The sequence below is a fragment of the Streptomyces sp. NPDC002867 genome, from assembly GCF_053591895.1.
Genome location: NZ_JBSFUR010000003.1, coordinates 1 through 55,466, shown reverse-complemented (window position 1 = coordinate 55,466; position 55,466 = coordinate 1). Strand labels below are relative to the sequence as shown.

Annotated in this window: 57 protein-coding genes, 2 pseudogenes and 1 riboswitch (1 of these 60 running past the window's edge); of the genes and pseudogenes, 31 read left to right on the top strand and 28 right to left on the bottom strand. The window is 72.4% G+C overall.

The genetic code is table 11. From position 1 onward, the window contains the following. From ACWD0A_RS03395 to ACWD0A_RS03375, 5 genes and pseudogenes are all read left to right on the top strand, one after another. Positions 1–317, top strand: the 3' portion of a protein-coding gene (locus tag ACWD0A_RS03395) for a potassium channel family protein (protein ID WP_451294166.1). Its footprint begins 259 nt before the window's first position; 317 of the gene's 576 nt are visible here — the last part of the coding sequence; the start codon falls outside the window, past its left edge; the stop codon is at positions 315–317. A 124-nt stretch (positions 318–441) separates the two neighbouring features. Then, positions 442–1,005, top strand: a complete 564-nt coding sequence (locus ACWD0A_RS03390) for a rhodanese-like domain-containing protein (RefSeq protein WP_451294164.1) — start codon at positions 442–444, stop codon at positions 1,003–1,005. A 145-nt stretch (positions 1,006–1,150) separates the two neighbouring features. Then, positions 1,151–1,869 (top strand): annotated as a pseudogene (locus tag ACWD0A_RS03385) (alpha-L-fucosidase); the annotation flags it as partial. Between the two features lie 384 nt (positions 1,870–2,253). Further along, on the top strand, positions 2,254–4,311 hold the full coding sequence (locus tag ACWD0A_RS03380) for a sensor histidine kinase (protein WP_451294162.1): 2,058 nt from the start codon (positions 2,254–2,256) through the stop codon (positions 4,309–4,311). Further along, positions 4,308–4,754 carry a roadblock/LC7 domain-containing protein gene (locus ACWD0A_RS03375; RefSeq protein ID WP_451294160.1) on the top strand — a complete coding sequence of 149 codons (447 nt, stop codon included), beginning with the start codon at positions 4,308–4,310 and terminating at the stop codon, positions 4,752–4,754. Before ACWD0A_RS03380 ends, ACWD0A_RS03375 begins: the two co-directional genes overlap by 4 nt. A 202-nt stretch (positions 4,755–4,956) precedes the next feature. On the opposite strand, the gene ACWD0A_RS03370 is transcribed toward ACWD0A_RS03375, so the two are convergent. From ACWD0A_RS03370 to ACWD0A_RS03320, 11 genes are all read right to left on the bottom strand, one after another. After that, entirely contained in the window at positions 4,957–5,331 is a 375-nt protein-coding gene (locus tag ACWD0A_RS03370; protein ID WP_451294158.1) for a VOC family protein, read from the bottom strand. 257 nt (positions 5,332–5,588) lie between these two features. After that, positions 5,589–6,137: a DUF2165 domain-containing protein gene (locus ACWD0A_RS03365; RefSeq protein ID WP_451294156.1), complete on the bottom strand. Its 549-nt coding sequence runs from the start codon at positions 6,135–6,137 to the stop codon at positions 5,589–5,591. A 111-nt stretch (positions 6,138–6,248) separates the two neighbouring features. Continuing rightward, positions 6,249–6,674 (bottom strand): gas vesicle protein K, encoded by a 426-nt coding sequence (locus ACWD0A_RS03360; RefSeq protein ID WP_451294575.1) that lies wholly within the window; start codon positions 6,672–6,674, stop codon positions 6,249–6,251. Then, positions 6,607–6,819 carry a gas vesicle protein gene (locus ACWD0A_RS03355; RefSeq protein ID WP_451294154.1) on the bottom strand — a complete coding sequence of 71 codons (213 nt, stop codon included), beginning with the start codon at positions 6,817–6,819 and terminating at the stop codon, positions 6,607–6,609. Before ACWD0A_RS03355 ends, ACWD0A_RS03360 begins: the two co-directional genes overlap by 68 nt. Then, the gene (locus ACWD0A_RS03350; RefSeq protein ID WP_451294152.1) at positions 6,816–7,646 is read right to left on the bottom strand and encodes a GvpL/GvpF family gas vesicle protein; all 831 of its coding nucleotides are present in this window, start codon (positions 7,644–7,646) and stop codon (positions 6,816–6,818) included. The genes ACWD0A_RS03355 and ACWD0A_RS03350 overlap by 4 nt, the downstream gene beginning before the upstream one ends. Continuing rightward, entirely contained in the window at positions 7,643–8,086 is a 444-nt protein-coding gene (locus ACWD0A_RS03345; protein ID WP_451294150.1) for a gas vesicle protein, read from the bottom strand. Before ACWD0A_RS03345 ends, ACWD0A_RS03350 begins: the two co-directional genes overlap by 4 nt. 156 nt (positions 8,087–8,242) lie before the next feature. Next, a complete protein-coding gene (locus ACWD0A_RS03340; protein WP_177147919.1) occupies positions 8,243–8,497 on the bottom strand; it encodes a gas vesicle protein GvpG in 255 nt (84 codons plus the stop codon). 24 nt (positions 8,498–8,521) lie between these two features. Beyond that, on the bottom strand, positions 8,522–9,235 hold the full coding sequence (locus ACWD0A_RS03335) for a GvpL/GvpF family gas vesicle protein (protein ID WP_451294148.1): 714 nt from the start codon (positions 9,233–9,235) through the stop codon (positions 8,522–8,524). A gap of 3 nt (positions 9,236–9,238) precedes the next feature. Next, positions 9,239–9,673 carry a gas vesicle structural protein GvpA gene (locus tag ACWD0A_RS03330; protein WP_451294146.1) on the bottom strand — a complete coding sequence of 145 codons (435 nt, stop codon included), beginning with the start codon at positions 9,671–9,673 and terminating at the stop codon, positions 9,239–9,241. Positions 9,674–9,738: 65 nt separating this feature from the next. Next, the gene (locus ACWD0A_RS03325) at positions 9,739–10,041 is read right to left on the bottom strand and encodes a gas vesicle protein GvpO (protein WP_307717031.1); all 303 of its coding nucleotides are present in this window, start codon (positions 10,039–10,041) and stop codon (positions 9,739–9,741) included. A gap of 392 nt (positions 10,042–10,433) precedes the next feature. Next, a complete protein-coding gene (locus ACWD0A_RS03320; protein WP_451294144.1) occupies positions 10,434–11,255 on the bottom strand; it encodes a hypothetical protein in 822 nt (273 codons plus the stop codon). A 221-nt stretch (positions 11,256–11,476) separates the two neighbouring features. On the opposite strand from ACWD0A_RS03320, the gene ACWD0A_RS03315 reads away from it, so the two are divergent. Further along, complete coding sequence (locus ACWD0A_RS03315; RefSeq protein ID WP_451294142.1) at positions 11,477–12,376, top strand: LysR family transcriptional regulator; 900 nt, start codon at positions 11,477–11,479, stop codon at positions 12,374–12,376. Positions 12,377–12,686: 310 nt separating this feature from the next. On the opposite strand, the gene ACWD0A_RS03310 is transcribed toward ACWD0A_RS03315, so the two are convergent. Then, on the bottom strand, positions 12,687–14,891 hold the full coding sequence (locus ACWD0A_RS03310) for a M9 family metallopeptidase (protein WP_451294140.1): 2,205 nt from the start codon (positions 14,889–14,891) through the stop codon (positions 12,687–12,689). A gap of 300 nt (positions 14,892–15,191) precedes the next feature. On the opposite strand from ACWD0A_RS03310, the gene ACWD0A_RS03305 reads away from it, so the two are divergent. Continuing rightward, positions 15,192–16,175 (top strand): LysR substrate-binding domain-containing protein, encoded by a 984-nt coding sequence (locus ACWD0A_RS03305; RefSeq protein WP_451294138.1) that lies wholly within the window; start codon positions 15,192–15,194, stop codon positions 16,173–16,175. Positions 16,176–16,271: 96 nt separating this feature from the next. Here the strand turns inward: ACWD0A_RS03305 and ACWD0A_RS03300 are convergent, their stop codons facing one another. From ACWD0A_RS03300 to ACWD0A_RS03290, 3 genes are all read right to left on the bottom strand, one after another. After that, entirely contained in the window at positions 16,272–16,580 is a 309-nt protein-coding gene (locus ACWD0A_RS03300; RefSeq protein WP_451294136.1) for a hypothetical protein, read from the bottom strand. A 287-nt stretch (positions 16,581–16,867) separates the two neighbouring features. Beyond that, on the bottom strand, positions 16,868–17,782 hold the full coding sequence (locus ACWD0A_RS03295) for an SDR family oxidoreductase (RefSeq protein WP_451294134.1): 915 nt from the start codon (positions 17,780–17,782) through the stop codon (positions 16,868–16,870). 117 nt (positions 17,783–17,899) lie between these two features. Further along, a complete protein-coding gene (locus ACWD0A_RS03290) occupies positions 17,900–18,676 on the bottom strand; it encodes an SDR family oxidoreductase (RefSeq protein WP_451294132.1) in 777 nt (258 codons plus the stop codon). Between the two features lie 77 nt (positions 18,677–18,753). On the opposite strand from ACWD0A_RS03290, the gene ACWD0A_RS03285 reads away from it, so the two are divergent. Genes ACWD0A_RS03285 through ACWD0A_RS03270 form a run of 4 tightly spaced genes read left to right on the top strand, consistent with a single transcriptional unit; the run spans position 18,754 to position 22,197 of the window. Beyond that, the gene (locus tag ACWD0A_RS03285; protein ID WP_451294130.1) at positions 18,754–19,509 is read left to right on the top strand and encodes an enoyl-CoA hydratase family protein; all 756 of its coding nucleotides are present in this window, start codon (positions 18,754–18,756) and stop codon (positions 19,507–19,509) included. Next, positions 19,506–20,369, top strand: coding sequence for a CoA transferase subunit A (locus ACWD0A_RS03280; RefSeq protein WP_451294128.1), 864 nt, complete (start codon positions 19,506–19,508; stop codon positions 20,367–20,369). Before ACWD0A_RS03285 ends, ACWD0A_RS03280 begins: the two co-directional genes overlap by 4 nt. Further along, a complete protein-coding gene (locus ACWD0A_RS03275) occupies positions 20,366–21,136 on the top strand; it encodes a CoA-transferase subunit beta (RefSeq protein ID WP_451294126.1) in 771 nt (256 codons plus the stop codon). Before ACWD0A_RS03280 ends, ACWD0A_RS03275 begins: the two co-directional genes overlap by 4 nt. After that, positions 21,133–22,197, top strand: coding sequence for an NAD(P)H-dependent flavin oxidoreductase (locus ACWD0A_RS03270; RefSeq protein ID WP_451294124.1), 1,065 nt, complete (start codon positions 21,133–21,135; stop codon positions 22,195–22,197). The genes ACWD0A_RS03275 and ACWD0A_RS03270 overlap by 4 nt, the downstream gene beginning before the upstream one ends. A gap of 205 nt (positions 22,198–22,402) precedes the next feature. Here ACWD0A_RS03270 and ACWD0A_RS03265 read toward each other — a convergent pair whose 3' ends face one another. The 4 genes from ACWD0A_RS03265 to ACWD0A_RS03250 are packed head-to-tail and all read right to left on the bottom strand — an operon-like array spanning position 22,403 to position 26,170. After that, positions 22,403–23,560 (bottom strand): acetyl-CoA C-acetyltransferase, encoded by a 1,158-nt coding sequence (locus ACWD0A_RS03265; RefSeq protein WP_451294122.1) that lies wholly within the window; start codon positions 23,558–23,560, stop codon positions 22,403–22,405. A gap of 22 nt (positions 23,561–23,582) precedes the next feature. Next, positions 23,583–24,176: a TetR/AcrR family transcriptional regulator gene (locus ACWD0A_RS03260; protein WP_451294120.1), complete on the bottom strand. Its 594-nt coding sequence runs from the start codon at positions 24,174–24,176 to the stop codon at positions 23,583–23,585. 42 nt (positions 24,177–24,218) lie between these two features. Further along, positions 24,219–25,007 (bottom strand): SDR family oxidoreductase, encoded by a 789-nt coding sequence (locus tag ACWD0A_RS03255; protein WP_451294118.1) that lies wholly within the window; start codon positions 25,005–25,007, stop codon positions 24,219–24,221. Then, complete coding sequence (locus tag ACWD0A_RS03250) at positions 25,004–26,170, bottom strand: acyl-CoA dehydrogenase family protein (protein WP_451294116.1); 1,167 nt, start codon at positions 26,168–26,170, stop codon at positions 25,004–25,006. The genes ACWD0A_RS03255 and ACWD0A_RS03250 overlap by 4 nt, the downstream gene beginning before the upstream one ends. Positions 26,171–26,272: 102 nt before the next feature. Between ACWD0A_RS03250 and ACWD0A_RS03245 the strand changes: the two genes are divergently transcribed. From ACWD0A_RS03245 to ACWD0A_RS03220, 6 genes are all read left to right on the top strand, one after another. Continuing rightward, on the top strand, positions 26,273–27,130 hold the full coding sequence (locus ACWD0A_RS03245) for an enoyl-CoA hydratase (protein ID WP_451294114.1): 858 nt from the start codon (positions 26,273–26,275) through the stop codon (positions 27,128–27,130). Then, complete coding sequence (locus tag ACWD0A_RS03240) at positions 27,130–28,308, top strand: acyl-CoA dehydrogenase family protein (protein WP_451294112.1); 1,179 nt, start codon at positions 27,130–27,132, stop codon at positions 28,306–28,308. Before ACWD0A_RS03245 ends, ACWD0A_RS03240 begins: the two co-directional genes overlap by 1 nt. After that, a complete protein-coding gene (locus ACWD0A_RS03235; RefSeq protein ID WP_451294110.1) occupies positions 28,308–29,297 on the top strand; it encodes an acyl-CoA dehydrogenase family protein in 990 nt (329 codons plus the stop codon). Before ACWD0A_RS03240 ends, ACWD0A_RS03235 begins: the two co-directional genes overlap by 1 nt. A 39-nt stretch (positions 29,298–29,336) precedes the next feature. Beyond that, complete coding sequence (locus ACWD0A_RS03230; RefSeq protein ID WP_451294108.1) at positions 29,337–30,410, top strand: acyl-CoA dehydrogenase family protein; 1,074 nt, start codon at positions 29,337–29,339, stop codon at positions 30,408–30,410. Between the two features lie 356 nt (positions 30,411–30,766). Then, positions 30,767–32,317 (top strand): alpha/beta fold hydrolase, encoded by a 1,551-nt coding sequence (locus ACWD0A_RS03225; protein WP_451294106.1) that lies wholly within the window; start codon positions 30,767–30,769, stop codon positions 32,315–32,317. Between the two features lie 78 nt (positions 32,318–32,395). Beyond that, entirely contained in the window at positions 32,396–33,940 is a 1,545-nt protein-coding gene (locus tag ACWD0A_RS03220) for an alpha/beta fold hydrolase (protein ID WP_451294104.1), read from the top strand. Between the two features lie 31 nt (positions 33,941–33,971). On the opposite strand, the gene ACWD0A_RS03215 is transcribed toward ACWD0A_RS03220, so the two are convergent. From ACWD0A_RS03215 to ACWD0A_RS03205, 3 genes are all read right to left on the bottom strand, one after another. Beyond that, positions 33,972–34,859 (bottom strand): GNAT family N-acetyltransferase, encoded by an 888-nt coding sequence (locus ACWD0A_RS03215; protein WP_451294102.1) that lies wholly within the window; start codon positions 34,857–34,859, stop codon positions 33,972–33,974. 244 nt (positions 34,860–35,103) lie between these two features. Further along, positions 35,104–36,405: an MDR family MFS transporter gene (locus ACWD0A_RS03210; RefSeq protein WP_451294100.1), complete on the bottom strand. Its 1,302-nt coding sequence runs from the start codon at positions 36,403–36,405 to the stop codon at positions 35,104–35,106. Then, entirely contained in the window at positions 36,402–37,535 is a 1,134-nt protein-coding gene (locus ACWD0A_RS03205; protein WP_451294098.1) for a PLP-dependent cysteine synthase family protein, read from the bottom strand. Before ACWD0A_RS03205 ends, ACWD0A_RS03210 begins: the two co-directional genes overlap by 4 nt. Positions 37,536–37,708: 173 nt before the next feature. Here ACWD0A_RS03205 and ACWD0A_RS03200 point away from each other — a divergent pair, with 173 nt between their 5' ends. Then, positions 37,709–37,945 (top strand): hypothetical protein, encoded by a 237-nt coding sequence (locus ACWD0A_RS03200; RefSeq protein ID WP_451294096.1) that lies wholly within the window; start codon positions 37,709–37,711, stop codon positions 37,943–37,945. A 630-nt stretch (positions 37,946–38,575) separates the two neighbouring features. After that, complete coding sequence (locus tag ACWD0A_RS03195; RefSeq protein WP_451294094.1) at positions 38,576–38,713, top strand: hypothetical protein; 138 nt, start codon at positions 38,576–38,578, stop codon at positions 38,711–38,713. Between the two features lie 107 nt (positions 38,714–38,820). On the opposite strand, the gene ACWD0A_RS03190 is transcribed toward ACWD0A_RS03195, so the two are convergent. Then, positions 38,821–39,435, bottom strand: a complete 615-nt coding sequence (locus tag ACWD0A_RS03190) for a methyltransferase family protein (protein ID WP_451294092.1) — start codon at positions 39,433–39,435, stop codon at positions 38,821–38,823. Positions 39,436–39,607: 172 nt separating this feature from the next. Continuing rightward, positions 39,608–39,943: an ArsR/SmtB family transcription factor gene (locus tag ACWD0A_RS03185; protein WP_451294090.1), complete on the bottom strand. Its 336-nt coding sequence runs from the start codon at positions 39,941–39,943 to the stop codon at positions 39,608–39,610. A gap of 378 nt (positions 39,944–40,321) precedes the next feature. On the opposite strand from ACWD0A_RS03185, the gene dhaK reads away from it, so the two are divergent. The 7 genes from dhaK (at position 40,322) to ACWD0A_RS03150 (ending at position 45,387) form a co-directional block, all read left to right on the top strand. After that, entirely contained in the window at positions 40,322–41,314 is a 993-nt protein-coding gene (gene dhaK / locus ACWD0A_RS03180) for a dihydroxyacetone kinase subunit DhaK (protein ID WP_451294088.1), read from the top strand. Positions 41,315–41,363: 49 nt separating this feature from the next. After that, on the top strand, positions 41,364–41,978 hold the full coding sequence (gene dhaL, locus ACWD0A_RS03175; RefSeq protein ID WP_451294086.1) for a dihydroxyacetone kinase subunit DhaL: 615 nt from the start codon (positions 41,364–41,366) through the stop codon (positions 41,976–41,978). After that, entirely contained in the window at positions 41,975–42,388 is a 414-nt protein-coding gene (locus tag ACWD0A_RS03170) for a PTS-dependent dihydroxyacetone kinase phosphotransferase subunit DhaM (RefSeq protein WP_451294084.1), read from the top strand. The genes dhaL and ACWD0A_RS03170 overlap by 4 nt, the downstream gene beginning before the upstream one ends. A 94-nt stretch (positions 42,389–42,482) precedes the next feature. Beyond that, a riboswitch (cobalamin riboswitch) is annotated at positions 42,483–42,678 on the top strand. Positions 42,679–42,707: 29 nt separating this feature from the next. Then, a complete protein-coding gene (locus ACWD0A_RS03165) occupies positions 42,708–43,397 on the top strand; it encodes an energy-coupling factor ABC transporter permease (RefSeq protein ID WP_451294082.1) in 690 nt (229 codons plus the stop codon). After that, positions 43,394–43,792 (top strand): energy-coupling factor ABC transporter substrate-binding protein, encoded by a 399-nt coding sequence (locus ACWD0A_RS03160; protein ID WP_451294080.1) that lies wholly within the window; start codon positions 43,394–43,396, stop codon positions 43,790–43,792. The genes ACWD0A_RS03165 and ACWD0A_RS03160 overlap by 4 nt, the downstream gene beginning before the upstream one ends. A 6-nt stretch (positions 43,793–43,798) precedes the next feature. Beyond that, positions 43,799–44,548: a cobalt ECF transporter T component CbiQ gene (cbiQ, locus tag ACWD0A_RS03155; RefSeq protein WP_451294078.1), complete on the top strand. Its 750-nt coding sequence runs from the start codon at positions 43,799–43,801 to the stop codon at positions 44,546–44,548. Continuing rightward, positions 44,545–45,387, top strand: a complete 843-nt coding sequence (locus ACWD0A_RS03150) for an energy-coupling factor ABC transporter ATP-binding protein (protein ID WP_451294076.1) — start codon at positions 44,545–44,547, stop codon at positions 45,385–45,387. The genes cbiQ and ACWD0A_RS03150 overlap by 4 nt, the downstream gene beginning before the upstream one ends. A gap of 357 nt (positions 45,388–45,744) precedes the next feature. Here ACWD0A_RS03150 and ACWD0A_RS03145 read toward each other — a convergent pair whose 3' ends face one another. Beyond that, positions 45,745–47,721: a heavy metal translocating P-type ATPase gene (locus ACWD0A_RS03145; RefSeq protein WP_451294074.1), complete on the bottom strand. Its 1,977-nt coding sequence runs from the start codon at positions 47,719–47,721 to the stop codon at positions 45,745–45,747. Positions 47,722–47,844: 123 nt separating this feature from the next. Between ACWD0A_RS03145 and ACWD0A_RS03140 the strand changes: the two genes are divergently transcribed. Continuing rightward, positions 47,845–48,231 carry an ArsR/SmtB family transcription factor gene (locus tag ACWD0A_RS03140; protein WP_451294072.1) on the top strand — a complete coding sequence of 129 codons (387 nt, stop codon included), beginning with the start codon at positions 47,845–47,847 and terminating at the stop codon, positions 48,229–48,231. A gap of 140 nt (positions 48,232–48,371) precedes the next feature. Here ACWD0A_RS03140 and ACWD0A_RS03135 read toward each other — a convergent pair whose 3' ends face one another. Further along, entirely contained in the window at positions 48,372–48,608 is a 237-nt protein-coding gene (locus ACWD0A_RS03135) for a hypothetical protein (protein WP_451294070.1), read from the bottom strand. A 187-nt stretch (positions 48,609–48,795) separates the two neighbouring features. On the opposite strand from ACWD0A_RS03135, the gene ACWD0A_RS03130 reads away from it, so the two are divergent. Further along, the gene (locus ACWD0A_RS03130; protein ID WP_451294068.1) at positions 48,796–49,704 is read left to right on the top strand and encodes a siderophore-interacting protein; all 909 of its coding nucleotides are present in this window, start codon (positions 48,796–48,798) and stop codon (positions 49,702–49,704) included. A 3-nt stretch (positions 49,705–49,707) separates the two neighbouring features. Here the strand turns inward: ACWD0A_RS03130 and ACWD0A_RS03125 are convergent, their stop codons facing one another. Next, on the bottom strand, positions 49,708–53,031 hold the full coding sequence (locus ACWD0A_RS03125; RefSeq protein ID WP_451294066.1) for an ATP-binding protein: 3,324 nt from the start codon (positions 53,029–53,031) through the stop codon (positions 49,708–49,710). 109 nt (positions 53,032–53,140) lie between these two features. Between ACWD0A_RS03125 and ACWD0A_RS03120 the strand changes: the two genes are divergently transcribed. Then, positions 53,141–53,356 (top strand): hypothetical protein, encoded by a 216-nt coding sequence (locus tag ACWD0A_RS03120; protein ID WP_451294064.1) that lies wholly within the window; start codon positions 53,141–53,143, stop codon positions 53,354–53,356. An 8-nt stretch (positions 53,357–53,364) separates the two neighbouring features. On the opposite strand, the gene ACWD0A_RS03115 is transcribed toward ACWD0A_RS03120, so the two are convergent. Further along, entirely contained in the window at positions 53,365–54,363 is a 999-nt protein-coding gene (locus ACWD0A_RS03115) for an alpha/beta fold hydrolase (protein ID WP_451294062.1), read from the bottom strand. Positions 54,364–54,563: 200 nt separating this feature from the next. On the opposite strand from ACWD0A_RS03115, the gene nagB reads away from it, so the two are divergent. Then, entirely contained in the window at positions 54,564–55,349 is a 786-nt protein-coding gene (gene nagB, locus ACWD0A_RS03110; protein WP_451294060.1) for a glucosamine-6-phosphate deaminase, read from the top strand. A gap of 16 nt (positions 55,350–55,365) precedes the next feature. After that, positions 55,366–55,466, top strand: a pseudogene (locus ACWD0A_RS03105) (ATP-binding cassette domain-containing protein); the annotation flags it as partial.

Sequence of the window (55,466 nt, the reverse complement as noted above, 5' to 3'; positions counted from 1 at the left end):
TGATCCCGCTGCTGATGTGCCTGTCGATCGTCATCTTCGCCGGCGCCTACTATGCGCTGGCGAAGCAGCCGGGCCAGTTCGACGGACTCACCACCCGGGTCGACGCCCTGTACTTCACGGTCACCACCCTGGCGACGGTCGGCTACGGGGACATCACGCCCTCCGGGCAGACGTCGCGCGTGGTGACCATGGTGCAAATCCTCTACACCTTCGTCTTCCTGACCGCGGCCACGGGCGCACTCACCCGCACGCTGCGCGGGCGACTCGGCGAACGGCTGAGGCAGAGCCGGGACTTACCGTCGGACGGACCTTCCTAGTCCGGAGGATCTCCGGCCGGTCGCGGCGGGGCCACGACGCCTGGCGCCGGACATCCCCTGGAAACCTGGTTGAGTGGGGTACGTCCCACCAGGAACACAGGAAGACGAGGAAAAGGAAGCGACCATGCCGAGTTTCTCCCTGACCGCCTCCGAGGCCCGCCCCCGGCTGCACGAGCTGACCGTCATCGACGTGCGCACACCGGGCGAGTACGCCTCCGGCCACCTGCCCGGCGCCCACAACATTCCGCTCGACCGCCTGGACCGGGCGCTGCCCGCGCTGAGAACCGCGGCCGAGCGCGGCGATCTGCTGGTCGTCTGCGCCTCGGGCACCCGCTCCGCCCGGGCGTGCGACATCCTCGCCGGGCACGGCATCACCGCGGCGACCCTGACCGGGGGCACCGACAGCTGGGCCGAGCTCGGTCACGACCTGCACCGGCCGGCCGGGGCACGGACGGCGTGGGCCATGGAGCGGCAGGTCCGGCTGGCGGCCGGCTCGCTGGTCCTGGCGGGTCTCGCCCTCGGCCGGGTGCGGCCCGCGGCCCGGCTGCTGTCCGCGGGCATCGCGGGCGGGCTGGTCTTCTCGGCCCTCACCGACACCTGCGGCATGGCCCACGTCCTGGCCAAGCTGCCCCACAACCGTCCGAAGGACGCGGACCTCGACGCCACGATCGCCTCGCTGACGGCGTGAGGGGCCGCATGCCGTCACCCGGGGCCGCCCGGTGTGACGGCACCGGAGGCGCGACTCCCTTCTGAGATCCCGCGTCCGGCATAGCGTCGGCGCGGCGCGGCGCACGGCCGCCCCTTCCGTCACCGCGACCGAGGTGTTGCCCTCAATGCCCGTGCAGTCCTGGTTCTCCGACGCGAAGCTGGGAATCTTCGTCCACTGCGGCGTCTACGCCGTCGACGGCGTGCCCGAGTCCTGGTCGTTCCACACCGGTCAGGTCTCCCACGAGCAGTACATGAAGCAGCTGGACGGCTTCACCGCCGCGCGCTACGACCCGTGGGAATGGGCGGCGCTGTTCGCGCGGGCGGGCGCGCGGTACGCGGTGCTGACGGCCCGTCACCACGACGGCGTGGCCCTGTGGGACACCGCGCTCGACGACCTGGACGTCGTACGCCGCACGCCCGCCGCACGCGATCTGGTCGGCCCCTACGCCGAAGCGCTGCGCGAGCAGGGGCTCAAGGTGGGCCTGTACTACTCGCACTCGGACTGGAACCACCCGGACTACGCGAGCGTGCTGCACCCCCGCCCGACCACGAGGACGTGCTCACCAGCCGCTGGGTCGCACCCGCGGACGGTGTCGAGGACCCGGCGGCATGGGCCCGCTACCTGGCCTACCGCGACGGCCAGCTCGGCGAGCCGGTCTAGCGCTACCGCCCGATCTGCTGTGGTTCGACGGCGAGTGGGAACGGGCCGAGGAGCAGTGGGGCCTGGACGCACTCGCCGCCCGCATCCTGGCCGGGAACCGGACACCGTGCTCAACGCCCGGATGCTCGGTCACGGGACTACGCCACGCCCGAGCAGGGCGTTCCGCTCCAGGCCCCCGAGGGGACCCCCGCTACCAGGTCAAGCAGTGGCGCTACGTCGCCACACCCGCGTACGGCGGCGGCGCCATCCGCCTCCAGGACCACGGCAACAAGGTGCTCTACCGCTCCGTGTGGATCGAGCCCCTGTCGTAGGGACCCACTCGCGACGGCCGCCCCGGCGGCCGGGACGGCCTCGCGTCCGATTGTGGGAGCCTGAGGGGCTGAGTGCACCTGACCGCGACAGCTACACCTCGGTTCCCCGATACGGCTCCCTCGGCCCGGTTCGGCACCGTATTACGGAGAGATGGCGCGGCCCGCACCCGGCGACCGCCCCATGGTGAGGGGGGTGCAACGGGCTCCTTACTGACGGGAAATGGCGTGCTGACGGTCGTTGCCTAGCGTCGGTCGTGTGACGGGGAACGCCAAGCCGGGGATCGGCCGCATCGCACGTGCACTGCCTGGTTGGAAGACCATCCGCGGGCGGGTCGCCGTCGTGCTGGCCGTGCCGACGTGTCTGCTGCTCGTGCTCACCGGGCTCGCGGTCGCGGATCGCGCCGCCGACTGGTCCGCGGCGCGGGAGACCAGGGAACGAGTGGACCTCGTGCTCCAGGTCCAGGCGCTCGTACACGATCTGCAGCGCGAACGGGGCCTCACCAACGGCCTCTTGGGCGGCGCCCGCCAGTACCGCGACGACGTCGACGGGCAGCGCCTGCGCTCCGACGAGGCCCGTGCCGACCTCGCCGTGCTGCTCGCCGAGGGCGACAACGACCCGGAGACCGCGTCCGCGGTGGAGGGAGCGCGGGCTTTGCTGACGGGTCTGGCCGCCGTACGGGCCGAGGTCGACGACGGGTCCGCGGACCGTGCGGCCACCCTGCGTTTCTACACCTCCGTCATCACCGCGCTGATCAAGGCACAGTCGGCGGACGGAGATGACGCGGCGCGCGGCGACAGGGCGCTGGCGGACGGGATTGACGCGCTCCAGGCGCTCGCCGACATCGAGGAATCCGTGGCGCTGGAGCGCGGCTCGCTCAACGGGGTGTTCGCGGCGGGGCGCTTCAGAGGCGGTGAGTATCTGGCGTTCACCGAGGTACGGGCCGCCCGGGTCGCCGCCCTCGGGCAGTACGCGCAGTCGGCCACCGAGGCCCAGCGGGGGGCGCTCGACCGTGCGTTCGCGACCCGCGACGCCAAGCGGGCCACCGGCATGGAGAAACGTGCGGCGGCCGGCGCGGACGGGTCCCGGCTGAACGTCGACCCGGATGTGTGGTGGCGGTCGATGACCGTGCTGGTCGACGACCTGCACGCCGTCCAGCGGCGCGTCGGCGCGGACGTACGCGACAGGGCAGGGCAGCTCAGCGATGATGCGACCGGCCAGCTCGGGGGCTTTCTCGGCCTCGGCGTGCTGATCGTCGCGCTCGCCACCGCCCTCGCCGTACTCTCGGCCCGCTCCATCACCCGCCCGCTCGGCGCCCTCGCGCAGGAGGCGGACGAGGTGGCGGGTGCACGCCTGTCCGAGGCGGTCCTGCGCATTCAGCAGGCCGACCCGGACGACACCGCGGCCCGCCTCACACTCGAGCCGCCCGAACCAGGGCCGGAGCCCGGATTCCACGACGGCGCGCAGGAGATCGCCCTGCTCGCCGCGGCTCTTCACAATGTCGAGCGGACGGCTGTCGGCCTCGCCGCCGAGCAGGCCGTCCTCCGCCGCAACACCTCGGAGTCTCTCGCCAACCTCGGGCGCCGCAACCAGAGCCTGCTCCGCCGCCAGCTCGGCCTCATCACCACGCTGGAGAGCCAGGAGGTCGACCCGGACGCGCTCGCCGAGCTCTTCGAGCTCGACCACCTCGCCACCCGGATGCGCCGCAACGCCGAATCTCTGCTCGTCCTCGTCGGCGAGCACGGGCCGCCGCGTACCTGGACGGGCACGGTCGGCGCGCTGGAGGTCGTCCAGTCAGCGGTGTCGGAGGTCGAGCAGTACCAGCGGGTGGCGGCCGTGGACGTCGAGCCGTGCCGGATCCGCGGCCACGCGGTCGCCGAACTGTCTCACCTGCTCGCCGAGTTGATCGAGAACGCACTGGTCTTCTCACCGCCACACTGCCCTGTCGAGGTGTACGGCTGGCGCGACGGAGCCGAATACTGCCTCGCCGTGGTGGACCGCGGCGTCGGCATGACCGCCGAGGCGCTGGCCCGCTCCAACGCCCGTCTCTCCGGACAGCAGAGCTTCCTCGTCGCACCCACCCGTTTCCTCGGCCACTACGTCGTCGGTCGGCTCTCCGCCCGCCTCGGCGCGCAGGTCGAACTCCGCGAGACCGAGGGCTCAGGCATCACCGCATACGTGGCCCTGCCGCCCGCGCTGCTCGCCGCCCCCGCCCCCACCGAGCAACCACCAGGCAAGGACCGGATCAGGTCCATGCTCAGCGGCTTCCGCGAGGGCGTCGCCCGCGGCGCGGCAGCCGGAAAGGACAGCGCATGACCCTGACGACCGGCACCCCGCTCACCGGCGAGGCGCAGAACTTCAGTTGGCTCATCGCCGAATTCGTACGGACCGTCCACGGCGTCGCCGACGCGGTCGCCGTCTCGTCCGACGGGCTGCTGCTCGCTGCCTCCGATTCCCTGGGCCGCGACCGCGCCGACCACCTGGCCGCCGTCGTCTCCGGTATCACGAGCCTCGCCCTGGGCGCGGCCCGGGCCCATGGCCGGCACGGCGGAGGGGGTGTGAGGCTGGTGATGATCGAGATGTACGGCGGCTTCCTGCTGGTCACCACGGTCCGGGACGGGAGCTGTCTGGGCGTGGTCGCGGCGGAGGACAGCGACGTCGGCATGATCGGCTACGAGATGGGGGTGCTGTCCGACCGCGTGGGCGGCCTGCTCACGCCGCAGCTGGTCACCGAACTCCAGGCGGTCGCCACGCGCTGAGGCGAGGCCGGCGTCATCACCGATGACCGGGCCGTCGTCGATCCCTGGGCCGCGGGCCGGAAGTCCTCGTCAACGTCGAGCTCTACGCCCAGGACCGCAAGGCCGGCGAGGAGTTCGAGAACACCGTGGCCTCCTGCGAAGAGGTGATCCCGGTGCCCGGCCGGGCGCCCCGTCGCGGGGGCCTGGCCGGGCACGGAGCCGGCTACAGGTACGGGCGTGTGATCAGCTCGATCGCGTGGCCCGCGGGGTCCTTGAAGTACACCCCTCGACCGCCGTGCTCGTTGTTGGTCTCGCCCGGGCGCCGCATCTGCGGATCGGCCCAGTGGTCGATGCCGCCGTCGCACAGGCGCTGGTACGCCCGGTCGAACAGCTCGTCGTCGATCAGGAACGCGTAGTGCTGCATCTGGATTTCGACCGGCGGCTCGGCGAACTGCAACAGGACGCCGTCGGTGAGCTGGATGTTCGTGAACGGGCCCCAGGACGGAGCTTCCGGGAGCTCCAACAGCTCTCGGAAGAACCGCGCCGACTCGGAGCGGTCCTTGGCGGCGATGATGGTGTGGTTGAACGTGACTGTCATACGGCTGACCTCGCTGGTGTTCGACACGAAAAGGGACTCGCTGTGCGCGAGCACTGGGAGGTCCGCGTGCCGAAACGAGGGGGTGCCTTCTCGGCACCCGACGAGCGATCAGCCCTCCACCGGATGGCCCGTCTGTGTGTGGCGTATCGCCGGTCCGGTGTTCACGTCGGGTGACGCTACTTGATCCGGCCGACTACGACAACAGAGATACGCGAGGAAGGCCCCTGAGCCTGCGGGGCACTCCTGTTGACGGCGTATCAGTTGTCGTCGCCGCGCACGGACGGGAGATGGACCACCACGAGGGCGAAGGCCGCCGCCGTCGTATTGCGCGCCGCGGCGTCCAGGCCGTTCCAGTCCGACGACTGCCACATGGCGAACCACTCGCCGCCGATGGCAATGAACCCCAGTCCGAAAAGGAGCAACACCATCACGAGACCCACGGTGCTCGCCCTCCGGGCACGGTCGTGGGCGCGGTGGCGCAGGCCCGCCGCCCACAGCCAGGTGGCGAGGAGGAGGACCGCGGCGGCGAGGGTCTCCCAGGCGATGATGGCGACGTAGGCGGTGTTCTGCAGCGCCGGCGACTCGATCGCCCGCCACATCAGCTGCGGATCTTTGAACGTGGTATCCATGGCGAGAACGTGCTGGACGAACTGCTGGTTCGTACCGAAGTCGGTGATGTTCCCGAAGGCGACCAGCGTCATGTAGACCGCCATGGTCCCGGTCAGAACGGTCGCCGCGACGGGCGCGGTACCGAGCCGGAGCAGCCGGTCCAGCAGGCCGCCGCCGCGCGTGGTGCCGTCCGCCACGTCCGCCCCCTCGCTCGTCGGCGCCGGCGCCTCGCCGTCACCTGGACTTCAACTCTGCCATGAACACGGCGAGTTGTGGAGGTGCTCCACGATGTCGTCGCCGAGGGCGGCTCAGGCGGTGTGCCGCGGGAGCAGGGAGCCGAGGGGGCCGAGGTCGATGTTCAGGTCGTCCATCGTGAGGTCGTAGCGGTCGCACAGCTCGGCCATCCGCTCCTGGAGGATCATCAGCGTCATCCCGACGCGTTCCTCCTGGTCCTCGCTCAGATCCCCCTCGTCGACACGGTGCAGGGCCGTGCGCTCCATCAGCTGGCGCAGCAACTCCACGAGGGAGAGCACGAGTTTGATCAGGTCCCGTTCCACCGTCTCGGGATCCGTCTCCAGACGCCGGGCCGTCGTGCGGGCTTCGCCGCTCACTGGGTCCTCCTCGGGTGTGACCGTACGGGCTTTCCCGCCGGGTGCCTGGCGCGCGTCACCACGGGCCGGGCTCGTCCGCCGTGATCGATCGGATGACGGCGCGGAGATTGATGTGCACCAGATCCACGTCGGCGACGGACAGGACGAGGTCGCCGGTGAGCACCGCTCCTCCGTTGAGGAGGCGGTCCAGCAGATCGATCAGGGCGACCTGCGGACCCGCGGGCGTGCCGATCGCGGCGGCGTCCGCCCGGTCCGGCTCGGCGCTCATCGTGCGGCGCCGCCGCCGGCGACGACGGTCGCGAACGAGTACGGGGCCCAGGGGCCGGTGACCTCGAGCCGTACGCCCGGTGTGTCACGCACGAGCGCCTGGAGCCTCGTACGGAACAGTCCGGCACGGTCCTCGGGCACGAGGTAGGCCTCGTTGGCGACGTTCTCCCCGTCCCGGGCGGACAGTTCGCCCTGCTGGGGGCGGTGCACCACACGCTCCGGGGCGAGATCGCCGACGGCCCGGGCGGCGTCCGCGGCCACGGCGGCGGCAGCCCGGTGGGCCTCCCGCCCCGCGCGCCGCTGCGCCCGCCGCTGCTGGAGGTAGGCGCGCCCCGGACTCTCGGCCGCCGGTTCCCCGGCCGGCTCCGGTACGGCGGCGCCGCTCGGGTCGGCGTAGACCTTCACCCCGAACTCGACGTGCTTGTCCAGTCGTTGGAGCAGCTCGTCGAACTCGTGGTGACGTTCCCCCAGCATCGCGGTCACACGCTCGTCGTCCAGGTAGACCGTGGCCAGCCGCATGGGCAGCACCGTCGCCGCCGCGAACGCGGCGTCGACCACCGCGTGGTGGGCGCGGGCGACCGCCTCGAGCCGGGCCAGGTCCTCCAGCTGTGCCTTCAGCCCGTGTTCACCGTACGCGACGGCCGGTACGCGCGACACGAGGGCGGCGAGTCCGCCGGCGCGGGCCAGCACGCCCACGGGCCGGTCGTCCACACCGGCGAGGCGCACGGCGGTGCGCGCCAGCGCGTCGTGGTCCCGGCCGACTGCGTACACGTACGACAGCTCGTCGCCGGTCCGGCGGCTCAGCGGGGTGTCGGCCGCGGTGTTCACTGTTCGTCCCGCCTCTCTGTGGTGGCGTGCCCCTCCGTGCCCGTGGCCGCTCCGGGCAGTCCCGCCGCCGCCCGCAGGGCGGCGAGTTCGGCCCGCAGCCGCTCGTTCTCGTGCGCCAGGGCCTCCTGCCCGTCGTGCGCGGCCTCCGCCGCTGCCGGGTGCCCGTTCGGGGCGGCCTGCCGCGGCGCCACCGCTCGGGAGGACAGCGACGGGTCGTGCTCCCACCAGTCGATGCCCATCTCCTTCGCCTTGTCCACGGAGGCGACGAGGATGCGGAGTTTGATGGTCAGCAGCTCGATGTCGAGCAGGTTGATCTGGATGTCGCCGGCGATGACGACACCTTTGTCCAGGACGCGTTCCAGGATGTCGGCGAGGTTGGCCGACGAACCCTGCTGTCCGTACGGGGAAGCGGCCGTGCGGCCGGCGAGCGGTTGGGTCACGGCGTCCGTCCCCTCCACGTCGCCGGGGCCTCGCCCGGTGACGTGCTCCGCTCCCCTGCCGGGGCTGCGCCCGGCCCGGCGTTGTCCGTCATTGCCGTGCACCTCCTTGTCTCAGCACCGCGGAACGCCGCGGCGCCCGGGGCCCGCACGGCCCCGTCAGGGGCCGCGCGTTCCACGCCGGTGGGCTTCGATCTCCTCCAGCCGGTCGAGGAGTTCGTCCTCCCGCCGGTCGAACTCCTCCGCCCCGATACGGCCGGCCGTCAGGTCCCGCTCCAGTGCCGCCAGTTCCCTGAGCACCGGCTCCGGGTCGTAGTACTCGCGTTCCGCGGCCAGCACGAGCTGGTCGAGGACCCAGGCGGTACCCCGGGCGGGAGCGAGCGGGAACGTCAGGAGGCCGGTGATGAGCCCCACGGCTGCCACCTTCCGTCGGGGAGGTCAGACGAAGCTGTACGGGGGAAGCGGCCCGGTGAGCGTGAGCTGGTAGGTCTTCCCCCGCCGCTCCGCCTCCTCCCGGACGAGCCGGGTGAAGGCCGCCGCCTCCTCGTCTCTGACGAGGAACGACACGTTGAGGAAGTCGCTCGTGGCGGCCTCGCCCCGTGCGGTCCGCGCGGCGGCCCCTTCCAGCAGGGCCACCAGTTCGCCGGCCTCGCTCTGCCGGCGGGCCGTGACGGCGTCGGACACCATCTCGCCGAGTGCCACGCGTTCCCGGTGGGCCGAGGGGTCGTCCCGTGTGAGCTCGTTGAGCCGGCGGATCTCGTCGTTCCGCTCCATGATCTCGCGCAGCAGGTCGTCCTCGTCGCGGGACGCCTTGAGATGGAACTCGACGTGACCTTCCAGCTCGGCGAGCCGTTCCCGGTAGCCGGACTGCTCCTGTTCGAGGACGGCGGCCACCTGCTCGTCGTCGGGACCGAGCAGGCCGAAGCGCATGGGCAGGGTCGCGCCTTCGTCCATGAGCCTCTCGACGACGCTCTGATGGGCCATCACGTCCCGGCGCTTGGCCCGCAGACCGGGCGGCGCCTCGCTGACCACGGCCGTGAGGTCCCGCGCCGTGACCGTGCGCAGGTCCGCCGGCGGGTCACCGACGCCGGACACGCCGTCCAGGCGCAGCGGGTGGTCGGCCCGGGTGATGGCGTACACGTAGGTGGGCACCGGTCACTCACCCCGGCTCTGGGACGTCTGACTGGCAGAGGTCTTGCGGGCGGAGCGCTTGCGCGGCTCCTCCTCGGGTTCGTCGCGGTTGCCCTTGATCGTGTCGGTGAAAGCCTCCACCGCCCCGCTCAGCGCGCCCTTCGACTTGCCCTTCGCGCCGTTCTCGGTCATGTCGCCGACGATGTCCGTGAGCTGGCTGGGCGCCTTGCGCCCGGATTCGAGGTCCAGACGGTTGCACGCCTCGGCGAACCTCAGGTAGGTGTCGACGCTGGCGACGACCACGCGCACGTCGATCTTGAGTATCTCGATCCCGACCAGGGAGACCCGCACGAAGGCGTCGATGACGAGCCCTCGGTCGAGGATGAGCTCGAGGACGTCGTACAGGGTTCCCGAGCCGCTCCCACTGGTCGCTGCATTGCTTTGCTGGACGACAGTCACAGCAGAACTCCATCCGATGAGCTGTTTCGGACCCGGCCTCTCACCTGACGGGCCGGGCCCCGGTTTCAGCGGCGGTCGATCCGGCCTCTCGCATACCGGTGCCTGCGCTCGTAGGCGACGAGTCGGCCGTCGGCGTCGAGTTCGACGCGGTAGGACGCCATGACGCTCATGGTGTCCGGAACTCTTTCGAGTTCGACGACCTCCACGTCGGCGCGCCACCCCTCATCGGTGGCACGCAGCGCGGAAACGGCGCCGGGCTCGCACCGGAGCAACTCGGCGAGCTGGTCGGAGGCACGGCGCATGGCCGTGGAAACATCGATCCGTTTCTCGGCGGCCGTACCGCCGTTGCCGTCCGTGGTGTTCATCATCCCGCCTGTCGTGCCTCGGAAATCGTGTTCCGGCGAAGCCTTGGGCCGTCCGCCGTGGCTTCGATGCGCGTGCCCGTGAGAACCGGACCTATGCAGCGGTGTCGGTTACTTGTCGCCACTGATTTTCCGCGTACCAGCTCAGATACCCCCCGGGGGCGACGAAGGGGACATGCCCCTCAGCGGACGGGCTGCCGGCACGTGCGCAACCGGCAGGGGCGGTGACTTCGTCACTGCGCTGACACACCGGGCGGCGCGTGTGTGGCAGGACAGGAGACCGCACCACCGTCCCCGACCGGGGCGCGGCAGTTCTGGGAGTCGTCTTCGCACAGGCTTCACCGAGGCCGACTGCGCCGAGCTCCCGGACGCCGCTCACCAGTAACTCGGGGGGCTGCTCAGGGCCGACGCCATATGTCGGACAGGCGTATGCCGTACAGCCTGCGCAGGCGGCGCAGCTCCCAACGGGCCAGTGCGATCAGGGTCACCGGGCCGATCAGGCCGATCAGCAGGCGCAGCGGCAGCGAGACCCGGTCGTACATGGGGTCGGCTGCCAGCAGCGGGATGCTGACGGGCAGGATCGGCACGACGGACACGACGGCCGGCAGGGCGTCGTTGAGGTCGGCGGTGCGCACCCCGTTGGTGGTGATCAGCAGGCCCGCGGACGCGCTGAAGAGTGCCAGCCACAGCGCGCCGGCGGCGGCCGCGGGCGAGGCGGGAGGCCATTGGGAGAGGCTGGTCTGCATCAGCGTCGCGATGGCGGTCCATGTGGCGAGGAACGCCACGAGCGAGCCGCGTGCCTGTACCGCCACCGGCCACCTGCGGCCGTTGGGGACCATGGCGATCACGAGCCAGAGGACTTGCAAGATGCAGGCAGTGGCGCCGAGACTCATGCCGAAGTTCTCGTGCAGTCGGGCCGGTATGTCGCGAGGGGCCACGAGTCCGAGGCCCAGCCAGGCGCCGACGGTCGCGGCGAAGCCGACACCGGTGCGCCAGAGCCGCAGCCTGGCGACCAGGGGGTCGACGATCCGGTCCGGGCGCGTCGGGGAGCACAGCCGGTGGGCGGCGATCACCGGCAGCAGCCAGCCCAGCCACCAGCAGGCGCCGCGCTGCTCCCGCGGGACGGGGCCGAACAGGGGCGGCGGTGCCGGGCGCTGGGGCCTCCCGCCGATCGGTCCCGCGTAGTAGTCCCTGGTCGGCCGGCCCGTACTCCCCGTCAAACCCGGCCCCCGGGCCCTGAGTCGCTCAACACACTTCCCCCTCGGGTCCCTTGGGCTGGAGCGGCGGAGCCCAGTCCCCCTCCAAGGCACCGCCCCGGTGACGACGTTAGGGCGGGGCAAGGCATTCCACCAGCGCCTGGATTGCATGGGATCTATGCGCCCGAGGAATGTCTGGGGGAAGATGGTGAGGGCCGGAGGAGAACCTTGGAAGCGGGAGGAACGTGTTCGAGATCGACGCGCTGCGACTGCTCGTGACCGTGGCCGAAACCGGATCGTTCACGAAAGCGGCGGCCCGGCTCAACTACACGCAGTCCGCGGTGTCCCGGCGAATCGCCGCGCTGGAACAGCAAGCGGACGGACCACTGTTCGAACGGCTCCCGCGAGGCGTACGACTGAATCCCGCAGGCCGCACGCTGCACCGGCACGCCATGGAAGTGCTCGACCGGCTGTCGCGGGCGGAGCGGGAGCTGGCGGTGCTGCACGCGGGCCACGGCGGGCTGCTGCACATGGGCGCGTTCGCCACCGCCAACATCTCGCTGGTGCCCACCGCCCTGCGGGCGCTCCAGGACGCCAGGCCGGATGTCGAGGTCGTCGCGGTCGAGGGCCCGACCGACACGCTGATGGAGCGCCTCGCGGACGGGGCACTGGACATCGCCGTCGTCAGCGACTACCCGTCCGGTCTGCCGTCGGCCGACGGTGTGACGACGACCGCGCTGTGCGAGGACGAGCTGTTCGTCGCTCTCCCGCGCGGGCACCGCCTGGCCGGAGCCGGGGCGATCGACCTGCGTGAACTGCACGACGAAGCCTGGCTCCAGAGCGCGTACGGCGGCCGCCCCACGATACTCGCCGACGCCTGCGCGCGAGCGGGCTTCACCCCCAGGAAGATCATCCGCATCGCGGAGTGGACCGGGAAGTTCGGCTACGCGGCCGCCGGGCTGGGAGTGGCGCTGGTCCCCTCGCTGGCCGCCCGGGCGGTCCCCGACGAACTCGTCCTGTGCCGCCTCACCGACCCGGCCCTGCGCCGGACCGTACATGTGGCGCTGCCTGCTGCCCCGCTACCGGCGGCACTGAGACTGCGGGATCTGCTGCGCGACGCCGAGTCCCGCCCGGCCAGGGTGTAGTCGACACCGAACCGGCGGCGCGCGACCTCGGTGATCCGGGCCGAGGCGAACCCGGTGAATCCCGCTGGCCGGGCCACCTCGGGAGCGTCCGAGTCCCGGTGGCGGAGCCCCCTTTTCGGGGGCCCCGCAGCATGCTGGTGGGCGCATTCCACACGATCCCGTGGAGCACCGCGCGGTCGTCCAACCGCTTCCTGGCCCCGCAACGACTCGGGCAACAGTGGCCAAAGCAACTCCCGCTCGGCATCCGAGAGTTCATGGCGACGTATCACCCGAACGTGATCCACCACTCGAGATCATGTGAAGACACCGCCTAGTACGACGTGGTCACCGTCACGCCGCTGAAGGCCGTGGCACCGTACAGGCTGATGTAGCGGTATCCGGCTGTGGTGTTGGTGACCGTCAGGCGTTCGGTGGTGCCGGTGCCGGTGGAGCGGGCGCTGTACACCCTCGGCGACGCCCAGGTGCCGGCGTTGTAGTACAGGTCGGCGTTGCCCGTGCCGCCCTTGGTGGTGACGGTCAGGGTGGTGGAGCCGGCCGGCATCCACAGGTAGAGGTGGTCGGTGCCGCCTGCCGCGGCCGAACGGCCGGAGCGTGAGCAGTTCCGGCCCAGCAGCCGGGTGTCGGCGCCGGTGCACGGCGTCGCGGACGGGCCGCCCTGGCACGCACCGGCGGCGCAGGCGGTGAGCCAGGCGTCGAAGTCCGCGTCGTAGCGGGTGCCGATGCCGTCGGCGTAGAGGGCGTAGGCGCCGTTGTAGTCGCCGGTGCGGAACCTGGCCAGGATGGCCAGCACGTCGGGGCGGTGCTTCTCCAGCATGTAGCGGACCGCCAGGTAACCCCACTGGTAGGTCCTGGCCTGGTTGCTGTTCTCGTAGGTGGTCCGGAACAGGGTGCTCAGGTCGTAGGTGTGCTTGCCGGCTTCCGTGATCGCGGCGGTGTAGTCGATGCCGCGGTAGCTGTAGGAGACGTATTCGGCGAAGCCCTCGATCCACCAGACGGTGGGCACGGCCACGGAGTCGGCGAAGTCGCCGTGGGTGTTGAAGCGGCCGTCGAGGTAGTGCGTGTACTCGTGGTTGAGGTTCCAGACCTGGCCGTCCTGTTCGTAGGCGATGAAGCGGGCCTGGTTGCCGGGGCGGGAGGGGTCGCCCTCCAGGTACATGCCGCCGTTGTCGGTGTCGATGCCGAACATGACCCCCGCGTACATCTGGTAGTCCGTACGGCTGTTGTAGACGATGACCTGGATGGTGGTGTTGTGGTCGTCTGCCACGGGACCGTTGTCGGCGATGATGTCGTGGACGTACGCGTCCTGGCTTTGCAGACTGCCGCACGACGCGGCCAGCTGGGCGGCCGTCAGCTCCTGGGCCCGGATGGTGTGGGCCGGATCGCACGCGTGGGTGATCGGCAGGGCGACCTTCGCCAGCTCGTCCTTGAATCCGCAGATGTCGTAGTACCCGCACGCTGCGGCGTCGTAGTAGTCGGCCAGGTTCGCCGTGGCCAGCCACAGCCGGGCGGTCGGCCCGGTCATGCCGGTGGCGTCGAGGACCCCTTTGACCAGCGGGCGGGCCGTCGCCTTGAGCGGGGCGTCCCTGAGGAAACGGGCGAGCTCGGCTCCGGCGTTGCTGGTCAGGTACGCCCGGTCGGTGCCGAGCAGGTCCAGGTGGCCGAGGGCGAACCGGTTCAGGGTGCGCAGAATGCCCGGATCGGCGGTGACGGCCCTGACGAAGTCGGGGAACTGGTGGCCCCGGAACAACGGCGTGTACACCGCGTTGACGGAGGCCACCATGCTCCTCGACGCGTTCCAGCTGCTGTTGTAGCCGTTCAGGACCCGCTGGAGCGGCCCGAGATAGCGGCCCGCCTCCGCGGCGCTGTCGATCAGGATGACCGACTCACTGAGCGTACGGCCGTGTTCCTCGGTGACGTCCAGATAGTGGCTGTTCCGGGTGAACGCGTCGAGGCCGCCACGTATCGCGGTCCTCAGCGGCGCTCCGTACTCGCCGACCTCGTCGGGATGGCCGTACTGGACGTAGTAGCCGGCACGGAGGAAGAGGACCAGCTGGTAGGTGCCGTCGGCGTTGGTTCCGGCGTAGCGGAGTGCGGAGGTGCGGAAGGCGTCGGCGACGGTGACCATCTTCGCCTCGCGGAACGCGCTGTGCGCGTCGGCCGCTCCGACGCTGAACAGGCTGTTCAGGCAGGCGTCGGTGGAGGACTTGACGAGACTCACGAGCTGCGCGCCGTCACGGGAGCCGAAGTCCGCGGGTGAGCAGGCGGCTGCTGTCCCGGCGGCCGGGACGGTGTGCGTGGCCGGGGCCGGTCCGTTCCCGGACCCCGGGCCGGACAGCGGGGGAAGCTCGCCCGGGGTCAGCGGCCTGAGCTGGCGGTCCGTCGGGGCGTTCCCGGTCCCCGTCCATGCCCGATCGGCTGCGGCGGACGCAGCGGAGGAGACGGCCGGTTCGGGAGCGGGCCGGCCGACGGCCCCGGACGCGGAGCCGGGGAGGGTTCCGATGATGGCCAGCGCCACGGACGCACATATTGCGGATGCCCGGGCGAGCAAGGGAGGCATTCTTCTTCGCATCGACACTCCTGGTGGGGGGTTGCGCCGGCCGGGCGGCTCCGCCCGCTCGCCCGATCGGGGCGAAGGCGCACAGGGAGATTTCCACGACTGCCCTGCACGAACAACGAGTTGAGGGATAGGAGATCGACCGGATCAGGCATAACACCGGTGACGTGGCCCCAGGGTGCCCGTGCCGTACCGGACGGGCGGGGAGCCGCTCATAATGGGCCGGTCGTCTCAGACCCCCGGCCGGCGAGGTGTGTGCAAGTGGAGCTGGAACTACGCCATTTGCGTGCCCTGTGCGCCATCGCGGACGCCGGGAGCGTCGGCCGGGCCGCCACGGCCCTCGGATACACCCAGCCTGCGATGAGCACGCAGCTCCGGCGCATCGAAAAGGCGCTGGGCGAGCCGCTGTTCAGCAGAGGCAGCACGGGGGTGGAGCTCACCGCGTACGGTGTCGAGGTCGTCAGCCAGGCCCGCGACGTCCTCGCCCGTGCGGACGCCCTCGGCCGGCGGCGGACCGCCACGCCGCCGGGAACGACGCGCACGCTGCGGCTCGGTGCCACGAACACCCCGGTCCTGCCCGGCCTCGTGGCATCGATGCGCACGGCATTCCCGGATCTGACGATGTCGATCAGCAGCGTGTACGCCACCGGGGACCTGGTCAGGCTCGTGGAGGCCGGCGAACTGGACGCCGCGCTGGGCATCGACTACCCGGGGCAGGATCTGCGCCACTCCCCCGCGCTCGCGCACCGCGCCATCGTCACGGCGCCGGTCTTCGTCGCGCTGCCCGCCGATCACCGGCTGGCGCACCGGGTGGAGGTGCCGCTCGAGGAGCTGGCCGAGGACACCTGGTTCGTCGCATCCGACGACGGGGTGGGCTGGCCGGGCGCGTTCTACGATGCGTGCCGGGCATCCGGTTTCACGCCTGCGGCCGTGCACGAGTTCAGCCCGCTCGACCAGTTGCAGGCACTGATCGCCGACGGCCACGGCGTCTCCGCCATCCAGGCCACCCACAGGCCCGTCGACGGCGTGCAGATCAAACCGCTGGCCGGTACGCCGCTGTGGCTCAGGCACCTGTTGATCCGGCGGCGCGACAGCGTCGACGAGGTGACGGCGGAAGCGCTCCACCACTACGCGGCCGCGGCCTACCGTGAACTCGTCATCCGTGCACCGCACTTCCAGGCCTGGGCGAACCGGACCTACGCCGCCGCTCGTCCGACGGGTCGGGCCGGCACGAAGCTCACGTGACGGGGCTGCCGGGCCGCGCGCACCGGCGTTCCGGCAGCCGGCCTGCAGAACGACGGCAGGGCCGGAGAGTCCTCCGGCCCTGCCGTGCGCGCGGCGTCATCCGATGCCGATGCGGGTCTTCCAGTAGCTCGCGGCGCCGATGATCTCCGTGCCGGAGCCGGAGAGCGCGGTCCGGCTGCCCGCGTAGAACCTCACGGATCCGTCGGACCGCACCGTCCGGATGTCCGGGATCGCGTCCCCGTTGACGTCCGGCGTTCCGATCAGGTGCGGGATGCTCGCGCTGGACCAGCCTGAGGCGCCGTACTCGGTGTCGACGCCACCGGCCGAATTCACCGCGGCGGCGAGCGACGTGAGCTCGACACCGCCGCCGACCCGGGGACGGCACTCACCGGAGCCATCGATCACATGGGGAACGAGAGCAGGCGTACGGGTACGGGGCAGAAGACGGTGGCCTCCACGACACGGGACGGACTCCGGACCGGCGAAGCCCGTCGCCGGATCGGCGAAGCCCTCGCCTGCGGGGGCCGTCCTCGACCGGGACATCAACGCGACGGTCAACGTCGCCAAGGCCTCCGGACCGGCGGTGCCGTAAGACCGGTACTCGTACCAGCACGGCGCGGTGAAGCAGGAGCCCACCGAGAGGTCACCCGACCGTGGCAGGAATCCCGCCCTTGAGGACCGGGGAGCGGAAGTCAACGCGCCCCGTACACCGGTTGGGGGGTCTCGGCCTCGGCCAGCAGCTTGAGGGCGGTCTCTCCCGCCTCCGCCGGGGTCCAGCGGGCGCCCTTGTCCGCGGTGGGACCCGGCCGCCAGCCCTCCATGACGGTGATCCGGCCGGCCTCGGCCTCGAAGACCCGGCCCGTCACCCCGGCAGAGGCGGAGGAACCCAGCCAGACGACAAGGGGAGAGACGTTCTGCGGGTCCATGGCGTCGAATGCACCGTCCTGGGGGGCGGCCATGGTGTCGGCGAAGGTCCGCTCGGTCATCCGGGTGCGGGCGACCGGGGCGATCGCGTTGACCTGGACGCCGTAGCGCGCCATCTCCGCCGAGGCGACAAGCGTCAGGCCGACGATCCCGGCCTTGGCGGCGGCGTAGTTGCCCTGGCCGACGCTGCCGAGAAGGCCGGCCCCGGAGCTGGTGTTGATCACGCGGGCCTCGGGCGTACGGCCCGCCTTCGCCTCGGCGCGCCAGTGCGCGGCGGCGTGCCTGAGCGGCAGGAAGTGGCCCTTGAGGTGGACGCGCATGACGGCGTCCCAGTCGTCCTCGTCGAGATTGACGAGCATGCGGTCGCGCAGGAATCCGGCGTTGTTGACGAGGGTGTCGAGGCGGCCGAAGGCGTCCACCGCGGTGGCGATGAGCGAGGCCGCGCCCTCGGCGGTGGCGATGTCCCCGCCATGGGCGACCGCCTGCCCGCCGAGCGCGCGGATCTCGTCGACGACCTGCTGGGCGGGCCCGCAGACCCCTCCCGTGCCGTCGAGGCCGACGCCGAGGTCGTTGACGACCACTCTCGCTCCCTCGGCGGCGAAGGCGAGGGCGTGCGCGCGGCCGAGCCCGCGGCCGGCCCCGGTGACGACGGTGACGCGCCCGGTGCAGATTCCGGTGGTCATGGCTGTGTCCTTTCGGTGAGCGGATGTCCTGCGGCAGCCGCCCGGACCTGGTGCCGGCGGGCTCCACGACGGCGGCGGCGGGACGCGCGAAGGCACGCGTCGCCCCTGCCGGGGCGGTCAGTTGTTGACGCCGGCGGCGTCGAGGAACGCCGGGCGTTCGCCTCCGCCGTGGACGTGCAGGGCCGCGCCACTGATGTACGCGGCCCGGTCGGAGGCGAGGAAGACGCAAGCGTCGCCGACGTCGGAGGGATCGGCGAGCCGGCCGAGCGGCACGGTGCGGCCGACGGCGGCGATGCCGTCCTCGTCCCCGTAGTGCAGGTGGGACAGCTCGGTGCGGACCATGCCGAGAACGAGCGTGTTGACCCGCACCCGGGGCGCCCATTCCACGGCCATGGAGCGGGCGAGGTTCTCCAGGCCCGCCTTGGCGGCTCCGTACGCCGCGGTCCCCGGGGACGGACGGGTCCCGCTGACGCTGCCGATCATCACGATCGATCCGCCCCCGCTCTGATGGCGCATCACCTCGTACGCGGCGATCGAGGCGGTCAGCGGCGCGACGAGGTTCAACTCGACGACGCGGGCGTGGTGTTCTGCCCCGCCGCCGTCGAGCATCCGGAACGGAGTGCCCCCGGCGTTGTTGACCACGGTGTCCAGTCGCCCGTACTCGCTCCGCACCCGTTCGAAGAATCCACCGACCGCCTGCGGGTCGCGGAGGTCGACGGGGAGGAAGCGGGCCCTGCGCCCCGCAGCCTCGACAGGCTTGTCCGGAGCTCGTCGCGCGCAGGTCACGACCTGCGCACCGGCTTCGAGCAGGGCGCGGGTGATCCCCGCGCCGATGCCTCGGGTTCCGCCGGTGACGACGGCGACGGAGCCGGACAGGTCGATGATCGCTGCCAATTGACACCTCCCGTAGCGGGGGATCCACTGCTACCTTCACCTAACAAACGTTTGATGGAAAGGTAGCTGATCTGCTCATGGGTGTCTCCACCTCCGCCCCGCACGAGGGCATCGCCGTCGTCACCGTGGACTTCCCCCCGGTCAACGCCCTCCCGGTACAGGGTTGGTACGACCTGGCCGCCGCGGTGCGCGCGGCCGGGGGCGACCCGACGGTTCGCTGCGTGGTGCTCACCGCCGCCGGCCGCGGTTTCAACGCCGGCGTGGACATCAAGGAAATGCAGCGCACGACCGGGCACGACGCCCTGATCGGCGCCAATCGCGGCTGCTACGAGGCGTTCGCCGCGGTCTACGACTGCGAGGTCCCGGTGGTCGCCGCCGTGCACGGGTTCTGTCTGGGCGGCGGCATCGGCCTGGTAGGCAACGCCGACGTCATCGTCGCCGCCGACGACGCGACCTTCGGGCTGCCCGAGCTGGACCGGGGCGCCCTCGGCGCGGCAACCCACCTCGCCCGACTGGTCCCCCAGCATCTGATGCGGGCGCTGTACTACACCTCCCGCACCGCCACCGCACAGGAGCTGCACCGGCACGGCTCGGTGTGGCGGGTCGTCCCCCGCGAGCATCTCCACGACGCCGCGCTGGAGCTGGCGCGGGAGATCGCCGCCAAGGACGGCTGTCTGATCCGCCTCGCCAAGGCCGCGATCAACGGGATCGACCCGGTGGACGTCCGCCGCAGCTACCGCTTCGAGCAGGGCTTCACCTTCGAGGCCAACCTCAGCGGCGTCGCCGACAAGCACCGCGACGCGTTCGTGTCGTCCCAGGAGGACCGCCGGTGAGTGACAAGACGATGACCGCCGAGGAGGTGGTCGGCCGCCTCGAGAGCGGGATGACGATCGGCATCGGCGGCTGGGGCTCGCGGCGCAAGCCGATGGCGCTGGTGCGCGCGCTGCTGCGCTCTGACCTCACCGATCTGACCGTCGTCTCGTACGGCGGCCCGGACGTCGGGTTGCTCGCCGCCGCCGGGAAGATCCGCAAGCTGGTCGCGGCGTTCGCCACACTCGACTCCGTCCCCCTCGAGCCGAACTTCGGGGCGGCCCGGCAGCGAGCCGCGTTCGCGATGGTGGAGCTGGACGAGGCCATGGTCATGTGGGGTCTGACGGCCGCCGCGCACCGGCTGCCGTTCATGCCGATCCGGGCCGGTCTCGCCTCGGACGTGATGAGCGTCAACCCGTCGCTGCGCACGGTCACTTCCCCGTACGAGGACGGCGAGGAACTGGTCGCGGTCCCGGCCCTGCGGCTCGACGCCGCGCTCGTCCACCTCAACCGGGCCGATGCGCAGGGCAACGCCCAGTACCTGGGCCCGGACCCGTACTTCGACGATCTGTTCTGCGAGGCCGCCGACGCGGCGTACGTCTCCTGCGAGCGGATCGTGGACACCGCCGACCTGCGGGGGGACTCCGGTCCACAGTCCCTGCTGGTCAAGCGCGCGTTCGTGAACGGCGTCGTCGAGACGCCGAACGGCGCGCACTTCACCTCCTGCGCCCCCGACCACGACCGCGACGAGGCGTTCCAGCGCGCCTACGCCAGGGCGGCACGCGACCCCGAGGCCTGGCGGGCCTTCGGCGAGCGGTTCCTGTCGGGCGACGAGGGCGCGTACCAGGCCGCGGTGGCGGCGTTCCACGAGGAGGAAGCATGAGCAGCGGTACGACGACGGCGACGCGGGCCGAGTACTGCGTGGTGGCGTGCGCCGAGGCCTGGCGGGGCGCGGGCGAGGTGCTGGCAAGCCCGATGGGCACCGTCCCCACGATCGGGGCCAGGCTGGCGAAGCTCACCTTCTCCCCCGACCTGCTGCTGACGGACGGCGAAGCGCTGCTCATCGGCGACGTACCGGCGGTCGGCGCCCGGGCGCAGGTGGTGGAGGGCTGGCTGCCGTACCGCCGGCACCTGGCCCTGGTCGCCACCGGGCGGCGGCACGTGATGATGGGCGCGAGCCAGATCGACCGGCACGGCAACCAGAACATCTCCTGCATCGGCGCGTGGGCCCGGCCCGAGCGACAGTTGCTGGGCGTGCGCGGCGCCCCCGTCAACACCCTCAACAACCCGACCAGTTACTGGGTCCCCAAGCACTCTCCACGGGTCTTCGTCGAGCGGGTCGACATGGTGTCCGGGGCCGGCTACGACCGCGCCGCCGCGGCCGGCCCCTCCGCGACCCGCTACCACCGCATCCCGGACGTCATCAGCAACCTGGGCGTGTTCGACTTCGAGACCCCGGACCGGACGATGCGGCTGCGCTCGCTGCATCCCGGCGTCACGGTCGAGCAGGTCGTCGCGGCCACCGGCTTCGCGCTCACCGTCCCCGACGAGGTGCCGCACACCCGCGAGCCCACCACCGAGGAGTTGCGGATGATCCGGGAGGTCATCGACCCGAAGGCGCTGCGCGAGCGCGAGGTGCCGGCCGCATGAGCGACGCCACGATCAGCACCCCGCTCACCGAACTGGCCGGTGTCCGGCACCCCATCGTGCAGACCGGCATGGGCTGGGTGGCCGGCCCCCGCCTGGTCTCGGCCGCCGCCCACGCGGGTGCGCTCGGGGTACTCGCCTCCGCCACCATGACCACAGGCCGGCTCCGCTCCGCCGTGCGTGAGGTCAAGTCCCGTACGGACGCGCCGTTCGGGGTCAATCTGCGCGCGGATGCGGGGGACGCGGCAGAGCGTGTACAGATCATCGTCGAGGAGGGCGTGAAGGTCGCCTCGTTCGCGCTCACACCCTCCCGGGAACTGATCGCCCGGCTGAAGGACGCCGGGGTCGTCGTCATCCCGTCCATCGGCGCCAGGCGGCACGCCGAGAAGGTCGCCGCGTGGGGCGCCGACGCGGTGGTGGTGCAGGGCGGCGAAGGGGGCGGACACACCGGCGACGTCGCCACCACCGTTCTGCTGCCCCAGGTAGTGGACGCCGTCGACATCCCGGTCATCGCGGCGGGCGGCTTCCACGACGGGCGCGGCCTGGTCGCCGCGCTCGCCTACGGCGCCGCCGGAATCGCCATGGGCACCCGCTTCCTGCTCACCACCGACAGCACCGTCCCCGACGCGGTCAAGGCCACGTACCTGGCTGCGGCGGTCAAGGACGTCACCGTCACCACCAAGGTGGACGGCCTGCCCCACCGGATGCTCCGCACCGAGCTGGTCGACGCGCTGGAACGCTCGGGCCGGGCCGCGTCACTGCTGCGGGCGGTCCGCCACGCCGGGGCCTTCCGGCGCGAGAGCGGCATGAGCTGGACGCAGATGATCCGCGACGGCCTGGCGATGAAACACGGCAAGGAACTGACCTGGAGCCAGATGCTGCTGGCCGCCAACACTCCCATGCTGCTCAAGGCCTCGATGGTCGAGGGCCGCACCGACCTCGGTGTGATGGCCGCCGGCCAGGTGGCGGGGCTGATCGACGATCTCCCGTCCTGTGCCGAGCTCGTCGACCGCGTGATGACCGAAGCACACGCCACACTCCGCTCCCTTCTCCCCACGCAGTGAAGGGCCGCGGACCGTTCCGCAACCGGGACACGCCCCGGGCTCGTGGCACCAGGGCCGGTCCACGTCTTCCGCTGGAGCGACGGGCCCGTAGCGGCGCCGGGCTGATGGACCGTCGAAGGATTCGGACCCCGGGGCGACACGGGCGCCTCGCCACGTACCTCCCGCCGGCCGACGAGACCGGCGGGCCATACGGCGCCGTGGCAGGTCAGAGCCGCTCGATGATCGTGACGTTCGCCTGGCCGCCGCCCTCGCACATCGTCTGGAGGCCGTAGCGGCCGCCCGTGCGCTCCAGTTCGTGCAACAGGGTGGTCATCAGCTTGGTGCCGGTGGCACCGAGTGGGTGGCCGAGGGCGATGGCGCCGCCGTTGACGTTGACTTTCTCCGGGTCGGCCCCGGTCTCCTTCAGCCACGCCAGCACCACGGACGCGAACGCCTCGTTGATCTCGACCAGGTCGATGTCGTCGAGCGTCATCCCCGCCTTCTTCAGTGCGTACGCCGTGGCCGGGATCGGCGCCGTCAGCATGCGGATGGGGTCCTCGCCGCGTACCGAGATGTGGTGGATGCGGGCGCGCGGGGTCAGCCCGTGCTCCCGTACGGCTCGTTCGCTCGCCAGCAGCATGGCGGACGCGCCGTCGGAGACCTGGGAGGAGCAGGCGGCGGTGATGCTGCCGCCGTCGATGACCGGCCTCAGGCCGGCCATCCTCTCCAGGCTGGTGTCGCGGCGCGGGCCCTCGTCGGTCGTCACGTCACCGTACGGGACGACCTCGCGGTCGAAGCGCCCCTCGTCGATGGCGCGGATCGCCCGCTGGTGCGAGCGCAGCGCGAACTCCTCCATGTCGCGTCGGGAGATGTCCCACTGCTCGGCGATGAGTTCCGCACCGTGGAACTGGTTGACCGGCCGGTCCCCGTAGCGGGCCCGCCAGCCCTCGGAGCCGGCGTACGGGCCCTCGGTCAGTCCGAGCGGCTCGGCGGCCTGGCGGCTCGCGAAGGCTATCGGCACCTGCGACATGTTCTGGGTGCCGCCCGCGACCACCAGGTCGCTGGTGCCGGACAGCACCGCCTGCGCGGCGAAGTGCACCGCCTGCTGGGAGGAGCCGCACTGGCGGTCCACGGTCACGCCGGGCACCTCCTGCGGCAGCCCCGCGGCGAGCCACGAGGTGCGGGCTATGTCGCCGGCCTGGGGACCGACGGTGTCCAGGCAGCCGAAGACGACGTCCTCGACGGCCGCCGGGTCGGCGCCCGAGCGCGTCATCAGCGCCTTGAGCACGTGTGCGCCGAGGTCGGCCGGGTGGACGGCGGACAGCCCGCCGTTCCGCCTCCCGACGGGAGTACGGACCGCTTCGACGATGTATGCCTCGGCCATGGCCACTCCTTTTCCGATGTCTTCAGTGTCCTGCGCGGAGGGCGATCCCCTCCAGCACCATCGACAGGTACTGGCGGGCGATCTCCTCGGGGCTGTGCTGTCCTCCCGGCCGGTACCAGGACGCGGCGACCCACACGGTGCCGCGCACGAAGCGGTAGGTGAGCCGGACGTCGAGGTCGGCGCGGAAGACGCGCTCGGCGACCCCGCGCTCCAGCGTTCCGAGCCACGCCTTCTCGAACCTCTGCTGCGAGTCGGCGAGACAGCCGAAACGCGGCTGGGACCGCAGGTGCTTGGACTCCTTCTGGTAGATGGCGACCGCGGCGCGGTGCCGGTCGATCTCCCGGAAGGACTCGGTGACGAGGGCCTCGATCGTCTCCCGTGGCCCGAGGGCGGCGGCGAGCACGGCGTCGTACCGGGCCCACAACTCGTCGAGGAAGGTGGAGAGGATCTCGTCGAGCATCGACTCCTTGGAATCGAAGTGGTGGTAGAGGCTGCCCGCGAGCATCCCCGCCGTATCCGCGATCCTGCGGACGGTGGTGGCGTTGTACCCCTGTGCGGCGAACACCTCGGCCGCCGTGGCAAGGAGCTCCTCGCGCCGCTCGGGCGACGGGCTCATCGTGGCCTTCCTGCTGCTTCTCGGCACGCGGCCGTTCTCGCCTCACGCGTGCTGGCTGCTGACGGAGAGGATCTCTCCGGTCATGTACGAGGAGTAGCCGCTGGCCAGGAACACGATGACGTTGGCCACTTCCCACGGCTCGGCGTAGCGGCCGAACGCCTCGCGGGAGGTCAGCTCCTCCAGCAGTTGGGGGGTGGTGACCTTCACCAGGTGCGGATGCATGGCGAGGCTGGGCGAGACGGCGTTGACGCGTACGCCGTAGCCGGCGGCTTCCAGCGCGGCGCAGCGGGTGAGCGCCATGACCCCGGCCTTGGCGGCGGCGTAGTGCGACTGGCCCTTCTGCGCCCGCCATCCGATCACCGAGGCGTTGTTGACGATGACACCCCCGCCACCCGCGGCCTTCATGCGGCGCAGAGCGGCGCGGGTGCAGCGGAAGGTGCCGTTCAAGGTGACGTCGAGGACCTTGTCCCACTGCTCGTCGGGCATGTCGACGAGATCGGCCGTGCCACCGAGCCCGGCGTTGTTGACCACGACGTCGAGGCGTCCGTGCCGCTTCTCGGCGAGGTCGAAGAGTGCCGTGACCTGGGCCTCGTCGGTCACGTCGCAGGGCAGCGACGTCACCCGGTCCGCACCGAACTCGGCGGCCAGCTCCGCCTCGGACTCCTTCAGCCTGCGGGCGTGCGCGTCGGAGACGACGACGCTCGCCCCCTCCTCCAGGAGCCGCTTGGCGGTCGCGCCGCCGATCCCCGCTCCCGCAGCGGCGGTGACGACGGCGGTACGGCCGGCGAGCAGGCGGTGGCCCGGTACGTACGGCGGCGGGGCCGCGGTCATGGGCGAACCTCCTTGGGCAGGCCGAGTACGCGCTCGGCGATGATGTTGCGCTGGATCTCGTTCGATCCGGCGTAGATGGTGTCGGAGCGGGAGAAGAGGAACAGCCGCTGGAAGTCGTCGAGGTCGTAGGGCTCGCCGGCCGCCAGCATTCCGCCGGCGCCGCAGACGTCCATGGCGAGCTCGCCCAGCTCCCGGTGCCAGGTCGCCCAGACAATCTTGCCGATGGACGCCTCGGGGCCCGGTGCGCCGGCCGCGACGCCGTCGAGCATCCGCAGCGCATTGCCCCGGATGATCTCCAGACCGATCCAGGCCCGGGCGATCCGGTCGCGGATCAGCGGGCTGTCGGCCGCGCCGTTGCGCTTGGCCAGCTCGATGACGGCCTCCAACTCGCGGCGGAAGCCGACCTGCTGGCCGAGGGTGGACACACCGCGCTCGAAGCCGAGCGTGGCCATGGCGACCTTCCAGCCCTCGCCGGGCCTTCCGACGATGTTCGCCGCCGGGGTGCGGGCGCTGTCGAAGAACACCTCGTTGAACTCGCAGGTGCCGGTCAGCTGCGTGATCGGCCGCACCTCCACACCGGGCTGGTCCAGCGGCACCAGCAGACAGGACAGGCCCTGGTGGCGGGTGGAACCGGTCTCGGTGCGGGCGACGACGAAGCACCAGTGGGACTCGTGCGCGAGTGACGTCCAGATCTTCTGGCCGGTGACCGCCCACTCCTCGCCGTCGAGCTCGGCCCGCGTCCGTACATTCGCCAGGTCCGACCCGGCGCCCGGCTCGCTGTACCCCTGGCACCACAGCTCCTCGACCGCGACGATCCGGGGGAGGAAGCGGTCGCGCTGCTCGGGCGTACCGAAGGCGATCAGGGTGGGGCCGAGCAGCTGCTCACCGATGTGATTGACACGGGCAGGGGCGTCCGCGAGGGCGTACTCCTCGTGGAAGGCGACCTGCTGCTCGAGGGTGGCGCCGCGGCCGCCGCACTCCTTCGGCCAGCCGACGCAGGTCCAGCCCGCGGCGGCCATGTGCCGCTCCCATGCGAGGCGTTCGGCGAAGGCCTCGTGCTCCCGTCCGGGCCCGCCGCGCCCGCGCAGGCTCGCGAACTCCCCCGTGAGGTTGGCCCGCAGCCAGCCGCGGACCTCGGTGCGGAACTCCTCGACTCTGCTCATGGGCGGCTCCGGACGACTCTCGACGCATGGGCGACTCGACTTTCTCGACGGCCGAGAGTCCGTACGTTAACCTACCAAACACTTGTTAGGGAAGGAGGGTAGATGTCCGCTGCCCGCACCGCACCCGCGGAGCCCGTCCGATACGAGCGCCACGGAGCCGTCGCCGTGGTCACCATGGACCGGCCCGACTACCGAAACGCCCAGAACTCCGCGATGACCTACGCCCTGGACCGGGCCCTCTACCGCGCGGCCGACGACAACGAGGTGAAGGTCGTGATCCTCGCCGGAGCGGGGAAGCACTTCTCGGCCGGCCACGACATCGGCACCCCGGAACGGGACGCGCATCTGCCGTTCGACCGCAAGGCCGGCCTGTGGTGGAACCACTCGGACAAGCAGGGCGCGGAGAGCCGTTACGCCCGCGAGTCCGAGGTCTACCTGGGCATGTGCCGCCGCTGGCGTGACCTGCCCAAGCCGGTGATCGCCTCCGTGCAGGGCGCGTGCGTCGCGGGCGGCCTGATGCTCGCCTGGGTCTGCGACCTGATCGTCGCCTCCGAGGACGCGTTCTTCGCCGACCCGGTGGTGCGTATGGGCATCCCGGGCGTGGAGTACTTCGCCCATCCGTGGGTGATGCCACCGCGCATCGCCAAGGAGTTCCTCTACACCGGCGACCGGATGAGCGCGCAGCGCGCGTACGAGGTCGGGATGGTCAACCGGGTCGTGCCCCGCGCCGAACTGGCCGACCGCACCATGGAGTTGGCCACCCGGATCGCCGACATGCCGCGCCTGGGACTGGCGCTGACCAAGCGGGCCGTCAACCAGGCCGAGGACCTTCAGGGAATGCACGCCGGAATGGACTCGGTCTTCGGGCTGCACCATCTGGCGCACGCCCACAACGCCGAGACCGCGAAGGACTCGCTCGGCGGCATGGACGTCCCCGCGATGAAGGAGGCCTCCTCCTGATGGACCTCGACTTCACCGCCGAGGAGGAGGCGTTCCGCGCCGAGGCCCGCGCCTGGCTCGCCACCCGTGTCCCGCCCGCACCCCTGCCCTCCCTGGAGACCGCCGAGGGCTTCGCCGCCCACCGGGCATGGGAGCGCACACTGGCCGCGGACCGCTGGTCGGTGGTCTCCTGGCCCGAGAAGTACGGCGGCCGGGGGGCCTCACTCCTCGAGTGGCTGATCTTCGAGGAGGAGTACTACGCCGCCGGCGCACCCGGCCGGGTCAGCCAGAACGGCATCCATCTCCTCGCCCCCACCCTCCTGGAGCACGGCACGGCCGAGCAACTGGCCCGGATCCTGCCGCCGATGGCGAGCGGCGAGGTGATCTGGGCCCAGGCCTGGTCCGAGCCGGAGTCCGGCTCGGACCTCGCAAGCCTGCGCTCCACTGCTGTACGGACCGACGGCGGCTGGCTCTTGAGCGGCCAGAAGACCTGGTCGTCCCGGGCGGCCTTTGCCGACCGCGCGTTCGGCCTCTTCCGAAGCGACCGGGGCGACACGAACGCGGCCAAGCCCCATCGCGGCCTGACGTACCTCATGTTCCCGCTGGACGCGGACGGGGTGACCGTGCGCCCCATCGGCCGGCTCGACGGCAAGCCCGCCTTCGCCGAACTCTTCCTCGACAACGTCTTCGTCCCGGACGAGGACGTGATCGGCGAACCGGGCCAGGGCTGGCGGGTCGCGATGAGCACCGCGGGCAGCGAGCGCGGGCTGACGCTGCGCAGCCCCGGACGGTTCACCGCGGCGGCCGACCGCCTGACAGCGCTGTGGCGCTCGGCCGCGGACCCGAGCGACACCGCCCTGCGCGACCGGGTCGCCGACGCGGTCGTCGGCGCCCGCGCGTACCAGCTCTTCACCTACGCGGGCGCCTCGCGGATCGCCGCCGGAGGAGTGATCGGCGCCGAGTCGAGCCTCAACAAGGTCTTCTGGTCCGAACTGGACATCGCCCTCCACGAGACCGCGCTGGACCTGCTGGGCCCGTACGGCGAACTGTCGGACACGGCCGGGGATGCGCCCGCGCACGGGAGCTGGGCCGAGGGGTACACCTTCTCGCTCGCCGGCCCCATCTACGCCGGTACCAACGAGATCCAGCGCGACATCATCGCCGAGCGGCTGCTCGGCCTGCCGAAGGGACGCCGGTGATGCGGTTCCTCCTCGACGACGAGCAGCAGGCGTTCGCCCGCTCCCTGGACGGCATGCTCGCGGCGGTCGGCACCCCCGCCGTCGTACGGGCCTGGGCCGCCGGGGACACGGCACCCGGCCGCGACGTGTGGGCGAAGCTGGCCGAGGCCGGCGTCTTCGCCCTCGCCGTGCCGGAGCAGCACGACGGCCTCGGCCCGCTCCCCGTCGAACTCACCGTCGTCTTCACGGAATTGGGCCGCCACGCGGTGCCGGGCCCGCTGGTGGAGACGGTGGCCGCGGCGGCATTCCTGGACCGTCTGGGGGACGACGCGGCGGCCGCCGCATGGCTGCCGGGCATCGCGTCCGGCAAGACGGCCGCCTCGCTGTGTCTGCTCTCCGACGACAGCCCGTACGCCCTGGACGCCCACGCCGCCGACGCGGTCTTCGTCGTGGACGGCGACACCGTACGCCTGGCAGGGGCGGCCGGGCCCGTCCAGCCGTCCGCCGACCCGGCGCGCCGGCCGGCCCGCCCGCTCGGCGGAACCGTCCTGGCGCGGGGGCCGGACGTGGCCGCCGCGGCCGCGCACGCCGCCGACGTCGCGGCGCTGGCGACGGCTGCCCAGGCGCTCGGTCTGGGCCGCACCCTGCTCGTACGAACCGTCGAATACGCCCGGCAGCGCACCCAGTTCGGGGTGGCCATCGGCTCGTTCCAGACGATGAAGCACCGGCTGGCCGACATGCTGATCGCCCTGGAGTTCGCCCAGCCCCTGATCCAGGCCGCGGCCGTGGCCCTGGCCGCGAAGGATCCGGCGTCCGGCCGCGAGATCGCGGCGGCGAAGGTCGCGGCGTGCGAGGCCGCCTGCGCCGCTGCCCGTACCGCCCTGCAGTTCCACGGCGCCCTCGGTTACACCGAGGAGTTCGACCTCTCCCTGTGGATCCGCAAGGCCCGCGCGCTGCGATCCGCCTGGGGCACACCGGCCGCCTGCCGCGCCCGCGTGCTGGCTCCCTGAACCCGATCCGGACCGAGCGGCGCAGAAGGGAGCCGGCAGGTGAGGCCGACGGAAGAACAGAAGGAACTGCGGTCCGCCGTGCGGGCATCGCTCTCACGTCACGAGGGTGCGGCGGCCTGGCTGCCGTTGACCGAGCAGATCGGCGTCGCCGGGCTCGCCGTCCCCGAGGAGTACGGCGGTGCGGGCTGCGGGGCACGCGAAGTCCACGTCGTCATGGAGGAGTTGGGCCGGAACCTGAGCCCCGTCCCCTACCTCGGCTCTGCGGTGCTCGCGGTGCAGGCCCTGCTCGCCTCCGGCGACACGAGGGCATGCGCGCAACTGCTGCCGGGGCTCGCCGAGGGCCGGACGGTGGGGGCCCTGGCGTGGGCCGAACACGGTTCCTGGGACCCGGCGGCCGTCCGGGCCGACGCCGCCCGCGGCCCGGGTGGCGCCTGGCGGCTCGGCGGGACCAAGGAGTTCGTGCTGCACGGGACCGAGGCCGATGTGCTGCTCGTGGCGGCCCGAACGGGGGCGGGTGTCTCCCTCTTCCAGGTGCCCGTCGACGGCGCGGGGGTGCGCCGCGACGCGGTGGTCACCATGGATCAGACCCGGACGCAGGCGCGCATCGTGCTCGACGGGGCCGAGGGCCGGCTCATCGGCGCGGAGGGCGACGGCGGCCGAGTCCTCTGGCACGTACTGGACCTGGCCTGCACGGCGCTCGCCGCCGAGCAGGCCGGCGCGGCCGAGCACTGCCTGGAGCTCACGGTCGCCTACGCCAAGGAGCGCAGGCAGTTCGGCCGGCCGATCGGCTCCTTCCAGGCGCTCAAGCACCGGCTGGCGGACGCGTACGTGCTGGTGGAATCGGCGCGGTCGGCCGCGCTCGGCGCGGCTTTCGCGGCCGCCGCCGGCTCTTCGGAGTTGCCACGCTGCGCGGCGGTCGCCAAATCTGCCTGCTCGGAGGCGTTTTCGGCGGTGGCGGGCGAGACGATCCAGCTGCACGGCGGCATCGGTATCACCTGGGAGCACGATGCCCACCGCTACTTCAAGCGCGCACACGGCTCGGCCCAGCTGTTCGGCCCACCGGCGTGGCACCGGGGCCGGCTCGCCGAGGACCTGGGTCTGACCGCGGCCTGACGGGACAAGGCCGGCCCGACGGGACATGGGCTTCGGGAAGGTGACGGTGTCGGTGGGCCGGCGAGCTGGTGACCTGCCGCCTGTGCGCCCTTCGCCTGTCGTACTCGAAAGCCCAGGTGCTGGGCTTCCCCCGGCAAGGGTCGAGCCATCGGCCGGTCCCGTGGCGCACCGACCACGAAGAGCCACGTGCCTCCCACCATGCCGGACGGCCGGGGACGGCCCGGGCCATGGGTTGCGACCGCTCCGCGTGCGCGCGAACGCGCCGCCCGGTAGCGTCGAAAACGCGCGTTCCGCCCAAACCGCTGGGCCCTGGGCCGGCAGGGCCGCCGCCGATGTCGGCAGAGGAACGAGATCACATGCCACACAGCATCCACGCGATGACTGCCGCGGCCGCTCTGGTCTGCCTGGCAGCAATCGGCCCCACACCCAGCAGCGCCGCGTCACCACCCGCCCAGTCCGCGGGGCCCGGCGCGGCGGCCCCGTCCCGGTTCGTGCCCGGCCCCTGTCCGAAGCCGCCCGAGCCCATCGCCGCGCTGAGCGGCGCACGGTGCGGCTTCCTCGAGGTCCCCGAGAACCGCTCCCGCCCCGGCGGCCGGACCATCAAGCTGGCCGTGGCGGCCATTCCGGCTGCCACCCCGGCGAAGGCCACACAGGATCCTGTGGTCTTCATGGCGGGCGGCCCCGGTGCCGACGCGATCGACGACATCCCCTTCCTCATCGACTCCGGCCTGAACAAGGACCGCGAGCTGATCATCATGGCCCAGCGCGGAAACCTCTACTCGCAGCCGAACCTCGCCTGCCCGGAGGTCGACCGGTTCAACGCGCAGGCCGTGGGCCTGCGCTATGACGCAGAGCCGACGGAACAGCGCCTGCTGAAGGCGGTGAAGGAGTGCCGGGACCGCTTGGCGGCCGACGGCATCGACCTGAGTGCCTACAACACCACTGAGAACGCCGCCGACTTCGCCGACCTGCGCAAGGCGCTGGGCATCCCCCGGTGGAACGTCTACGCGTACTCCTACGGCACCGACCTGGCCCTCACGTACCTGCGCAGGCACCCCGGGGGAATCCGCGCCGTGGCGCTCGACTCGCTCACACCTCCCCAGACCGCGACCCTGCCGTGGACATGGAGCAGCGCCCAGGAGGGGATCCGCAACATCTTCGAGGCGTGCGCGGCGGAGCCCCGCTGCAAGGACCTGTACCCGGACCTCCCCCGTCTGCTGACGTCGCAGGTGCGCAGGCTGGAGGCACAGCCCCTGACGCTGAACGTCCCGCCGCCGAGCGGAGGAAAGCCGGTCAAGGTCGTCCTCGACGGGGGCGCGCTGCTGAACCTGGTGGTCGGCAACGCCGTCCCGGCCAAGGACGTCCCGGCGGCGCTCGAGGAACTCAGCGACGGACGCCCGGAGCGCTTCGCGCAGGCCCGCGCGGCCGGCTCCGTCCAGAACGTCGGCGCGTTCGCGCACGGCCTGACGGAGTCGGTGGCGTGCAGCGAGTGGGCGCCGGGGTACTCGGAATCCGACGTGCTGAACGCAGGGCGCCGGGCCTTCCCGGGGTGGCCGGACACGGTCCTGGCCCAGCCGCCGCAGCTTCCCTTCCAGTACGCGGCGTGCCGGGTCTGGAACGTTCCGGATCGCGCGTCCGTCCAGCGGGTGGCCACGGCCAGCGCGGTGCCGGCGCTCGTGGTCTCCGGCACGTTCGACATGAAGACCGGGGCGAGTTGGGCGCGGGACGTGGCCCGTAACCTGTCCCGCTCGACCGCCGTGCAGGTCCCGGGAATCGGCCACTGGGTGGTCCCGCAGTCGCCTTGCGCGCAACGCGTGCTGGCCTCGTTCCTCGCTCGCCCGACCGCGCCCGACACCGGTTGCGTGGACGGCCTTGAGCCCAAACCGTTCACGATCATCCCGAAATGACCGGGAGGGCAGATGTCACGCCACCGAGCCCCCAGTCGTCGCCGTACCGTACGACGACTCCAGGCCACTTCGGCCGGCATGGCGACCGGTATCCTCATCACCGGCCTGCTCGCAGCGCCCGCTCAGGCGCAGCCCCGCACCGGCACCGGCACCGGCACCGGAACGCCGATCGGCACGGCCGCTCGGACGGTGGGCGACGCCGGCTTCGAACCGGGCCCCTGCCCGAAGACGCCGGAACCGATCGAGGCGCTCAAAGAAGCCCGCTGCGGAACGCTCACCGTGCCCGAGAACCGCGCCGAACCCAGCAGTCGAACGATCAAACTCGGTGTCGCGATCGTGCCCGCCGCGGCCGACACACCGAAACCCGACCCCATCGTGTGGTTCGCGGGCGGACCCGGAGACGACGCGGTGGGGGAGGCGCAGATGGCGATCGACGGCGGCCTGAACCGCGACCGTGACGTGATCTTCATGTCCCAGCGCGGTACGTACTCGGCCGACCCGGCGCTCCTGTGCCCCGACATCGACCAGTTCAACGCACGCGCGGTCGGCCTCGTCTACGGCGCTCCCTCCACCGAGCGCCTGCACGTCGAGGCCACCAAGGCCTGCCGCGAGAAGCTGGCGGACCGCGGGGTCGACCTCAGTGCCTACAACGACACCGAGAGCGCCGCCGACTACGCGGATCTGCGCACCGCACTGGGTATCGAGCAGTGGAACGTGTTCGGCATCTCCTACGGCACCCACCTGGCACTGGTCTACATGCGCCTGCACCCCGAGGGGCTCCGCTCGGTGGGCATCGACGGCATACTGCCGCCGTCCAGAGCCGGGTCGGCCCTGACCTGGAGCAGCGCCCGGCAGGGCTTCGACGGCCTGTTCAAGGCCTGCGCGGAGCAGCCGGCGTGCAATCGGCGCTATCCGAACCTGTCGGCCACCTTCGACCGGCTCGTCCGTGACCTCGAAGCCCATCCGGTCACGACCACCGTCAAGCTCCCCGGCACCCCGAAGCCGGTGAAGGTCGTGCTGGACGGCGGAGCGCTGGTGAACTGGATGACCTCCGCCACCCACGTGGCGCCCCAGGTACCCCGCGCCCTCGACGAGCTGGCGCACGGCAAGCCGCAGCGGATCGCCCAGCAGTGGGCGGGCGGCAAGGTCAGCCCCCAGGCCATGGGAAGGGTTTCGCACGGTCTCGCCTACGGCGTCTTCTGCAGCGAGTGGACGCCGTACGAGAGTCAGGAAGAGACGCTCCAGGCCGGACAGGAAGCGTTCCCGTCGTTCCCCCGCTCGGTGCTGGCCCAGGCTCCGCAGCTCACCTTCCTCCGTCCGGACTGCGACGTCTGGAAGGTCCCCGCGGCGCCGCGCACGATCCGGGACGTCACGCGCGGCGACATCCCCACCCTCGCCCTGTCGGGCGGGTTCGACGCCCAGACCGGGGCGGCCAACGGTCCGTATGTCGCCCGTACGCTGAGCCGGGCCAAGGTCGTCACGGTCCCCTACGAGCCGCATGTGGTGTTCGCCTCGTCGAAGTGCGCCCAGGAGATCACCGTCTCGTTCTTCGACACCCCGGCGGCGCCGAAGACCGGATGCCTGAACAGCCTGGAGCCGCCTGAGTTCGAGATCGGGCCCTGAAACCACTCGCGGTCCGCTTCGAAGCCACGGGTCACCGACTTCTCGAACACGCCTGGGCGTCCCGGTATCGGTCCCGGACCTCGGGGCGTTGCTGGAAGCCGGCTGACGTGTAGGTGGCGACGGCGCCGACATTGGAGCTCGGGGTGCAGACGATCGCGCTCGACGAGCCCAGCTCCTGGAGTGCGGCCGCCGCGGCGACGGTGATCGCCTCGCCGTAGCCGTGGCGGCGATGTTCCCGGTGCACGCCCATCGGTTCGATCAACCCGGGCCTACCCGGACCGGCCGACCACACCGTCACCGCCGCCACCGCGTTGCCCTGGTCGTCGTACGCGACCAGACACCGGGCGTCGGCGTACGGCAATCCGGCCGCCATCGCGTGCCAGCGCTCGTCCGTGAACCTCGACCCGTCGAACGCCGCCCGCTGTACGGCGGTCCGTACGTGCGCCTGCTCCGGCCCGACCACCTCGATCCGCAGGCCTGGGTCCTTCACCGGCTTGGTGAGGTCGCGGCGCAGGGGCGTCCACGGCTCGTCGGCGTTCCAGCCGTCCTCGAACAGCAGATCGTGGACCAGTGCACCCATCGGCGCCTCGATGTTCGCCTTCCCCTCGGGCAGCACACCGCGCTCCGGCACGGTCACGTCCTCAACCAATTGCTGCGCCAGCTCCTCGTCCCGCTGAGCGTCTGGCGCGATCGTCAGCCGCAACAGACCGGGACCGTCCAGCAGCCCGACGGCGAGGATCTGTCCGTCCCGGCTCCACGTCCTGACCGCCGCGGCAGTCGCTTCCGCGCCCAACCGCCAGAACCAGCCCAGGTCCCCGGGATGCAGTTGCATCGGAGCCCCGTCGTACTGCCACTCCCGCAGCACGCCCACAGCCTCGCTCAGCCCGTCGACTCCCGGTTTGCCCAACACCATCGCCATACTTCCGATCACACACCACCGCACTGACAGTCCGCACCCGTTTTCCGACCGGCCGGACTGCCGATGGTGGCACCAGCTCTGCGGGACGTCCTTGACGAAACACGATGCGAAGGCGCCGTAGCCGAGGACCTGGACAGAAGAGGGCCGCCCGATCCTCGGAACCAACGGGAGAGCGATGGCCTCTCGAGGAGTCGCGCCGAGCCGACTCGCGGAAGCCGGAGAGGCTTCAGGCAGACACCACCGTTCACGCCACCGCCGGTTCACGCCGACACACGGAGGCAGGCGGAGCCAGTCGACCGGTGCGGTGCATCCCGTACACCGCCGCGGCACACGCCAGGCCGAGCAGGAACAGCGCAGCCCAGGGCAGGGCGGGCAGGCCGGCGGTACGGGCAGCGTCCAGAGCAGCTCCCGTGAGGAGGTTCCCGATGGTGATGCCGACACCGCAGACCGTGTTGTAGAGCCCGTAGTGGGTCGCGACGAGGCGGTTCCCGGAGAGGCGGACGATGGTGTCCATCTCGAAGGGGTACGCGATCATCGTGCCGAGGGCCAGCAGCAGGGCCGACAGGGTGGGGGGCACCGCCGCCATCAGCCACAGCCCGAGCCCCTCGTCCGGTACGGGTACAGCCGTCGCCGCCAGCAGGGGCACGAAGGCAACTCCCATGGCCAGCAAGCCCCATGTGAGCGCATGCGCCGGTTCCAGACGGGCCTTGCACCAGGCCGTCACCCTCGTCTGGCCGACGATGGTGCTGAGCCCCGAGACCGCGAACAGCGCCGCGACTGCCGCCGTGCCGAACTCGCCCTCACCTCCGAGGCGACGCACCTCCAACGGCAGGGCGAGATAGACCTGGAAGGTCATCACGTACGAGCCGACCATGGCGAGGGAGAACAGCAGGAAGGGCCGGTTGGCGACGATGCTCCGCCACTGGGCCAGAACACTCGTCTGCCGTTCCCCGGTGCCGGTTCCGCCCTCAGCCCGGCGGGCGGGCAAGGCGCGCACCTGCACCATGGCCAGGACGGCGAAGACAGCCGCCGCGGTGAGGCACGTGACGCGGAAGTCGATGCCCGTCAGCACCATGCCGACCAGCGGGCCGAGCAGGATGCCCGCCTGGTAGAAGACGTTGAAGAGCGCGAACGCCTCGACCCGGCGTTCTCCCGCGTCCACGGCGAGGTAGGCGCGGGAGGCCGGGTTGAACAGGGCTCCCGCGAGACCCGTCGCTGCGGACGCCGCGATCAGTGCGGGAACGCTGTCGACCAGCCCGAGGGTCGCGAACCCGACGATGCGCAGGGCGAGTCCGGCGATGATCATGGGCTTGTACCCGAAGCGGTCCGCCATGGTGCCGCCGACCAGGAACATGCCCTGCTGACTGAAGTTGCGCACCCCGAGGATCAACCCGACCAGCCAGCCTGCCAGGCCGAGCGGTCCTGCCAGGTGAGCGGCGAGGTAGGGCATCAGCATGTAGAAACCGAGGTTGATGGTGAACTGGTTCACCATCAACAACTGGACGCTGCGTTCGTACGTACGGACCTGCGCGATGGTGCCCTTCACCGGTCCCCCTCGGCGTCGATGCTTCCAGGCTTCTCGCCCGTGACTTCGTCCTGAACCAGCGCGAGGGGATCGACCACTGCGGTGCAGCGGGTCCACCTCGTCACCTCCTTCTCGTCGAGGCGCCCGATCACCTCCGGTTCCTGCGCCGGCGGGGAGTCGAGAAGGCCGTGGGCAGCGCAGTAGTCGTCGTCGTACACGGTGCCGAGATACCGTTGCGGCCCGTCGGGGAAGATCGCGGCGATCCGGGTGTCCGCGGGCAGGGACCGGGCGAGCCATCCGGCGACCAGGGCGACGGCGCCGACGCTCCATCCGCCGGTGGCGTAGTGGGACGCGGCGAGTTGCCGGCAGGCCCACACCGCTTCGGCCGGGGCGACCCAGTGCACCTCGGTGAAGTTGCCGTAGGCGACGTTGCGCGGATAGATGCTGGAGCCGAGCCCCCGCATGAGCCGGGGCCGAGCCGGCTGGCCGAAGATCGTGGATCCGATGGTGTCCACGCCCACGAGCTTCAGCTCCGGGTAGAGCTGCTGCAGGACACGGGAGACGCCCGCCGAGTGTCCCCCGGTGCCGACGCTGCACACCAGCACGTCGATGTGTCCGAGCTCGGTGGCGAGCTCCAGGGCCAGCGGGGTGTAGGCGGCGGTGTTGTCGGGGTTGTTGTACTGGTCCGGGCACCAGGAATGCGGGTGCTGCAGCATCAGCTGGGCGACGCGGTCGCGTCGTGCCTGCTGCCAGCCGCCGGTCGGATGCGGCTCGGAGACGACGTTGACCTGGGCGCCGTAGGCGGTGAGCAGGCGGGTCATCGACATCTCCAGGCCGGGGTCGGTGACCAGGGTGACCGGATGGCCGTACACCATTCCGGCGAGGGCGAGCCCCAGGCCCAAGGTCCCGCTGGTGGACTCGATGATGCGTGCGCCCGCCTTCAATTCGCCCCGGGCTCGGGCACGTTCGACCATGTGCAGACCCGGCCGGTCCTTGATGCCACCGGGATTGAAGCCTTCCAGCTTCGCCCAGAATCCCCTGCCTTCGTGGGCGAAGGGCTCACCTACGCGGAGCAAGGGTGTGTTGCCGACCAGGCCGGAGAGTGCGGCGTGGCCGGGCCTGGTGAGGTGTGTCGTATCGGAAGAGTGCATGAGATGGCTCTCGCCTTTCATGAAGTGTGTGGCGGCCTGGCTTTCGCGCGTCACGCAGGCCCGGAGGCGTTCCTCGGCCGCCACCGGGCACGCGCGCTGCGGCTGAAGACGTGGCCTATGTCCGCCACTGGCACAAGGCGCACAGAGTCGAGCGCCCTGGCACAGCTCTTTCGGTGCCCGACGGCACAGGACGGGGCGCCTCGTGGTGCGCCGCGGCCCGCGTCACCGTCGCCAAAGGCGCCGGCTTCGTGATGTCGGTCGGCTGGGTGCGTGATTGCGGGCGGGCTGCTCCCTGCGGCCCGGAACCGGAGGACGAGCACGACGAATCACCCGGCGTCACGGCACGGGGCGGCGGTGATTTCGCCAAGGAGGCCGACGCGACAGCCGAGGCCACGGAGGCTGCGCTGTGATCGTGACCAGCCGCATGCGCCGATCGAGAACAGTCGGGCGCGGTCAGCAGCAGCACGCTCAGAAGCAGGACGAGCAGCCGCGGTCGGCGGTGGACGGCATGCGGGTGTGACGGGACACGGAAGGGCGAACGCACGGTTCCTCCGCAGGCGGCCGTCGGACGCCAAGGGCGCGTCGGACGGTGGGCAGGGAATGGGGCAGGTTCGGGACATAGCCGCAGAGGTTCGTCGCACCGGCGGTCTCGGGAGCCGGTGCCGCTCACGGCAATGGCCGACCTCGTCACGCCTCAGGAACACGGATGAGAAGGCGTCACGGGGACGACGGGAAAGCCGCGCGGATCCTAGATCTGAAGAACTGTGGCTCTTATCGCCGTACTGGGCAGAGGTCGGGCCGAGGGGGCGTCACCGAAGTCACCCGAGGCAGGGCGGCCCAGAACGGCCGTCCCTTGCTCGATAGGTGTGCAGGCACGCGGAGCTGCCGGAACGGGCGTCTGCTCGGGCTGGCCCGGCACACACTCCTGAGCCGCGTGCGAGGGGCCGTGTTCGCCCCCGTGATGGTCCATCGGTCCGTGGGGAGCCGCATGCCGGTCGATGCCGTTCGATGCGGACACAGCCGCTCTGTCGAGGTGACCGGTGATCCCGTCCATGCTCACGCCGTGCGCGTACACGAAGGCGAAGAGCGTGATCGCCACCCACAGCAGGCGCAGCGGACCCGCAGAGGAGCGGGCCCGCGGCATGCGGGAAGTCGACCGAGCCGTGACCATGCCGTGATCTTAACCACTCGCCTTGCCGTCCGCCCGCCACCAAGTCCCCCACGGCCCGCGTTTGGCCGGAATCCGGTGCGCGGACGGCAAGAGCCCTGGACGGGAGGAAGCGGTTCAGGCCCTTTGTCTGCCGATACCCGGCACAAAGCGTCCGACTCGGGCCGTGTAGACGGCGTACCCGCCTCCGTGCAGGTCGGCCAGATACGGCTCCTCGACGACGCGGACCTGGAGTTGGACCGCGGCCACCAGGGCCGCCAGCGCAAGGACCGCGACGGGATTGGGCACCATCAGCACGAGACCGGTTGCGGTGACGGCCATGGCGGTGAAGACCGGGTTGCGCACGTGCGCGAACAGGCCGGCGGTGACCAGGGCTGTGTGCTCGTTGTCGTCCACGCCCACGCGCCAGGAGGCGCCCATATCTGTTTGGGCCGCCAGAGTGAGTGCCGTCCCGGCCAGGGTGATGGCCAGTCCCGTCCAGTGCAGGACCGGACTGTCGGTGCCCGGCAGTTCGCGGAGGCCGGCGAGTGCGGCCACGGGTGCGGTCCCGCCCCCGATCAGGGCGGCGACGAACAGAACGCCGGCCCACCAGGAGGCTGAACCAGGGCGGCCGGAGGTGCCGCGGAAGCCGGCGTCGCCGGTACGACGGCGCTGTACGACCGCACGGATACCGAAGGCCGTCACCATCCAGCCGAGGTACAGGACCAGCGCCGTCCAGGCCCATCCGTTCATCGCCGGGCCTCCTTCACCGGGGCGCAGCAGGCAAAGCCGGGACGGCAGCCGCATGCGTCTCCGGCCACCTCGCCGTCCGCAGGTGCTGTCACGGCGGCGGGGGCCGCGCGGCAGCCCTTGCCCCGCCAGGCGCCGCGGCGGGCCGGGGACGGCCCGAGGGACATCACGGTCATCAGCAGCAGCCCTTCTCGTCCGCCTCGGCGCATGTGCGGTCGGACTCGACGGCGACCACGGCGGTGCGCAGGTCGTCGAGCACATGCCCGAGGCGCTCGTCGGCCAGTTCGTACCGCGTGCGGCGGCCGTCGGGCACGGTGACGACCAGGCCGCAGTCCCGCAGGCACGCCAGGTGGTTCGACAGCCGGGTTCGGGAGATGCCGAGGGCGTCCGCGAGGTCGGACGGGTAGGCGGGTGCCTCGCGCAGGGCGAGCAGGAGCCGGCAACGGATCGGGTCGGCGAGCGCACGGCCGAACCGCACCAGCACCTCGATGTCGGGAGCAACAGGCAGCACACGCCGAGAGTACATGGAATTCTGAATTCACGAATTTCTGGACAGTTACCCTGCGGCCGTCCCCGACAACCCCGGGATCCCGGCGCGAACACGGAGGCCCGCATCCAGGGGAACGGCGCGGATACGTCGGTCGGCAATCGACGCGTCGTTTCCCCTTCAAGCGCGTCTCTTCGATACTGGGTGCGGCAGCCATCAAGAGCGACAACAGAGACGGAAACGTGCCTGACGGGCAGTCAGGAAAGTCAGCATCGAGTCAGCAGCCCCGCCGGACACCGACGGACGTCGCCACCGGCCGCCAAGAGCCACCGCCGCCTACCTACCTGCTGACCAGGTAAAACCTGCTCAGGGCCCTAGCTGGAACTCCCCCAGGAGGAACCGTTGAGAATGCTCATCAACGTCCCGGAGACCGTCGTCGCGGATGCGCTGCGCGGGATGGCCGCCGCGTATCCCGACCTCAATGTCGACGTGGACAACCGCGTGATCGTCCGGCGGGACGCACCGGTCGCCGGCAAGGTCGCGCTCGTCTCCGGGGGCGGGTCGGGGCACGAGCCGCTGCACGGCGGGTTCGTCGGGCCCGGGATGCTGGACGGAGCCTGTCCGGGCGAGGTGTTCACCAGTCCCGTGCCGGACCAGATGGTGAAGGCCGCCGCCGCTGTCGAGAGCGGTGCGGGGGTGCTGTTCGTCGTGAAGAACTACACCGGCGACGTGCTCAACTTCCAGATGGCCGCGGAGCTCGCCGAGGACGAGGGCGTTCGGCTCGCCACCGTGCTGGTCGACGACGACGTCGCCGTGACGGACAGCCTGTACACGGCGGGCCGGCGCGGCACCGGTGCGACCCTGTTCGTGGAGAAGATCGCGGGCGCCGCCGCCGAGGAGGGCGCCCCGCTGGAGCGGGTCGAGTCCCTCGCCCGCCAGGTGAACGCGTCCTCCCGCAGTTTCGGCGTCGCGCTCAGCGCCTGCAGCACTCCCGCCAAGGGCGGGCCCACCTTCGACCTGCCCCCGGGCGAGCTGGAGTTGGGCGTCGGCATCCACGGCGAGCCGGGCCGCGAGCGGCGGGCGATGATGACCGCGCGGGAGATCGCGGACTTCGCCGTGGGAGCGGTCCTCGACGACCTGCGCCCCACCGGCCCGGTCATCGCCCTCGTCAACGGAATGGGCGGCACCCCCCTGCTGGAGCTGTACGGGTTCAACGCCGAGGTGCAGCGGGTGCTGACCGAGCGCGACGTGGCGGTGGCCCGCACGCTCGTCGGCAACTACGTGACCTCGCTCGACATGGCCGGCTGCTCGGTGACGCTGTGCCAGGTGGACGAGGAGCTGCTGCGGTTGTGGGACGCGCCGGTGCAGACGCCCGCCCTGCGGTGGGGACGCTGAGCCTCGCCCCGCCCCCTCCCGAACCGATCATCCGAACCGAGGAGATCCCGTGCTCGACGCCGCATTCTTCCGACGCTGGCTCACGGCCGCCGCCGCGGCCGTGAACCGTGAGGCCGACCGTCTGACCGAGCTGGATTCCGCGATCGGTGACGCCGATCACGGCACCAATCTCCAGCGCGGGTTCGCGGCCGTCGTCGCGGCCCTGGACAAGGAGCCGCCGACCGCGCCCGGAGCCGTACTGGTCCTGGCGGGACGGCAGTTGATCTCGACGGTCGGCGGGGCCTCCGGACCGCTGTACGGGACGCTGCTGCGCCGTGCCGGCAAGGCCCTCGGCGACGACGCCGAGGTGAGCGCGGGGCAGCTGGCCGAGGCGCTGCGGGCGGGCGTCGAGGCCGTGGCGCAGCTGGGCGGGGCGAAGGCGGGCGACAAGACGATGCTGGACGCCCTGGAGCCCGCGGTGGCGGCGCTCGGCGACAGCACGGAGTCGTTCGCCGCGGCCCGGGAGGCGGCCGAGCAGGGGGCGCTGGCGACGGTGCCGTTGCAGGCGCGCAAGGGCAGGGCCAGCTATCTCGGCGAGCGCAGCATCGGGCACCAGGACCCGGGGGCGACGTCGTCGGCGCTGCTGGTGGCCACGCTCGCCGAGACGGCGGAGGCGGCCGTATGAGCGACACCGCCCAGCGGGTCGGGATCGTGCTGGTGTCGCACAGCGCGGACGTGGCGCGCTCGGTCGCCGCGCTGGCGCGCGGGCTCGCGGGCGGCGGGGAACTCGCGCCGGTCGCCGCGGCGGGCGGCACGCCGGACGGCGGTCTCGGCACCAGCTCCGAGCTGGTCTCCGCCGCGGCGGCGGAGGTGGACCGCGGCGCGGGCGTGGCCGTGCTGGTCGATCTGGGCAGCGCCGTGCTCACGGTGAAGGCCCTTCTCGCCGAGGGCGACGAACTTCCCGACGGCACCCGGCTCGTGGATGCCCCGTTCGTGGAGGGCGCGGTGGCCGCGGTGGTGACCGCGTCGGCCGGGGGCGACCTGGACGCCGTGGAGGCGGCGGCCTCGGAGGCGTACGGGTACCGCAAGGAGTGACGGGAGCGGTGCGTGCGGCCGGGTGTGGCGAACGGCTCACCCGGCCGCGGGCCGGTGCACCCGTGCGCGGCTTGTGATGTCGCTGGTCGGCGCACTACTGTCACGGAGCCTTGGTGTTCGGGAAACCGGTGCGGTACCGGTGCGGCCCTCGCCACTGTGATCGGGAAGTCCGGCTCCACCCCTCAGGGGAAGTCACTGGGCCACCGCGCGAGAGCGCGGTGCCTGGGAAGGCGGAGTCACGGGCGGCATGACCCGTCAGCCAGGAGACCGGCCGGGGCGCGTTGTCCATCCACGAGGTGCTGGAGAGGGTCTCCCGACCATGCATATAGCCGAGGGGTACCTGCCCCCGTTGCACGCCGCCGCCTGGGGCGTCGCGGCCGCCCCGTTCGTCGTCCACGGTGTACGTGCCCTGACGCGCGAGGTCAAGGCCCACCCCGAGTCCACCCTGCTGCTCGGCGCCTCCGGCGCCTTCACCTTCGTGCTGTCCGCCCTGAAGATCCCGTCGGTGACCGGCAGCTGCTCCCATCCGACCGGCACCGGGCTGGGCGCGATCCTGTTCCGTCCGCCGATCATGGCGGTGCTCGGCACGATCACCCTGCTGTTCCAGGCCCTGTTGCTGGCGCACGGCGGTCTCACCACGCTCGGCGCCAACGTGTTCTCCATGGCGATCGTCGGTCCATGGGCCGGTTACGGGGTCTACCGGCTGCTGCGGCGGTCGGGTGTCCCGCTGATGGTCGCCGTGTTCTTCGGCGCGTTCGTCGCCGACCTGTCGACGTACTGCGTCACCAGCGTGCAGCTCGCGCTGGCCTTCCCCGACCCGAGCAGCGGATTCGCGGGCGCGCTCGCCAAGTTCGGCGGCATCTTCGCGCTCACGCAGATCCCGCTCGCGGTGAGCGAGGGGCTGCTCACCGTGCTGGTGATGCGACTGCTCAGCCAGTCCAGCAAGGGCGACCTGGCCCGTCTCGGCGTCCTGGTCCCGGGCGCGAGGAAGGAGGCCGTGGTCCGATGAGCCGTAACGCGAGGATCAATACGCTGCTGTTGCTGGCCGTGGCGGCGCTGGCCGTCCTGCCGCTCGTACTGGGGCTCGGCGACCACAGGGAGGAGCCGTTCACCGGCTCCGACGCGCAGGCGGAGACGGCGATCACGGAGCTGGAGCCGGACTACGAGCCGTGGTTCTCCCCGCTGTACGAGCCGCCGTCGGCCGAGATCGAGTCGGCGCTGTTCGCACTCCAGGCCGCGCTCGGCGCGGGGGTGCTGGCGTACTACTTCGGCCTGCGCAGAGGACGCAGGCAGGGTGAGGAGCGGGCCGCGGCGCGCGCGGGCGCCCTCCCGGGAGAGGCCGCCGGAGAGGCGCCCGGAGCGGAGCCCGGCAGCGGGGACGCCCCGGCCGCGAAGCTGCCGTAGGCGCCGATGCTCCCGATCGACGCGGCGGCGCACAGCAGTCGCTGGCGCCGCCGCCATCCCTGTGAGAAGGCCGTGCTCGGGCTGGGGCTGACGGTGACGGCCGTGTGCCTGCCGCCTTGGCCCGGCGCCGTTCTCGTGGCCGCCGCCTCCCTCGCCGTCCTGCTGGGCCCGGCCGGGGTCGCGCCCCGGCAGCTGTGGCGGGCCTTCCGCATCCCCCTCGGGTTCTGTGTCACCGGGGCGCTGCCGCTGTTGTTCGCCGTGGGCGGCGAGGCGGGGCCGGTGGCGTTGGCGCCCGACGGTCCCGAGCACGCCGCCGCGCTGCTGCTGCGGACCTCGGCGGCGTCGCTCGGGGTGCTGCTGTTCGCGTTCACCACGCCGGTCTCCGACGTCCTGCCCCGGCTGGTACGGGCGGGCGTGCCGCCGGCGGTGGTGGACGTGGCGCTGGTGATGTACCGGATCAGTTTCCTGCTGCTGGACGCGATGAGCCGGGTCCGCCAGGCGCAGGCGGCCCGTCTCGGCCACACGAGCCAGGCGGCGGCGTGGCGTTCGCTGGCGGGGCTGGGAGCGACCGCGTTCGTCCGCGCCTTCGACCGGGCCGGCCGGCTTCAGGCCGGGCTCGCCGGACGCGGTTACGACGGCACGCTGAGGGTCCTCGTGCCGCGTGCGTCCGTGTCGCGCCCCTTCCTCGTCGCCGTGGCCGCGCTGCTGGCAGGCATCGTGCTGCTCACCCATCTGCTGGAAAGGTTCGTCCTGTGATCGTTGAGCTCGTCGACGCCGGTTTCGCGTACGAGGACGGGCCCGTCGTGCTGAGCGGCGTCGGCCTCGCGCTCCGGGAGGGCCGCTCCACGGCTCTGCTGGGGCGCAACGGCAGCGGAAAAACCACCCTGCTGCGGCTGTTGAGCGGCGGGCTGCGCCCGGCGACGGGCCACGTCCGGCTGGACGGCGAGCCGGTGACGTACGACCGTGCCGGGCTGACCCGGCTGCGGACGAGCGTGCAGCTGGTGGTGCAGGACCCCGACGACCAGCTGTTCGCGGCGTCGGTCGAACAGGACGTGTCGTTCGGCCCGATGAACCTCGGGCTGCCGGAGGAGCAGGTACGCGCCCGGGTGGACGAGGCGCTGGCGGCGATGGACATCGTGGCGCTGCGGGACCGGCCGACGCATCTTCTCTCGTACGGACAGCGCAAACGGGCGGCGATCGCGGGCGCGGTGGCGATGCGGCCGCGCGTGCTCATTCTGGACGAGCCGACGGCGGGGCTCGATCCGCATGGCCAGGAGCGGCTGCTGGAGGTGCTGGGCACGCTGGGCGCGTCCGGTACGACGGTGGTCATGGCGACCCACGACGTGGATCTGGCCCTGCGCTGGGCGGACGATGCGGCCGTCCTCGCGCCGACGGGCCTGCGCACCGGTCCCGTCGCGGAACTGCTCGCGGACCAGGCCCTGCTGGACGCGGCGCGCCTGCGGAGGCCGTGGGGCACGGCGGTGGCGGAACTGCTGAGGTCGCACGGCCTGCTCGCCCCTGCGGAAACGGGGCCCCGCACCCCGGAGGACCTGTCCCACTGGGCTGCGGGCCCGGCCCGGGCCGGCACGGAGTAACCCCGCCGCGCGTGGCGGGCCGTCGCGCGAGGCCCCGGGCTCTCGGAAAAGCCGGGGCGGCGGCCCGTGTCGCCACGGCGGCGAGGCGCCCGGCCGGGACGCCGGCCCGTACCACGTACGGACGCAGCCCGGCCGCCGGTCGTCGGGCCGCCCAGCCGACGCATGCCGGCCGGGCCGCCGCAGCGACGGACTGTCCGGCGCGCACGGGAGGCGACGAATCGGCCGCCGTACACGTCCGCGGGGCGCCCCCGGGTCCGGGGCGCCGAAGCCGGCGGTCCGGCCGGACGGTGCACCGGGCACCTGGCCCGCCCTTGGGCCTGCCGGACCCGCAGCGCGGCGCGGGCGCCCCCGGCGGTGTCACACCCCCGTCGCCTCGCGCCAGGACGATTCCCGCAGCAGGCGCAGGCCGTTGAGGGCGACCAGGACCGTCGAGCCCTCGTGCCCCGCCACGCCCAGGGGCAGCGGGAGGTGGCCCGCCAGGTCCCACACCACCAGCACGCCGATGCACACCGACGCGATCACGAGGTTCTGCACCACCAGCCTGCGGGCCCGGCGCGAGAGGGCCACCACGGCCGGGACAGTGGCCAGTTCGTCCCGTACGACCACCGCGTCCGCGCTCTCCAGAGCCAGGTCCGAGCCCGCGCGGCCCATCGCGATGCCGGTGTGGGCGGCGGCGAGCGCGGGCGCGTCGTTCACGCCGTCGCCGACGATCAGTACCTTCTCCCCCGCCTCCTGCCACGCGCGCACGGCGGCGACCTTCTCCTCGGGCAGCAGGCCGGCCCGTACGTCCTCGATGCCCGCCTCGCCGGCCACCCGCGCGGCCGCGCGGGCGTTGTCGCCGGTCAGCAACGTCGGCGTGCGGCCCGTGAGGCGGGCGAGCGCGGCGACCGCCTGCGGCGCCCCGGACCGGAGCCGGTCGTCGACGGCGAGCACGGCCACCGGCACCCCGTCGGCCTCGACGAGGACGGCCGTACGGCCCTCGGCCTCCACCTCGACGGCCGCCGCGCACTCCTCGGCGAGCAGGGCGGCGGGGCTTCCCACGCGCACCGTGCTGCCGTCGACGCTCGCCGAGACGCCGCGTCCGGGCGTCGACGCGAACTGCCGCGCCCCCGGCAGCCGCAGGCCGCGTTCACGCGCGGCCGCGACGATCGCGCGGCCGAGCGGGTGCTCGCTGTGGACCTCGGCGGCCGCCGCGAGGGCCAGCGCACGGTCCTTCGTGACTCCCGCGTCCGGCAGCACGCGCACCTCGGCGACGCGCGGCGAACCCTCCGTCAGCGTGCCGGTCTTGTCGAGAGCGGCGCGGTCGATCTCGCCCAGACGCTCCATCGCGACGGCGGACTTGACGAGCACTCCGTGGCGTCCGGCGTTGGCGATGGCGGAGAGCAGCGGCGGCATGGTGGCGAGCACGACGGCGCACGGCGAGGCGACGATCATGAAGGTCATGGCGCGCAGCAGGGTGCTCGTGAAGTCGGCGCCGAAGGCGAGCGGCACGGTGAGCAGGGCGAGCGTGGCGACCACGACACCGGTCGAGTAGCGCTGTTCGACCTTCTCGATGAAGAGCTGGGTGGGCGCCTTGGTGGCGCTCGCCTCCTCGACCATGGCGACGATGCGGGCGATGACCGACCGGGCGGCGTCCTTGTCGACGCGGACGCGCAGGGAGCCGGTGCCGTTCAGGGTGCCCGCGTAGACGGTGTCACCGGCGCGGCGGTCCACGGGCAGGGGTTCGCCGGTGATCGTGGCCTGGTCGACCTCGCTCGCGCCGTCGAGGACCGTGCCGTCCGCGGGCAGCCGCTCTCCCGGCCGTACGAGGACGGTGTCGCCGACCCGCAGGTCGGCGACGTCGACCGTCTCCCACGCCTCGGACCGGTCGCCGGCGAGGCGTGCGGCACGGGCGGGGGCGAGGTCGAGCAGTCCGCGGACGGAGTCGGCGGTACGCCGGGTCGCGAGGACCTCCAGCGCGCCGGAGGTGGCGAAGATGACGATGAGGAGACCGCCGTCGAGGTACTGCCCGATGGCTGCCGCGCCGATCGCCGCCACCACCATCAGCAGGTCGACGTCGAGTGTCCTCTCGCGCAGGGCCTGAAGGCCCGCGAGACCGGGCTCCCAGCCGCCGGCCGCGTAACACAGGGCGTAGAGCGGTCCCCAGGCCCAGGCGGGCGCGCCGGCGAGGTCGAGCGGCAGGGCGCACAGGAACGCGGCGGCGGACAGGGCGGCCCAGCGGACCTCGGCCAGGGCGAACAACCGGGTGCGCGGCCGGCCCGGTGGGGCGGCGGGCGGCGCTGCCGTCCGTGCCGTGGGCGCGGGCGCGGTGGTCGGCGAGGTCGGGGGAACCATCGGGACACCTCTTCTCGGGGCTCCGGGCAGGGCGGAGCCGTCTCGGCTGACGCCCTTCACCATAGCGGAACACATGAAGAGGTCTTCATTCGTACGGCTGAGCGCACGGCTACGATGTGCTGCATGGGACACGGAGTCAGCAGCGGCATCACACCGGCCGCCCACCTGGACGCGGACTCCGCGGCGACGATCGCCGCCACTCTCCAGGCCCTGGCCACCCCCTCGCGGCTGATGATCCTCACGCGGCTGCGCCAGGGGCCCTGCGGGGTGACCGAACTCGCGGAGGCGGTCGACATGGAACAGTCGGCGGTCTCCCACCAGTTGCGCCTGCTGCGCGCCCTGGGTCTGGTCACGGGGACCCGCCAGGGCCGCCGGATCGAGTACAGCCTGTACGACACGCATGTCGCCCAGCTCCTGGACGAGGCGGTCTACCACATCGAGCATCTGCGCCTGGGAGCCCGCGACCTGCCCGAGCCGGAGGCCACCGAGGAGACAGGCGACCGCGCCTGACGCCCAGCCACGTCCCCGGCCGGCACCGCCCGGCCTGTCCCGTCGGCAGAAGGACGTCGCGGCTTAGCGGGTCCACGCGGACGGCGCGGCCGCCGAGATCCGGTTGATCACCTGCGCCGGCCGGTACGCGAAGGACACGGCTACGAGGGGAACGTGGTCGCGTCCGCCCGGCAGATCACCGTGCGCTGAGCGGTCACGTTCCCGTCGCGTCGGGCGTGCGGAGCATCCGGAGGAATGCCCTCGGCCCCGTGATGCAGGCCGACCACGCCCACCGCTGTGCCGGGGACGACGGCGGGCGGCGCGCCCACCGCGTACGCCAGTGCCGGCGCGCCCGCGAGCGCGGCCGCCGCCAGTGCCGCTCCCAAGAGCTTCCCCATGCCGTCCCCCCTGTCACCGCCACGCGTCGGTGTCCCGCCGACATCGTCCGGCTCCGGCGGCCACGAGGCATGGGTACGGCCACTCATCCCCCCACGGCCGCCGCCGTGTCGGTGCCCTGTCGGCGGCGTGTCGGCAGCAGCTGCGACGGTGTCACCCGATTCCCACTCCCACACGTCCGGAGACCCCATGTCCCAGCCCCTGCCGGTCCGTCATCTCCACGTCGTCGCCGCCCGGCGTCTCACCCCGCACATGGTCCGCATCACCTTCGGCGGTCCCGGCCTGGACAGTCTGCGCCTGGAAGGCCCCGACCAGCAGGTGAAGCTGTACTTCCCGCGCGCCGGCCGGCAGGCGCCCCGGCTGCCGGAACCGGACACCGACGGCGACGTGATGCGCTGGTACGCGGCGTACTCCGCGATGCCGGACGACGAGCGGCCGTGGATGCGCAGCTACACGATCCGCGCGCACCGGCCGCAGGACGCCGAGATCGACATCGACTTCGTCGTGCATGACGACGGCGGACCGGCGACGCGCTGGGCCGCCGCCGCGCGGACGGGAGAGACGCTGGGCATGTTCGGTCCGTCGGAGTTATTCGCCGCGCCCCGGCCGGAGGCGGGAACGGGCCCGCTGCTGCTGGCCGGGGACGAGTCGGCGCTGCCCGCCATCGGGACGGTGCTGGAGTCGCTGCCGGCCGGTGCGCGCGCCGTGGCCTGCATCGAGGTGCCCGAACGGGCCGACGAGCAGTCCTTCGTGACAGCCGCGGATGTGACGGTGCGGTGGCTGCACCGGGACACGGGCGGCGCCCGCCGCACCGCACACGGGGAACTTCTGGTCCCCGCCGTGCGCGAGATCGTGTCCGCGAGCCTGCCGGAGCGGGCGTGGCTCGGCGGGGAGGCGGCCGCGGTGCGCACGCTGCGCCGGTACCTCGTCGGGGAGCGGGGCATGGCGCGGCGGTCGGTGGAGTTCACCGGCTACTGGCGGGCCCGGCTCAGCCAGGACGACGCGCCCACGGAGGAGGACCTGGCGGACGCCCGGGAACGGCTCGCCGACTCGACGGACACGACGAGCACGACGGGCACGACGAGCACGACGGGCTGAAGGTCATCCGGCCTCGCCCGACGGCGGGTGGATCAGTCCGGCGGCCTCGCGTACGGACAGGGCTCCGCCTTCCGCGTACGCCGACGCGTACGCCCGTTCCCCGAGCGCCTCGCGCAGGTCGTCCTCGGCCCGCTCCCGGACGGCGGGCTCGTCCGCGAACGGCCGGAAGCCGAGCCCGCCCGGCACCTTGCCGCTCCCGTCGTACGCGCCCAGGAGCCGGGCGCCGTCATGGGCGCGCCCCACATGCGCGAACGCCCAAGCGGTGCACAGGAACTGATCGATGATCAGATGCGGTGCGACGAGGAAGGCCATCCGGTCCATGAGGCGCACCGCCTCCGCCGCACGGGCGGCGGCGGCCGCGTGGTCGCCGCCGAGGCAGTCCAGCCAGGCGTGCCCGCCTTCGAGCATGCCCGCGAACAGGACGAAGCCGGGGCCCTTGAAGTCCTCGCCGATCCGGTCGAGCTGGTCGCGGGCGAGCGCCGCACGGCCGGTGCGGCCGTAGTGCTGGACGAGCAGCATACGGGCGGTGCTCATGGTCTCCGGGGCGAACTCCCCGGACCGGCGGACGGCATCGATGAGTTGGCGCTCGGCCCGGTCCGTCTCCTCCGGTCCGGTCGCGATGCGCAGCCGGGCGGCGGCGAGCCGGGCCGCGAGGACGGGGACCTGGGCGTACGCGCCGACACGGGCGGCGGCGGCCATGGCCCGTTCGAAGTCGGCCGCCGCCTCGGCGTACCGGGCACTGCGCTCGAGCCCTTCGCCGCGCGCGGAGAGGGACTCGGCGATGCCCCACTGGTCCCCCACGGTCTCGAACAGGGCCAGCGCCCGGTCGGCGTAGCCGTGTCCTTCTGCGCCGGGTGTGTCCCCGAGCAGTTTGGCGCGCACCAGGAGCACGAAGGCGAGGTCCCAGTCGAGGGCGCCGTCGGGCTGGTGCCGCGTCCGGGCGTGGGCGGCGGTGCAGTCGGCGACCATGGCCTCCACGGTGTCGTCGAGTCCGGCGAACTCGCCCCGCATCATGCGGGCGAAGTACCACATGGAGGCGGGCTGGCGGCAGACCTGCGGCAGTCCCGGCCGGTAGGAGGCGACGACGGCACTCAGACAGTCCTGTGTCCTCGGGTCGGTCAGACCGCGGTCGTCGCCGCCACGGCTCGCGAGCACCATCAGCCGCACTCCGCGTCGTGCCTCCCACAGGACCTCCTCGTCCCAGGGCGGCGGATCGTCCGTCACCCGGTGTGCGAGGGGAACGGCCGGTCTCGGCGGGGTCACGGCGAACGGGTCGGGGCCGAGGCCGGCCGCGGCGGGCGCCCAGGCGCGGGCGTCGGCCAGGTGCCCCCGCTGCTGCCAGAACCAGTTCATGGACAGCGTCAGGCACAGCGCCTCCTGCTCCGCGCCGAGACCGGTCGCCGTGCGGAGCGCTGCCCGTATGTTGTCGTGCTCGCTCTCCAGCCGCTCCAGCCAGCCCGCCTGGCCCGGGCCTCGCAGCGCGGCGTCGCCCCTGCGGGCGAATTCGCGGTAGGCGTGCAGGTGGCGGCGTCCGACGGCGGCACGTTCGCCGACCTCGTCGAGCCGCTCGGCCGCGTACTCGGCGACGGTCTCCAGCAGTCCGTAGCGCATGCCCTGACCGTCGCCGGGGACGGCGGTGACGAGGGACTTGTCGACGAGGGAGACGAGCGCTTCGAGCGCACCCGCGCCGCAGACCTCCTCGGCCCGGTCCAGCGTGCAGCCTCCGGAGAAGACGGCGAGCCGGCGCAGCACCGTGCGTTCGTCCTCCGTCAGCAGGTCCCACGACCAGTCGACGACCGCGCGCAGGGTCTGCTGGCGGGGCAGCAGGGTGGGGCTGCCGCCGGTCAGGAGCCTGAACCGGTCGTCGAGCCGGTCGGCGATCTGCCGGGGCGAGAGGGCGCGCAGCCGGGCCGCGGCGAGTTCCACGGCGAGCGGCAGGCCGTCGAGGCGGCGGCAGATCTCGGCGCAGGCGGCCGGGTCGTCCTGGACCGCGAAGCCGGGGCGGGCGGCGGCGCCGCGATCGCCGAGCAGACGCAGCGCCACGTCCTCGGGCAGCGGGCCGACGGTGTGCACCGTCTCGCCCAGGACGCCGAGGGGTTCCCGGCTGGTCGCGAGGACCCGCACGCCGGCGCAGTCCGCCAGCAGGGCCTCGGCGAGGCGGGCGGCCGCGCCGACCAGGTGCTCGCAGTTGTCGAGCACGAGGAGCATGCGCCGCCTGGCGCAGTGCTCCAGCAGCTGGGCGAGCGGGTCGCGGGGCACGGCGTCGGCGGGGCCGCGCAGCTGGGTGCGGCGTGCGCCGAACGCGGTGAGCACCGCTTCGGGGACGATCTCCTCCTCGCGTACGGAGGCGAGTTCGGCGATCCAGACTCCGTCGGGCCAGGTGCCGGGGGTGTCGGCGGCCGACGCCGCCTCGACGGCCAGCCGGGTCTTTCCGGCGCCGCCGGGGCCGAGCAGCGTCACGAGCCGGCTGCGGTCCAGGGCCGCGGCCACGTCGGCGAGTTCGCGCTCGCGGCCGACGAAGGAGGTGAGCCGGGCGCGGAGGTTGCCCCGGGCCGGGGCCGGGGCCGGGGCCGGGCATCTGCACGTGTCGGCGGCGAGCAACTGGGCGTGCAGTTCGCGTAGTTCGCGACCGGGGTCGGTGCCGAGCCGGTCCGCGAGGCGTACGCGCAGGTCCTCGTACGCCTGCAGCGCCTCGGCCGGGCGCCCGGCCACGTCCAACGCCCGTACGAGGAGGGCGTGCAGGGGCTCGTCGAGCGGGGCTTCGGCGCACAGGGCGGTGAGTTCGGCGAGCACGGCCGCCGCCCGGCCCGCGTCCACGTCGGCCGCGAGCCGGTGCCTGCGTGCCTCGGCATACCGCTGTGCGGCCCGTACGGCGAGAGGGTCGGTGTCCCGGCCGGGCAGGTCGGCGAGTGCGGGACCGTGCCACAGTGCGAGCGCCTCGTCGAGGACGGCGGCGGCGGCGGTGGCCGGGTCGCCGGAGTCGAGCGCGGTGGCACCCTGGGCCGCGAGGCGTTCGAAGCGGAAGAGGTCGACGTCGTCCGGTGCGGCGGCCAGCCGGTAGCCGCCGGGGCCGGACGCGACCGCGTCGCGGCCGAGCGCGCGCCGCAGCCGGCCCACGAGGGCCTGCAGGGCCGCCGGTTCGTCGGCAGGCCCCTCCGCGGCATCACCCCATACCTGTGCGCCCAGCTCGCCCGTCGGGACCGCCCGGCCGGCTCCCGCGGCCAGCGCGGCGAGCAGCGCACGCAGCCGCGCCCCGCTCAGGGCCACGGCGGTGCCGTCGGGACGCAGGGCCTGCGTGGTGCCGAGGACGAGGTAGCGGTAGGTCACCGGATCATTGTCCCCACCGGCGCGGCGCGCAGGCGGTGGCGGGGTTCACGGGCTGGGCGGCGGCGCTCTGCGGGCGGGTGTGTCAGGGGTGACTGGCAGACTGGAGCGCATGTCAGCTCCCCGCCGGTTGTGTCCGGAGTGCCGCCGCGAGATCGCCGTCGTGGCGGGACGGTTCGCCCGCCACGACCCCGCCGGTGCCCGCTCGGGCGCGGAGTTGGTCTCCTGTCCCGGTTCGCGGCGTCAGGCGCCGGTCGCTCCGGCGCTCCAGCCGTCGCTGGACGGCAGCTTCGTGCCGGAGTTCCCCGGGCAGCTGCCGCTGTTCTGACGGTACGTTCAGGTCGCGCTGCGCTCGTTCGCCGGGTCGGGCGTGTTCCCGGCACCGGCGCCCGCGGCCCGCAGCAGCTCGCGCCAGCGCTCCCTGTCCCAGTCGGCGGGCTCCGTGGTGGCGACGAAGTCCTCGACGAGGGCCAGGAAGCGCATCGGGTCGGTGTGGAACGGGAAGTGCCCCGCCCCCTCGAAGATCTCGAGTCGGCTGCCGGGCATCGCGACATGTGCCGTGTGGGCCTGGTCCACGGGCACCACGCTGTCGCGTGATCCCCACACCAGCATCACCGGCATCCCCTCGGTCAGGTAGCAGCGGTCGAGCATGGTCACCACCTGCCCCCGCCAGTCGACGACGGCCCGCAGCGTCCGGATGAACGCGCTGCGCGCGGTGGCGTCGGGAAGCGCGTCCACGAGGCCGAGCAGCTCCGGGGCGTCCTGCCCCAGGCCGGTGTCGAGTCTGCGCATCAGCTCGGTGCACAGCCGCATCGCGTGGCGCATGCCGGGCAGGCGCAGGCCGGACAGCAGCACCTCGGCGCCGGGCAGGGACACGGCCCGCAGCACGGGGTTGACCGCGCGGCCCACTCCCCCGGCGCTCACCAGCACCAGGCGCTCGGTGCGCTCGGGGAACTGGTAGGCGAACTGCATGGCCACCCCGCCGCCCAGCGAGTGGCCCACGAGGGTCGCCCGGTCGATCCCGAGGACGCCGAGCAGGTCGCGCATGCCGTTGGCGTAGGCGGCGACCGAGTAGTCGGCGCGGGGTTTGCCGGACGCGCCGTGACCGAGGAGGTCGGGGGCGATGACGGTGTGGCGGCGGGCCAGGGCGGGGATGAGGTCGGCCCAGGTGGCCGAGGAGTCCCCTATGCCGTGGATGAGCAGGAGCGCCGGGCCCTGACCGGCGATGCGGTAGGCGCGGCGGTAGCCGTGCACCGTCAGGTGGTGCAGTCGCACGTCCGCCGCGGACACGGGGCGCAGCCGGCCCTGGGGCGGGGACGTCTGGGGCGGGAGCATCGACGGCCTCCTGCTGACGAGGATCTGGTCCGAGCGTAGAACCGCCGTCGCACAGGGAGTTTCCGCCGGGTTTCGCGCGGGATACGTCTGCGGGGTCCGCCTGATTACCAGCGCGTAACCGCTCTCTCCGGGGAGACAGGATCCCTTCCGCCGGGTAGATTGGTCTACACCACTGAGCGCTTCAGAGAACAGGGATCTTCGTGGAAGTTGTCATCGTTCCGGACTCCGCCGCGGGCGGCGAACTCATCGCCGAAGCCATGGCCGACCTGCTGCGACGCAAGCCCGACGCCCTCCTCGGCGTGGCCACGGGGTCGACCCCGCTGCCGGTCTACGTAGCCCTCGGGGCCAAGGTGGCGGCGAAGGAGGTCGACGCCTCCCGCGCCCGGATCTGCCAGCTCGACGAGTACGTGGGCCTGCCCGCCGGGCACCCCGAGTCCTACCGGTCCGTCGTCCTGCGCGAGGTCGTCGAGCCGCTCGGCCTGAGCGAGGCGGCCTTCATGGGCCCCGACGGAGCCGCCGACGACGTGTCGGCGGCGTGCCTGGCGTACGACCGCGCACTGGCGGAGGCGGGCGGGGTCGACCTCCAGCTGCTGGGCATCGGCACGGACGGCCACATCGGCTTCAACGAGCCCTGCTCCTCGCTCGCCTCGCGCACCCGGATCAAGACGCTGACCGAGCAGACCCGCGTCGACAACGCCCGCTTCTTCGACGGCGACATCGAGCAGGTCCCCCGCCACGTCATCACCCAGGGCATCGGCACCATCCTGGAGGCCCGCCACCTGGTGCTGCTGGCGACCGGGAAGGCCAAGGCGGACGCCGTGGCGCTCGCGGTCGAGGGTCCGCTGTCCGCCCTGGTCCCCGCCTCCGCCCTGCAGCTCCACCCGCACGCGACGGTCGTGGTCGACGAGGCCGCGGCCGCCGGCCTGAAGCTCGCCGACTACTTCCGGGCCACCTACGCGGCGAAGCCGGAGTGGCAGGGGCTGTAAGCCTGTACGCGACACGGGGCGGGACCGGCTTCCGCACGAGCTCTCCGGCGGCCAGTGCCAGCGCGCCGGGATCGCCCGCGCGCTGGCGAGCGAGCCGGACCTGCTCGTGCTCGACGA

Excerpts from the sequence above, each read along its gene's own strand:
- ACWD0A_RS03215 (WP_451294102.1), bottom strand. The coding sequence starts at position 34,859 with ATGGCGATGGTGTTGGGCAAACCGGGAGTCGACGGGCTGAGCGAGGCT.
- ACWD0A_RS03145 (WP_451294074.1), bottom strand. The coding sequence starts at position 47,721 with ATGGTTCCCCCGACCTCGCCGACCACCGCGCCCGCGCCCACGGCACGG.
- ACWD0A_RS03295 (WP_451294134.1), bottom strand. The coding sequence starts at position 17,782 with ATGACCACCGGAATCTGCACCGGGCGCGTCACCGTCGTCACCGGGGCC.
- cbiQ (WP_451294078.1), top strand. The coding sequence starts at position 43,799 with ATGCTCCCGATCGACGCGGCGGCGCACAGCAGTCGCTGGCGCCGCCGC.
- ACWD0A_RS03115 (WP_451294062.1), bottom strand. The coding sequence starts at position 54,363 with ATGCTCCCGCCCCAGACGTCCCCGCCCCAGGGCCGGCTGCGCCCCGTG.
- ACWD0A_RS03160 (WP_451294080.1), top strand. The coding sequence starts at position 43,394 with ATGAGCCGTAACGCGAGGATCAATACGCTGCTGTTGCTGGCCGTGGCG.
- ACWD0A_RS03135 (WP_451294070.1), bottom strand. The coding sequence starts at position 48,608 with ATGGGGAAGCTCTTGGGAGCGGCACTGGCGGCGGCCGCGCTCGCGGGC.
- ACWD0A_RS03325 (WP_307717031.1), bottom strand. The coding sequence starts at position 10,041 with ATGATGAACACCACGGACGGCAACGGCGGTACGGCCGCCGAGAAACGG.
- ACWD0A_RS03190 (WP_451294092.1), bottom strand. The coding sequence starts at position 39,435 with ATGAACGGATGGGCCTGGACGGCGCTGGTCCTGTACCTCGGCTGGATG.
- ACWD0A_RS03205 (WP_451294098.1), bottom strand. The coding sequence starts at position 37,535 with ATGCACTCTTCCGATACGACACACCTCACCAGGCCCGGCCACGCCGCA.
- ACWD0A_RS03390 (WP_451294164.1), top strand. The coding sequence starts at position 442 with ATGCCGAGTTTCTCCCTGACCGCCTCCGAGGCCCGCCCCCGGCTGCAC.
- ACWD0A_RS03130 (WP_451294068.1), top strand. The coding sequence starts at position 48,796 with ATGTCCCAGCCCCTGCCGGTCCGTCATCTCCACGTCGTCGCCGCCCGG.
- ACWD0A_RS03260 (WP_451294120.1), bottom strand. The coding sequence starts at position 24,176 with ATGAGCCCGTCGCCCGAGCGGCGCGAGGAGCTCCTTGCCACGGCGGCC.
- ACWD0A_RS03240 (WP_451294112.1), top strand. The coding sequence starts at position 27,130 with ATGGACCTCGACTTCACCGCCGAGGAGGAGGCGTTCCGCGCCGAGGCC.
- ACWD0A_RS03250 (WP_451294116.1), bottom strand. The coding sequence starts at position 26,170 with ATGAGCAGAGTCGAGGAGTTCCGCACCGAGGTCCGCGGCTGGCTGCGG.
- ACWD0A_RS03225 (WP_451294106.1), top strand. The coding sequence starts at position 30,767 with ATGCCACACAGCATCCACGCGATGACTGCCGCGGCCGCTCTGGTCTGC.
- ACWD0A_RS03275 (WP_451294126.1), top strand. The coding sequence starts at position 20,366 with ATGAGCAGCGGTACGACGACGGCGACGCGGGCCGAGTACTGCGTGGTG.
- ACWD0A_RS03285 (WP_451294130.1), top strand. The coding sequence starts at position 18,754 with ATGGGTGTCTCCACCTCCGCCCCGCACGAGGGCATCGCCGTCGTCACC.
- ACWD0A_RS03170 (WP_451294084.1), top strand. The coding sequence starts at position 41,975 with ATGAGCGACACCGCCCAGCGGGTCGGGATCGTGCTGGTGTCGCACAGC.
- ACWD0A_RS03120 (WP_451294064.1), top strand. The coding sequence starts at position 53,141 with ATGTCAGCTCCCCGCCGGTTGTGTCCGGAGTGCCGCCGCGAGATCGCC.
- ACWD0A_RS03270 (WP_451294124.1), top strand. The coding sequence starts at position 21,133 with ATGAGCGACGCCACGATCAGCACCCCGCTCACCGAACTGGCCGGTGTC.
- ACWD0A_RS03140 (WP_451294072.1), top strand. The coding sequence starts at position 47,845 with ATGGGACACGGAGTCAGCAGCGGCATCACACCGGCCGCCCACCTGGAC.
- ACWD0A_RS03235 (WP_451294110.1), top strand. The coding sequence starts at position 28,308 with ATGCGGTTCCTCCTCGACGACGAGCAGCAGGCGTTCGCCCGCTCCCTG.
- ACWD0A_RS03265 (WP_451294122.1), bottom strand. The coding sequence starts at position 23,560 with ATGGCCGAGGCATACATCGTCGAAGCGGTCCGTACTCCCGTCGGGAGG.
- ACWD0A_RS03375 (WP_451294160.1), top strand. The coding sequence starts at position 4,308 with ATGACCCTGACGACCGGCACCCCGCTCACCGGCGAGGCGCAGAACTTC.
- ACWD0A_RS03255 (WP_451294118.1), bottom strand. The coding sequence starts at position 25,007 with ATGACCGCGGCCCCGCCGCCGTACGTACCGGGCCACCGCCTGCTCGCC.
- ACWD0A_RS03355 (WP_451294154.1), bottom strand. The coding sequence starts at position 6,819 with ATGAGCGCCGAGCCGGACCGGGCGGACGCCGCCGCGATCGGCACGCCC.
- ACWD0A_RS03370 (WP_451294158.1), bottom strand. The coding sequence starts at position 5,331 with ATGACAGTCACGTTCAACCACACCATCATCGCCGCCAAGGACCGCTCC.
- ACWD0A_RS03220 (WP_451294104.1), top strand. The coding sequence starts at position 32,396 with ATGGCGACCGGTATCCTCATCACCGGCCTGCTCGCAGCGCCCGCTCAG.
- ACWD0A_RS03245 (WP_451294114.1), top strand. The coding sequence starts at position 26,273 with ATGTCCGCTGCCCGCACCGCACCCGCGGAGCCCGTCCGATACGAGCGC.
- ACWD0A_RS03165 (WP_451294082.1), top strand. The coding sequence starts at position 42,708 with ATGCATATAGCCGAGGGGTACCTGCCCCCGTTGCACGCCGCCGCCTGG.